Genomic DNA, 57,671 nt, shown 5'->3' with positions numbered 1-57,671 from the left:
TCCGCGCGGGCGACCAGGTCGGCTGCGACCTCCTTGAGGAACTCACCCTCGAAGCACCGCTGATCCTCGCCCCGCACGCGGCCGTCCGCCTGCAGATCGTGGTGGGCGCCCCCGACGCGACGGGCCGTCGCAACGTGGAGGTGTACTCCAGCGACCCGGACGCCACCGCCGACGAGCCGTGGACCCGGCACGCCGGCGGCGTCCTCGCCGCCGGAGCCCCGGCCCCGGCCTTCGACCTCTCCGCCTGGCCCCCGCCCGGCGCCGAAGCCGTCGGCGTCGACGGCCTCTACGAGCACCTCGGCCTGGGAGGCTTCTCCTACGGGCCGATCTTCCAGGGGCTGCGCGCCGCCTGGCTGCACGGCGACGACGTCTACGCCGAGGTCGCGCTGCCCGACGACCGGCAGTCCGAGGCCGCCCTGTTCGGCCTGCACCCGGCGCTCCTCGACGCCGCCCTGCACGCCACGTTCGTCCAGCCGTCCCCGGACGGCGACCAGCAGGGCCGGCTGCCCTTCTCCTGGCGCGGTGTGTCCCTGCACGCCGTCGGCGCGGGCGCGCTGCGCGTCCGCCTCACCCGGGACGGCGAGGACTCCCTCTCCCTCCAGCTCGCCGACGCCGCCGGCGTGCCCGTCGCCGCCGTCGACCACCTGACGGTGCGGCCCGTCTCCGCCGATCAGCTCGGCAGCGCGCGTTCCGCCCACCACGAGTCGCTGTTCCGCGTCGACTGGGCCACCCTGCCGGTGCCCGCCAACAGCATCGCCGCCACCGACCAGTGGGCTGTCGTCGCCGCGCAGGACACCGCCCTGCCCGGCGCGGCCTTCGACGGCCTCGCCGCCCTGCGCGCGGCCCTCGACACGGGTGCCCCGGCACCGGCGTACGTACTCGTCGAGCACACCCCGGGCACGGCCACCGGAGCCGACGACCTCGCCGGCTCCGTGCACACCGCGACCCACGAAGCGCTCTCCCTGGTCAAGACCTGGCTCGCCGACGACCGGTTCGCCGCCTCCCGCCTCGTGTTCGTCACCCGGGGCGCGGTCGCCGCACAGGCCGACTGGGACCTGGCCGACCTCACCCACGCGCCGGTATGGGGCCTGGTACGCACCGCACAGGCGGAGAACCCCGACCGGTTCGTCCTCGCCGACCTCGACGCCGACGCGGCCTCGGCGGACGTCCTCGCCGCGGCCCTGGCCACCGGCGAGCCGCAGTTCGCCGTCCGCCGCGGCACCGTCCTGGCGCCCCGGCTGGCCCGGGTCCCCGCCGCCACCCCGCTGACCCCGCCCCCGGGCGAGTCCGCCTGGCGCATGGACATCCAGGACAAGGGCACCCTCGACAACCTCACCCTCGTCCCCAGCCCGGAGTCCGAGGCACCCCTGGAGCCCGGCCAGGTCCGTGTCGCGGTCCGCGCCGCGGGTCTGAACTTCCGCGACGTCCTCAACGCCCTCGGCATGTACCCCGGCGACCCGGGTCTGATGGGCAGCGAAGGCGCCGGTCTCGTCCTGGAGACCGGTCCCGGCGTCACCGACCTCGCGGTCGGCGACCGCGTCATGGGCATGCTGCCCGGCGCGTTCGGGCCGCTCACCGTCGTCGACCGCCGCATGATCGCGCCGATGCCCGACGGCTGGACCTTCGCCGAGGCCGCGTCCGTACCGATCGTCTTCATGACGGCGTACTACGCGCTGCACGACCTCGCCGGACTGCGGGACGGCGAGTCGGTTCTGGTGCACGCCGCCGCCGGCGGCGTCGGCATGGCCGCCGTCCAGCTCGCCCGCCACTGGGGTGCCGACGTCTACGCGACGGCCAGCCCCGGCAAGTGGGACACCCTGCGCGGACTCGGTCTGACCGACGACCGCATCGCCTCCTCGCGGACCCTGGACTTCGAGGACACCTTCCGCACCGCCACCGAAGGACGCGGCGTCGACGTCGTCCTCGACTCCCTCGCCCGCGAGTTCGTGGACGCCTCCCTGCGGCTGCTGCCGCGCGGCGGACGGTTCGTCGAGATGGGCAAGACCGACGTCCGCACCCCCGAGGACGTCGCCGCCGCCCACCCGGGCGTCGCCTACCAGGCGTTCGACCTGACCGAGGCCGGCCTGGACCGCATCCAGGAGATGCTCACCGAGCTGCTCGCCCTCTTCCGGGCGGGTGCGCTGCACCCCGTCCCGGTCTCCGCCTGGGACCTGCGGCGGGCGCCCGAGGCGTTCCGCTACCTCAGCCAGGCCCGCCACGTCGGCAAGATCGTGCTCACCCTGCCCGCCGGCTGGAACCCCGACGGCACCGTCCTGATCACCGGCGGAACCGGCACCCTCGGCGCTCTCGTCGCCCGGCACGCGGTCACCGTCCGCGGTGCCCGCCGCCTGCTGCTGACCAGCCGCCGCGGCGAAGCCGCCGCGGGCGCCGTCGAACTCGCCGCCGAACTGCGCGAGTTGGGCGCCGACGTCACCGTCGCCGCCTGCGACGCCGCCGACCGCACCGCGCTCGCCGAGCTCCTGGCGGCCGTACCGGCCGCACACCCCCTGACGGCGGTCGTGCACACGGCCGGTGTCCTCGACGACGGCGTCATCGACGCCCTCACGCCCGAGCGGCTCGACAAGGTCCTGCGTCCCAAGGTCGACGCGGCCCTCAACCTCCATGAGCTGACCCGCGCGCTGGACCTGGCCGACTTCGTCCTGTTCTCCTCCGCCGCCGGCACCTTCGGCGGCGCCGGACAGGCCAACTACGCGGCCGCGAACGTCTTCCTGGACGCCCTCGCCCGCCACCGGCAGGCCCACGGCCTCGCCGCCACCTCCCTGGCCTGGGGACTCTGGGCCGAGGCCAGCGGCATGACCGGCGAACTGGACGCCGCCGACAAGGACCGGATGACCCGCTCCGGCGTCCTCGGTCTCTCCTCCGAAGAGGCCCTGGCGCTGCTGGACACCGCCCACGACACCGGCGACGCCCTCCTCGTCCCCATGCAGCTCGACCTCGCGCCGTTGCGCCAGGCCGACGCGAGCATGGTCCCCGCCCTGCTGCGCGGCCTGGTCCGCGCCCCCGCCCGCCGGACCGTCGAGGCCACCGCCGCGGGCAGCGGGACCCCGCTGGTGGAGCAGCTCGTACGGCTCCCCGAGAACGAGCGCGACCCGCTCCTGCTCGACCTCGTCCGCGACCAGGTCGCCGCCGTCCTCGGCCACGCCTCGTCCGAAGCCGTGGAACCCACCCGCGCCTTCAAGGACATCGGCTTCGACTCGCTGACCGCCGTGGAGTTCCGCAACCGGCTCGGCGCGACCGCCGGCATCCGGCTGCCCGCCACACTGGTCTTCGACTACCCGACGCCCCTGATCCTGGCCGGCTACCTCAAGGACGAACTCCTCGGCTCCGAGGCCGCCGCCGCGGTGCCGCGCCACACGACGGCCACGGCCGAGGCCGACGACCCCATCGCGATCGTCGCCATGAGCTGCCGCTTCCCCGGCGACGTCCGTACCCCCGAGGACCTGTGGCAGCTGCTCGCCGAAGGCCGGGACGGCATCGCCCACCTGCCCGAGGACCGAGGCTGGGACACCGAGGCGCTGTACGACCCCGACCCCGAGAGCGCCGGTACCTCCTACGCACGCGAAGGCGGCTTCTTCTACGACGCCCACCGCTTCGACCCCGCGTTCTTCAACATCAACCCGCGCGAGGCCCTGGCGATGGACCCGCAGCAGCGGCTCCTCCTGGAGACCTCGTGGGAGGCGTTCGAGCGCGCCGGGATCGACCCGACGGGCCTGCGCGGCAAGCAGGTCGGCGTGTTCGTCGGCCAGATGCACAACGACTACGTGTCCCGCCTGAACGCCGTCCCCGAGGGCGTCGAGGGCTACCTCGGCACCGGCGGCTCCAGCAGCATCGCCTCCGGCCGCGTCTCGTACACCTTCGGTCTGGAGGGTCCTGCGGTCACGGTCGACACGGCGTGCTCGTCGTCGCTGGTGGCCCTGCACCTCGCCGCGCAGGCGCTGCGCAACGGCGAGTGCTCGCTCGCCCTGGCGGGCGGTGTCACCATCATCACCACCCCCGACGTCTTCACCGAGTTCAGCCGTCAGCGCGGCCTGGCCGCGGACGGCCGCTGCAAGCCCTTCGCCGCCGCCGCCGACGGCACGGCCTGGGGCGAGGGCGTCGGCATGCTGCTCGTCGAGCGGCTTTCCGACGCCCGTCGCAACGGTCACCAGGTTCTCGCGGTCGTACGTGGTACGGCTGTCAACCAGGACGGTGCGAGCAACGGCCTCACCGCTCCCAATGGTCCGTCGCAGCAGCGGGTGATCCGTCAGGCGCTGTCCAATGCGGGGCTGACCACGGCCGATGTCGACGCCGTCGAGGCGCACGGCACCGGCACGACCCTCGGTGACCCGATCGAGGCGCAGGCCCTCCTCGCCACCTACGGCCAGGACCGGTCCGACGACACTCCGCTGTGGCTGGGCTCCATCAAGTCCAACTTCGGTCACACGCAGGCCGCAGCAGGTGTCGCGGGCATCATCAAGATGGTCCTCGCGATGCGGCACGGGGTGCTCCCGCAGACCCTGCACGTGGATGCGCCGTCGCCGCACGTGGACTGGGCGGCCGGTGCCGTCTCGCTGCTCACCGAGCAGATCGCCTGGCCGGAGACGGGGCGTCCGCGCCGCGCCGGTGTCTCCTCGTTCGGCATGAGCGGCACCAACGCGCACGCCATCATCGAGCAGGCCCCGGACACCGCCGCGCCCGCCGCCGAGCGCCCGTCGGCGCCCACCGCCCCGGCGGCCCTTCCCTGGAACCTCTCCGCCCGCACCCCGGACGCGCTGCGCGCACAGGGTGAGCAGTTGCTGTCCCACCTGGACGCGCACCCCGAGACGTCCCTCGCCGACATCGGCCACTCCCTGGTGACCGGCCGCGCCCTCTTCGACCAGCACGCCAGCATGGTGGCCTCCGACCGTGACGGCTTCCGCGCCGCACTGACGGCCCTCGCCGAGGGCCGCGGAGCCAACGGCCTGTCCGTGGGCTCCTCCTCGACGACGCAGAAGCTCGCCTTCCTGTTCACGGGTCAGGGGAGTCAGCGGCTGGGGATGGGGCGTGAGCTGTATGACGCGTATCCCGTGTTCGCGGAGGCGTTGGACGCGGTGTGTTCGCGTCTGGAACTTCCGTTGAAGGATGTGCTGTTCGGTTCGGACGCTGAGGCGTTGGATCGTACGGAGTTCACTCAGCCTGCGTTGTTTGCGGTTGAGGTGGCGTTGTTCCGGCTGGTGGAGTCGTGGGGTGTGAAGCCGGACTTCCTGGCGGGTCACTCCATTGGTGAGATCGCTGCTGCGCATGTGGCCGGTGTGTTCTCGCTGGAGGACGCGTGCGCGCTGGTTTCGGCGCGTGGTCGTCTGATGCAGGCGCTTCCCGCCGGTGGCGTGATGATTGCGGTGCAGGCGTCGGAGGACGAGGTGCTTCCGTACCTCACCGACCGGGTCAGCATCGCGGCCATCAATGGTCCGCGGTCTGTGGTCATCGCCGGTGATGAGGACGCCGTGCTTAAGGTCCTCGCGCAGTTCGAAGGCCGCAAGTCGAAGCGGCTGACGGTCAGTCACGCGTTCCACTCGCCGCACATGGACGGCATGTTGGACGCCTTCCGCGAGGTTGTCGCGGGGCTGTCGTACGAGTCGCCCCGCATCCCGGTCGTCTCCAACCTGACCGGCGCTCTGGTCTCCGACGAGATGGCGTCCCCCGACTTCTGGGTACGCCACGTCCGCGAGTCGGTTCGCTTCCTCGACGGCATCCGTGCTCTCGAAGCGGCCGGTGTCACCACCTACCTCGAACTGGGCCCCGACGGAGTCCTCTCCGCCATGGCGCAGGCGTGTGTGACCGGCGAAGGCGCCGCGTTCGTGCCCGTTCTGCGGGCCCGGCGCGATGAGGCCAAGACGTTGCTCTCGGCTCTTGGTGCGGCTCATGTGCGCGGTGTCACCGTGGACTGGGAGGCGTTCTACGCCGGTACCGGCGCCCAGCGTGTCGACCTGCCCACGTACGCCTTCCAGCGCAAGCGCTACTGGCTGGACGTGAGCCGTCCGCAGGGTGATGTCATGTCGGCTGGTATCGGTTCGACGGATCACCCGCTGCTCGGTGCGGCGGTCGAACTGCCCGACTCCGACGGCTTCCTGTTCACCGGGCGGCTCTCCCTCGCCACCCACCCCTGGCTCGCGGACCACGCGATCATGGGCTCCGTACTCCTGCCCGGTACGGCCTTCGTCGAACTGGCGATCCGCGCCGGTGACCAGGTCGGCTGCGACATGGTGGAGGAGCTGACGCTCGAAGCGCCGCTGGTGCTGCCCGAGCAGGGCGGCGTGCAGCTGCGGCTCTCCGTCGGTGCCGCCGACCCGGCGGGCCGGCGCACGCTGGCGCTGCACTCGCGGCCCGAGGACGCGGCCGGCGACACCCTGTGGACCAGGCACGCCGCCGGTGTCCTCGCGGCCGGTGGCGAGCGGACCCCGCAGGGTCTGACCGAATGGCCGCCGACCGGGGCGGAGTCCGTCCCCGTGGAGGGGCTGTACGAGGGCCTCGCGGCCTCCGGCTTCGGCTACGGCCCGGTCTTCCAGGGCCTGCGCGCGGCCTGGCGGCGCGACGGCGAGTACTTCGCCGAGGTACGGCTGCCGGAGTCGGCCGAGGCCGACGCGGGCGTCTTCGCGCTCCACCCGGCCCTGCTCGACGCGGCCCTGCACGCCCTCGGCCTGGGCGGCTCCGCCGACGAGAGCGGCGAGGGACGACTGCCCTTCTCCTGGTCCGGCGTGACCCTGCACGCCGTCGGCGCGTCCGCGCTGCGCGTGTGTCTCACCCCGGGCCGGGGCGGCGAGGTCGCCCTGACGATCGCCGACGCGGCCGGTGAGCCGGTCGCCTCGGTGGCCGGTCTGGCACTGCGGGCCGTCTCCCGCGAGCAGTTGAGCGCGGCCCCGGACGTCACCCGCGACGCGCTGTTCCGGGTGGACTGGCCGGTGCTGCCCTCGGGCGCCGCGACCGGCGCAGCCGACGACTGGCTGCTGCTCGGTGCCGGCTCGCAGGTGTTCGCGGACCTCGCGGCGCTGGGCGCGGCCGTCGCCGAAGGTGGCGCGGCCCCGAAGTCGCTCGTGGTGCCGTGGGACGAGCCGGTCACGCAGGACGTGCCCGGCGCGGTGCACGCACGTACCGCCGACGCTCTCGCTCTCGTACGGGAGTGGCTGGCGGACGAGCGGTTCACGGATTCCCGCCTGGTGTTCCTGACCCGGGGTGCGGTCGCGGTGGACGCCGATGAGGCGGTGCCCGGACTCGCGCAGGCCGCCGTCTGGGGTCTGCTGCGCTCCGCGCAGGCGGAGAACCCCGGCCGTCTCGCCCTGATCGACGCCGACGTCGAGCCGGACGCCCTGTCCGCGGAGTTGCTGTCGGCGGCTCTGGAGACCGGAGAGGCCCAGCTGGCGATACGCGGCGAAGCCTTCCGGGTGCCGAGGCTGGCTCGTGCCGTGGTCGGGGAGACCGCGGGTCGTGAGCTGGATGTCGATGGCACGGTGTTGGTGACGGGTGCGAGTGGTGCGTTGGGTGGTTTGTTTGCGCGTCATTTGGTGTCGGTGTGGGGTGTGCGTCATCTGTTGTTGGTGAGTCGTCGGGGTGCTGCGGCTGAGGGTGCTGCGGAGTTGTCGGCGGAGCTTGCTGGGTTGGGTGCTGGTGTGACGTGGGCGGCGTGTGATGTGGCCGACCGGGACGCGCTGGCCGCAGTCCTGGACTCCGTACCCGCCGCGCATCCGTTGACGGCGGTCGTGCACACGGCCGGTGTGCTGGACGACGGTGTGGTCGGGTCGTTGACGGCGGAGCGGGTGTCCGCGGTGTTGCGTCCGAAGGTGGATGCGGCGTGGAACCTGCATGAGTTGACGCGTGATCTGGATCTGTCGGCGTTTGTGTTGTTCTCTTCGGCTGCCGGTGTGTTCGGTGGTGCGGGGCAGGCCAACTACGCGGCGGCGAACGTCTTCCTGGACGCGCTGGCCCAGCACCGCAAGACACTCGGTCTCCCGGCGACCTCCCTGGCCTGGGGACTGTGGACCGGCGTCGTCGGTATGGGTGGCGGCCTGGCGGAGGCCGACCGCGAGCGCATCAACCGCGGCGGCATCACCGTGCTCACGCCCGAGACCGGCCTCGCCCTCTTCGACGCGGCCCGGCACACCACGGACGCCCTGCTCGTCCCCCTCCCGCTCGACCTGACCGCCCTGCGGGCCCAGGCCCACTCCGGGATGCTGCCCGACCTGCTGCGCGGCCTGGTCCGCGTGCCGGTGCGCCGGGCCGTCGGCGCGGGCACCGCGGCCGGCGCGACCGCGCTCCGCGAGCGCCTGGCGGCGCTGCCCGCCGCCGAGCGCGACGCGGCCCTCCTCGACCTCGTCCGGGCCGAGGTGGCCGCCGTACTCGGCCACGCCTCCACCGACGAGGTACCGGCCGACCGGGCGTTCAAGGAGCTCGGCTTCGACTCGCTGACCTCCGTCGAGCTCCGCAACCGCCTCGGTGCCGCGACCGGCGTGCGCCTCTCGGCCACGCTCGTCTTCGACTACCCGACGCCGGGCGCGCTCGCGGACTTCCTGCGGACCGAGGCGCTGGGCCTGGACGAACCGGCGGACACGGCCCCGGCCGTGCCCGTGCGGTCCGGCACGGTCCTCGACGACGAGCCGATCGCGATCGTCGGCATGGCATGCCGCTACCCGGGCGGTGTGGAGACCCCCGAGGACCTGTGGCGTCTGGTGGTGGGCGGCGTCGACGCCATCTCGGAGTTCCCGCAGGGCCGTGGCTGGGACCTGGAGTCCCTGTACGACCCGGACCCGGACGGCAAGGGCACCAGCTACACCCGCTCCGGCGGCTTCCTGCACGACGCGGGCCGCTTCGATCCGGCGTTCTTCGGGATCTCGCCGCGCGAGGCCGTCGCGATGGACCCGCAGCAGCGGCTGCTCCTGGAGACCTCGTGGGAGGCGTTCGAGCGGGCGGGCATCGACCCGGCCGCCGTGCGCGGCAGCCGTACGGGCGTCTTCGCCGGCATCATGTACCACGACTACGCGACCCGGATCACCTCCGTCCCGGACGGGGTCGAGGGCTACCTCGGCACCGGAAACTCCGGCAGCATCGCCTCCGGCCGCGTCTCGTACGCCTTCGGGCTTGAGGGCCCGGCCGTCACCGTCGACACCGCCTGCTCCTCGTCCCTGGTCGCACTGCACTGGGCGATCCAGGCGCTGCGCAACGGCGAGTGCACGATGGCGCTGGCCGGTGGTGTCACGGTGATGTCGACGCCCGGTACCTTCACCGAGTTCAGCCGTCAGCGCGGACTGGCGGCCGACGGCCGCATCAAGTCCTTCGCCGCCGCAGCCGACGGCACCAGCTGGGCCGAGGGCGCGGGCATGCTGCTCGTCGAGCGACTGTCCGACGCGCGGGCGAAGGGCCACCCGGTCCTGGCGATCGTCCGGGGCTCGGCGGTCAACCAGGACGGTGCGAGCAACGGCCTCACGGCCCCGAACGGCCCGTCCCAGCAGCGCGTCATCCGCCAGGCCCTCGCCGGGGCCGGACTGACGAGCGATCAGATCGACGTGGTCGAGGCACACGGCACGGGCACGACCCTGGGCGACCCGATCGAGGCCCAGGCCCTCCTCGCCACCTACGGCAGGGAGCGCGAGGCCGACCAGCCGCTGTGGCTGGGCTCCATCAAGTCGAACATGGGCCACACCCAGGCCGCCGCCGGTGTCGCGGGCATCATCAAGATGATCATGGCGATCCGGCACGGTGTGCTGCCGAAGACCCTGCACGTCGACGAGCCGACTCCGCACGTGGAGTGGGAGGACGGTGCGGTCTCGCTGCTGACCGACTCCATGCCGTGGCCGGAGACGGGTCGTCCGCGTCGTGCGGGTGTGTCGTCGTTCGGTATCAGCGGTACCAACGCGCACACGATCATCGAGCAGGCTCCGGAGGAGTTTGTTTCTGTTGCGGGCGATGAGCCTGTTGGCTCTTGGCCGTTCGTGTTGTCGGCGAAGTCGGCGGATGCGTTGCGCGGGCAGGCGGCGCGGTTGCGGTCGCGTGTGGAGGGTGCTTCTGGGGTGCGTCCGGTGGATGTGGCGTTCTCGCTGGCTGCCAGGCGGGCTTCGTTCGATCACCGTGCGGTGGTCGTGGCGGGGGACCGGGAGGAACTGCTGCGTGGTCTGGCCGCGTTGGAGGCGGAGGGAACGGCCTCTGGTGTGGCGCGGGGTGTGGTGAGCGCTGGGAAGCTGGCGTTCCTGTTCACGGGTCAGGGGAGTCAGCGGCTCGGCATGGGCCGGGAGCTGTACGACGCCTACCCGGTGTTCGCGGAGGCGTTGGACGCGGTGTGTTCGCGTCTAGAACTGCCGCTGAAGGATGTGCTGTTCGGCGACGACAGTGATCTTCTCGACCGTACGGAGTTCACGCAGCCTGCGTTGTTCGCGGTTGAGGTGGCGTTGTTCCGTCTGGTGGAGTCGTGGGGTCTGAAGCCCGACTTCCTGGCGGGTCACTCCATTGGTGAGATTGCTGCTGCGCATGTGGCGGGTGTGTTCTCGCTCCAGGACGCCTGTGAACTGGTCGCAGCCCGTGGCCGGTTGATGCAGGCGCTGCCCGCTGGCGGTGTCATGATCGCCGTCCAGGCGTCAGAGGACGAGGTGCTGCCGTACCTCACCGACGGTGTGTCCATCGCGGCCATCAACGGCCCTCAGTCGGTGGTCATCGCGGGTGACGAGGACGCGGCGCAGGAGATCGTGGCGCACTTCGAAGGCCGCAAGTCGAAGCGGCTGACGGTCAGTCACGCGTTCCACTCGCCGCACATGGACGGCATGCTCGCCGACTTCCGCAAGGTTGCCGAGGGCCTGTCGTACGAGTCGCCGCGTATCCCGGTCGTCTCCAACCTGACCGGCGCTCTGGTCTCTGACGAGATGACCGACGCCGACTTCTGGGTGCGTCACGTCCGTGAGGCCGTACGGTTCCTCGACGGCATCCGTGCCCTCGAAGCCGCCGGTGTCACCACCTACCTCGAACTCGGCCCCGACGGAGTCCTCTCCGCCATGGCTCAGGAGTGCGTCACCGAGGACGCGGTCTTCGCGCCCGGGCTCCGCGCCGGGCGCCCCGAGGCCGAGACGGTCACCACGGCCCTCGCCCAGGCGCATGCCCACGGGGTGCGCGTGGACTGGGACGCGTTCTTCGCGGCCACCGGCGCCCGCCAGGTCGAGCTGCCCACGTACGCCTTCCAGCGCGACTGGTACTGGCTCGACAACGCCGCCACGCAGACGGGCCCCGGCGACGCGACCGGCTTCGGTCTCGGGGTGACGGATCACCCGCTGCTCGGTGCGGCGGTCGAACTGCCCGACTCCGACGGCTTCTTGTTCACCGGGCGGCTCTCCCTCGCCACCCACGCCTGGCTCGCGGACCACGCGGTCATGGGCTCCGTACTCCTGCCGGGCACGGCCTTCGTCGAACTCGCCGTCAGGGCGGGCGACCAGGTCGGCTGCGACGTGCTGGAGGAGTTGACGCTCGAAGCGCCGCTGGTGCTGCCCGAGCGCGGCGGCGTCCAACTGCGGCTCACCGTGGCCGGTGCCGACGAGTCCGGGCGGCGCGCCCTGTCGCTGTACTCCCGGAACGAGGACGCCACCGCCGACGAGCCGTGGACGCGGCACGCCGCCGGTGTCCTCGCCACCACCGGGGCCCCGGCCCCGGCTGCCGACCCGGCCGCCTGGCCCCCGGCCGGCGCCGAACCGGTCGACATCGACGGGCTGTACGAGGGCATGGCCGCGGCCGGGTTCGACTACGGACCGGTCTTCCAGGGCCTGCGGGCCGCCTGGCTGCACGGCGACGCCGTGTACGCCGAGGTCGGCCTCGACGAGGAGTTCCGGGAGTCGGCCGAGTGGTTCGGTCTGCACCCCGCACTCCTGGACGCGACGCTGCACGCGGCGGGTCTCGGCGACCTCGTCGAGAGCACCGGCCAGGGCAGGTTGCCGTTTGCCTGGGGTGGTGTGCGGTTGCATGCGGTGGGTGCGTCGGGGGTTCGGGTGCGGTTGGCTCGGGCTGGTCGGGATGCGGTGTCGTTGGAGCTGGCTGATGTGGCTGGTGTGCCGGTTGCTTCGGTTGATTCGCTTGTTCTGCGGTCGGTTTCGCCGGAGCAGATCGGTGCGGCGCGTGGTGGTCAGCAGGAGTCGCTGTTCCAGATCGACTGGACCGCGCTGCCGCTCAACCCGGTGTCCGTCACCGAGCAGCGCCCCTGGGCCCTGCTCACGGCGGCGGGCGACACCCACTCCGGCCTCGACTCCGTCGGGGTGCGCCACGAGGCGTACGACGGTCTCGCGGCGCTCGCCGACGCCGGTCCGGCCGTGCCGGAGCTGGTGTGCGTCCCGCTGTCCGACACGCTCGGGGACGACGTGCCGGGTGCGGTGCACACGGCGACCGGCCGGGCGCTGGAGCTCGTCCAGGAGTGGCTGGCGGACGACCGGTTCGCCGATTCCCGCCTGGTGTTCCTGACCCGGGGCGCGGTCTGTGCCGTACCGGGCGAGGATGTGACGGACCTGGCGCACGCCCCGGTGTGGGGTCTGGTCCGCTCCGCGCAGTCGGAGAACCCGGGGCGCTTCGCCCTCGCCGACGTCGACGGCACCGACGCCTCCTACCGCGCGCTGCCCGCCGCGCTCGCCTCGGGCGAGCCGGAGGTCGCGGTGCGGGGTGGTGCGGTACGGGTTCCCAAGCTGGCGCGCTCCAGCGACGCTGTCGGCAACATCCCGGAACTCGCCTCTGGTGGCACGGTGTTGGTGACGGGTGCGAGTGGTGCGTTGGGTGGTTTGTTTGCGCGTCATTTGGTGTCGGTGTGGGGTGTGCGTCATCTGTTGTTGGTGAGTCGTCGGGGTGCTGCGGCTGAGGGTGCTGCGGAGTTGTCGGCGGAGCTTGCTGGGTTGGGTGCTGGTGTGACGTGGGCGGCGTGTGATGTGGCCGACCGGGATGCGCTGGCTGTGGTCCTGGACTCCGTACCGCAGGACCGTCCGCTGACGGCTGTGGTGCATACGGCTGGTGTGCTGGATGACGGTGTGGTGGGGTCGTTGTCGGCTGAGCGGGTGTCGGCGGTGTTGCGTCCGAAGGTGGATGCGGCGTGGAACCTGCACGAGCTGACGCGTGATCTCGGCTTGTCGGCGTTTGTGTTGTTCTCTTCGGCTGCTGGTGTGTTCGGTGGTGCGGGGCAGGCCAACTATGCGGCGGCGAACGTGTTCCTGGACGCTTTGGCGCAGCACCGTAAGGCTCTGGGTCTTGCGGCGACTTCTTTGGCTTGGGGTTTGTGGGCTGAGGCGTCGGCGATGACGGGTGAGCTGGGTGAGGCCGATCGTGGTCGGATGGGCCGTGGTGGTGTGAGTGCGCTGTCGGCCGAGGAGGGTGTGGCGCTGTTTGATGCCGCGTCTGGTTCGGGTCGGGCGTTGTTCGTGCCGGTGCGGTTGGACTTGGTGGGGTTGCGGGCGCAGGCTGCTGCGGGTGGTGTGCTGCCGCCGCTGTTGAGCGGGTTGGTGAGGACCACCACCCGACGCACCGCCGGAACGGACGACAGCGGTACGGAAGGCGGCACCGCGCTGCGGGAGCGCCTGTCCGGCCTCTCGCCGGCCGCACGGGACGAGGCACTGCTGGAGCTGGTCAGCACACACGTGGCTGCCGTGCTCGGCTTCGCCGGGCCCGACGCGGTCGACCCGGCACGCTCGTTCAGCGAGGTCGGCTTCGACTCGCTGACGGCCGTCGAGCTGCGCAACCGGCTCGGCGGGGCGACGGGCGTACGACTGCCCGCCACCCTCGTCTTCGACTACCCCACGCCGAACGCGCTGGTGGAGTTCCTGCGCGACGAACTCTGGCAGGAAGGCGCCGCGGCGGTTCCCCCGCTGCTCGCCGAACTGGACCGGCTGGAGAGGACGCTCGTGGCGGCCGTGCCCGACGGCGACGGCCGTGACCGGATCACCGAACGGCTCCAGGCACTGCTGGCCGCCTGGAGCGAGGCCGGGGAAGCCGAGGACAACGACGTGGCCGAGGTCCTTGAGACGGCGACCGACGACGACCTCTTCGACTTCATCGGCAAGGAGTTCGGGATCTCCTGACGGATACCCCGACGTGACGGCTCGGCTCCGCCGTGCCGACGGCTCTGCCTTTCTGGCTTCTGTACGAGGGATGCACGCATGAATGAGGAAAAGCTCCGGTACTTCCTGAAGCGGGTGACGGCCGATCTCCACGAGACGCGCCGCCGTCTCCAGGAGGTCGAGTCGGAGGAGCGGGAGCCGATCGCGATCGTCGGGATGGCCTGCCGGTACCCGGGCGGCGTCGAGTCGCCCGAGGACCTGTGGCGACTGGTCTCCGAGGAGACGGACGCCATCACCCCCTTCCCCGCCGACCGGGGCTGGGACATGGGGCGGCTGTTCGACGAGGACCCCGACGGGCAGGGCACGAGCTACGTGCAGGAAGGCGGCTTCCTGCACGAGGCCAACCGGTTCGACCCGACCTTCTTCGGGATCTCGCCGCGCGAGGCCCTGGCCATGGACCCGCAGCAGCGTCTCCTACTGGAGACGTCGTGGGAGGCGTTCGAGCGGGCGGGCATCGACCCGGCCGCTGTGCGCGGCAGCCGTACGGGCGTCTTCGCAGGCGTCATGTACAACGACTACGGCACTCTGCTGCACCGCGCCCCCGACGGGCTGGAGGGCTATATGGGCACCTCCAGCTCGGGCAGTGTCGCCTCGGGCCGGGTCTCGTACACCTTCGGCCTCGAAGGGCCCGCGGTCACGGTCGACACGGCCTGCTCGTCCTCCCTCGTCACGCTGCACCTCGCGGTGCAGGCGCTGCGCAACGGCGAGTGCGATCTCGCGCTGGCCGGCGGCGTCACCGTGATGGCCACGCCGGGAACGTTCGTCGCCTTCAGCCGCCAGCGCGGCCTCTCGGGGGACGGCCGCTGCAAGCCGTTCTCCGCCGACGCCGACGGCACGGCGTGGGGCGAGGGCGTCGGCATGCTGCTCGTCGAGCGGCTCTCCGACGCGCGGGCGAAGGGCCATCCGGTCCTGGCGATCGTGCGTGGTTCGGCGATCAACCAGGACGGTGCGAGCAACGGCCTCACGGCTCCGAACGGTCCGTCTCAGCAGCGGGTGATTCGTCAGGCGTTGGCCAGTGCGGGTCTGTCGGCTGCTGAGGTGGATGTCGTCGAGGCGCACGGTACGGGTACGACGTTGGGTGACCCGATCGAGGCGCAGGCGTTGTTGGCGACGTATGGCCGGGAGCATTCGGATGAGAGTCCGTTGTGGTTGGGTTCGGTGAAGTCGAACTTCGGTCATACGCAGGCGGCGGCGGGTGTCGCGGGCATCATCAAGATGGTCGAGGCGATCCGGCACGGGGTTCTTCCCCGATCGTTGCATGCGGGTGAGCCGACTCCGCATGTCGACTGGTCGGCGGGTGCGGTCTCGCTTCTCGACGAGTCCATGCCGTGGCCGGAGACGGGTCGTCCGCGTCGTGCGGGTGTGTCGTCGTTCGGTATCAGTGGTACGAACGCGCACACGATCATCGAGCAGGCTCCGGAGGAGTTTGCTGCTGTTGAGGGTGATGAGCAGCCTGTTGGTTGTTGGCCGTTCGTGTTGTCGGCGAAGTCGGCGGATGCGTTGCGTGGGCAGGCGGCGCGGTTGCGGTCGCGTGTGGAGGGTGCTTCTGGGGTGCGTCCGGTGGATGTGGCGTTCTCGCTGGCTGCCAGGCGGGCTTCGTTCGATCACCGTGCGGTGGTCGTGGCGGGGGACCTGGAGGACCTGCTGCGTGGTCTGGCCGCGTTGGAGTCGGAGGGAACGGCCTCTGGTGTGGCGCGGGGTGAGGTGAGCGCTGGGAAGCTGGCGTTCCTGTTTACTGGTCAGGGGAGTCAGCGGTTGGGGATGGGGCGTGAGCTGTATGACGCGTATCCCGTGTTCGCGGAGGCGTTGGACGCGGTCGCCGCTCATCTTGAAGTCCCGTTGAAGGATGTGCTGTTCGGGGACGATGCGGGTCTGGTGGACCGTACGGAGTTCACTCAGCCTGCGTTGTTCGCGGTTGAGGTGGCGTTGTTCCGTCTGGTGGAGTCGTGGGGTGTGAAGCCCGACTTCCTGGCGGGTCACTCCATCGGTGAGATCGCGGCCGCCCATGTCGCCGGGGTGTTCTCGCTGGAGGACGCGTGCGCGCTGGTTTCGGCGCGTGGTCGTCTGATGCAGGCGTTGCCCGGTGGCGGTGTCATGATCGCCGTCCAGGCGTCGGAGGACGAGGTCCTGCCGCACCTCACCGACGGTGTGTCCATCGCCGCGATCAACGGTCCTCAGTCGGTGGTCATCGCGGGTGACGAGGACGCCGCGCTCAAGATCGTCGCGCAGTTCCCGGACCGTAAGTCGAAGCGGCTGACGGTTAGTCACGCCTTCCACTCACCGCACATGGACGGCATGCTCGCCGACTTCCGCAAGGTCGCCGAGGGGCTGTCGTACGAGTCGCCGCGTATCCCGGTCGTCTCGAACCTGACCGGCGCTCTGGTCTCGGACGAGATGGCGTCGCCCGACTTCTGGGTGCGTCATGTCCGTGAGGCGGTTCGTTTCCTCGACGGCATCCGCGCGCTCGAAGCGGCCGGTGTCACCACCTACCTCGAACTCGGCCCCGACGGAGTCCTCTCCGCCATGGCCCAGGGCTGTGTCACCGGCGGCGATGCCGCCTTCGTGCCGCTCCTGCGTTCCGGCCGTGACGAGGCCGCGAGTGCCGTCGCGGCCCTCGGGCAGGCGCACATCCGTGGCTTCGCCGTCGACTGGGAGGCGTACTTCTCCGGTACCGGCGCCCAGAGTGTCGACCTGCCGACGTACGCCTTCCAGCAAGAGCGCTACTGGATCGACGTGCCCCCGGCCCCCGCCGGTGACGTCGCCTCCGCCGGGCTCGGCCCGGCCGGACACCCGCTGCTGGGCGCGGTCGTCGAACTGCCCGACTCCGAAGGACTGCTGTTCACCGGCAGGCTCTCCCTCCACAGCCACGCCTGGCTGGCCGATCACGCGGTGGCGGGCGCGGTCCTGCTGCCCGGCACCGCCTTCGTGGAGCTGGCTCTGCAGGCCGGGTGGCGGGTCGGCTGCGAGGTGTTGGAGGAGCTGACCCTCGAAGCGCCGCTGGTGCTCCCGGAGCGGGACGGCATCCAGCTGGTGGTCTCGCTGGACGCCCCGGACGACACGGGCCGGCGCGCGCTCCAGGTGCACTCGCGCCCCGAGAACCCGGGCGACGAGGACGGCCAGGACCAGGACGTGGCGTGGACGCGGCACGCGAGCGGGGTGCTCGGTGCGGCCGGGAGCCCGGCCGCACCGGACGTGGCGGGCCTGGAGGTCTGGCCTCCCGCGGGCGCCGAGCCGCTCGAAGCGGACGATCTGTACGACCGGTTCGCCGCCGGCGGGTTCGCCTACGGCCCGGCGTTCCGCAATCTGCGGGCGGCGTGGCGGCGGGGCGACGAACTCTTCGCCGAGCTGGTGCTGCCCGAGGGCCCGCGCACCGAGGCCGCCCACTTCGGCGTGCACCCGGCACTGCTGGACGCGGGGTTGCACGGCATCGCGCTCGCAGGCGGCTTCCTCGCGGGCGAGGACACGGCGCAGGGCGGGAACGACGGCCGGATCCGGTTGCCGTTCTCCTTCAGCGGGGTCGGCCTGCACTCGGCCGGCGCGGGCGCGCTGCGGGTGCGGCTGGCTCCCGCCGGCTCCGGCGCGGTGTCCCTCACGGCATGCGACGAACAGGGCGCGCCGGTCGTGTCGGTGGAGTCGCTGCTGTTGCGGGTGCTCGACCCGGCGCGGTTGCGCTCGGACCGGCCGGTGTTCCACGAGTCGCTGTTCCGGCTGGAGTGGACCCCGCTCCGCGCGGAGTCCGCTGCCCAGAGCGGCCATTGGGCCGTGGTCGGCGCCGACACCCTGGGCCTGGAGTCCGGCCTGCGGGGCGCGGGTGCCACCGTCGACGGGTACGCGGACCTGTCCGCGCTCGCGGGCGTGGTGGCGGCGGGCAAGCCGCTGCCGGACACGGTGCTGGTCTCGTACGGGTTCCCCGGCAGCGAGAACACCGAGAACACCGGCGACATAGCCGAAGCCGCCCGGCGGGCGGCCCGTGATGTGCTGGAACTGGTGCAGAACTGGCTGGCCGAGGAGGCCCTCACCGGGGCCCGGCTGGCCGTGGTCACTCGGGGCGCGGTCGAGGCCCGCCCGGGCGAGGGCGTGCCGGACCTGGCCCACGCGGCCGTGTGGGGCCTGCTGCGGTCCGCGCAGTCGGAGAACCCCGGGCGGTTCGTGCTGCTCGACCTCGACGCGTCCGCCGGGGAAGCCGGGGCCGCGGATCTCGCCCCGCTGCTGGCCGCCGCCATGGCGGTCGGGGAACCTCAGATCGCCGTGCGCGACGGTGCCCTGCGTGCCGCGCGCCTGGCCCGTGTCCCCGCCACCGCGCCGGACCACGAGCCGGAGCCGGAGACGGCACCCGCGGCGCAGGCCCCGGCCCTGGCGCCTGGGGGCACCGTCCTCATCACCGGCGGCACGGGCGCCCTCGGCAGTCTCCTCGCCCGGCACCTCGTCACCCAGCGGGGCGTGCGGCATCTGCTGCTGACCAGCCGGCGCGGAGCCGACGCCCCCGGCGCCGCCGCACTCGTCACCGAACTGCGGGAACTGGGCGCCGAGGTGAGCGTCGCCGCCTGCGACGTGGCCGACCGGGAGGCACTGGCCGCGCTGCTGGCGAACATCCCTGCCGCGCACCCGCTCACCGCCGTCGTGCACACCGCGGGCCACCTCGACGACGGGCTCGTACCGTCGCTGACCCCGCAGCGCGTCGACACGGTGCTGCGTCCCAAGGCGGACGCGGCACTGCACCTGCACGAGCTGACCCGGGGACTGGACCTAGCGGCGTTCGTCCTGTTCTCCTCGGCGGCCGGCACGCTCGGCAACCCGGGGCAGGCCAACTACGCGGCGGCCAACACGTTCCTGGACGCCCTCGCCCAGCACCGGCGCGCGGCGGGGCTGCCCGCGGTGTCGCTGGCCTGGGGACTGTGGGACCAGCGCAGTGAGATGACCGGTGAGCTCGGCGACGCCGACGTCCAGCGGATGGCGAAGGCCGGGCTCGCCCCGCTCTCCGCCACCGAGGGCCTGGCCCTCTTCGACACGGCCCTCGCCCTCACCGCGGCCGAGGACGCGGCGGGCGAGAACAACGGCGCCGTCCTCGTCGCCATGCGGCTGGACACCGCCCCCCTGCGGGCCCAGGCGGACGCCGGGGCGCTGCCGCCCGTCTTCCGCGGCCTGGTGCGCGGCGGCCCCCGCCGGGCCACCGCGCAGCAGCCGGCGGGCTCCACGGCTGCGGCCTCCGCGCGGCTTCTCGCCGGCCTGTCCGGGCTGACCGAGGAGGAACAGGAGCACAGCCTGCTCGATGTGGTGCGCACCCAGGTCGCCGCCGTACTCGCCTACCCGTCGCCGGACGCGGTGGGCGAGTCCCAGGAGTTCCTGGAGCTGGGCCTGGACTCGCTGACCGCCATCGAGTTGCGCAACCACCTGAACGCGGCGACCGGCCTCCGGTTGTCCGCCGCCCTCCTCTTCGACTTCCCCACGCCGGCCCTCGTCGCGCGGCAGCTGCGCGTCGAACTCGCCGGTGCCCTCGGCGGCGCGAGCACCCCCGTGAACGCGGCCGACGGCATGGAGGAGGAGACGGCGGGGGTGTTCGGGGCGATGCTCCAGGAGGCCGGTGCGCAGGGCGCGTCCGGTGAGTTCATGGAACTGCTCATGCAGGCGTCACGGTTCCGGCCGTCGTTCGCCTCGTCCGCCGAACTGCGCAAGGCGCCGGGCCTGGTGCGGCTCGCTCGCGGGGACGGCGGTCCGGCCCTGGTCTGCTTCTCCTCGATCCTGTCGATCTCGGGGCCGCACCAGTACGCGCGCTTCGCCTCCGCCTTCCGCGGTCGCAGGGACGTCTGGGCGCTCGGCGCGCCCGGCTTCCTGCGGGGCGAACAGCTCCCCTCGACCACGGAGGCGGTGATCGAGGCGCAGGCCGAAGCGGTGCTGAAGCAGACCGGCGGCGCGCCGTTCGTGCTCCTTGGCCACTCCTCGGGCGGCATGCTCGCCCACGCGGTGGCCGGGAAGCTGGAGAGCGCGGGAGTCTCCCCCGAGGCCCTGGTGATGATCGACATCTACTCGCACGACGACGACGCCATCGTGGGCATCCAGCCGGGTCTCTCCCAGGGGATGGACGAGCGGCAGGACACCTATGTGCCGGTCGACGACAACCGGCTGCTGGCGATGGCCGCGTACTTCCGGCTCTTCGGCGGCTGGAAGCCGGAGACCATCAGGACGCCGACGCTGCTCGTACGGGCCGGTGAGCAGTTCTTCGACTGGACCCGGGCCACGGACGGCGACTGGCGGTCCTACTGGGACCTGGAGCACACCGCCCTGGACGTGCCCGGCAACCACTTCACCATGATGGAGGAGCACGCCCCGACGACCGCCGGGGCCGTCGAGGAGTGGCTCGCCACCCGGCGCTGACCGGCCGGCGGCAGGAGGCGGAAAACCACAAGGGCCGGGCCCCACCGATGCGGTGGGGCCCGGCCCTCGTCGCGCGGGACGGTCCGCGGCTCACGAACCAGGACGCCCCGCGCTGTCGGGGCGGCGCGTCAGGCGGCGCGTCCGGCGCGCTGCGGGCGCGGCTCCCGGGCCCGCTTCTTGGGCAGCCCGACCGCGACGACCTCGAAGGTGTCCTTGGTGAGGTCCAGCCGGCGGAAGAGGTTGTCCGGGCCGGTCACGCACACCGTGCCCACGCCCAGCTCCGTGAGCGACTTCACCACACTCGGCCAGTGGATCGGCCGGTCGAACGTGTCCAGCATCATCGTGCGCATCCCGGTGGCGTCCCGTACGACCGTGCCGTCCTGGTCGGCGACCACGGGCATGGCCGGGTCGGCGAGCTCGTAGGCGCCGAACACCTCCTCCTCGGCCTTGCGGCGCAGCGCCGAGAACGCCGCCGCGTGGACCGGGGGCCGCATCGAGTACATGGAGTAGCCGCCGGCCGCGCTGATCGCCGCCTTCAGCCCATCGAGTTCCTTCTCCTGTACGGACACCATGTGGAAGCCCGCGTCCAGTCGGCCGGAGATGTCGTACCAGGCGCCGCGGTCGTCCAGGCCGGCGAGGATCTCGTCCAGCCGCTCCTGCGGGGTGCGGACGAAGGAGTGCGTGACGACGTCCTCGTAGGCGCCGGAGAAGTACTCCTCCTCGCAGCGGGCCAGCTCCACGGTGAGCCGTACGACGTCCGCGAAGGGCAGCGAGCCGACGAAGGCGGCGGCGGCCTTCTGGCCGAAGCTGGGGCCGGTGCAGACGGTGGGGGAGATGCCGAGGGTGTCCAGAGCGCGGTCCGCCATCGCCATCGAGTTCACCAGGAAGGCGACCTGCGAATGGACGGAGTAGTCCTCCTCGGCCGTGCGGAACCGGTCGAAAACCGAATAGCCGAGTGCTTCGTCGGCCTCCGCGAGCCGTTGCCGTGCATAGGGGTCCATGAGCAGGAATTTCCCGACCTCGGCGAAAGCCGAGGGGCCCATGCCGGGAAATACGATCGCGGTCGCGGTGCGCTCGGCCGAAGAACCGGGCTCACTTGCCGCCGCGATACCTGCGGGGGCGGTACCGTCCGCGCCCGTGGACGCGGTCGCGGGAATCTGGTCGGAATCGCTCATAATCCGTGAATGCCTTTGCTTCCGGGATGAAGAAATGGCCTCGCACGCGGCCACGCGCGGGTGCGCGCGGCCGCCTGCGAGGCCGGGAAAGAAAACCGGGGGGTCGGTCAGTCCTGCGCCCTGCGGTGGAAACCCTTGATGCCGATCAGTCCGAAGACCACGATCGCGCCGGTCAGGGCGAGCAGATCGACCCACAGCGGGATGGAGGACGGGCCGCCCGGCGGCAGCATCAGGTCGCGGATGCCCTCGCTGACATAGGTCAGCGGATTGATCGCGCACAGCACCTGGAACCAGGGGATGGACGACAGGCCGTGCCAGGTGAACTGGGTGCACCCGGTGAACATCAGGGGGGTCAGCGTCACGGCGAAGATGACGCTGATGTGCCGGGGCGGTGCCAGGGTGCCGATCGTCAGCCCCACCGTGCTGCCCGCGAGAGCGCCCATCACCAGCACGCCCAGCGTGGCCGCGAAGCTGTCCATCGGCCAGGAGGCGTGGTCCAGGATCAGGAAGCCGACCGGGATCATCACCAGCGAGGCGATGAGCCCGCGCAGCGCGCCGAAGACCAGCTTCTCGATGGCGACCAGGCTGGTCGGGATCGGAGCGAGCAGCCGGTCCTCGATCTCCTTGGTCCACGAGAAGTCGATCACCAGTGGCAGCGCGGTGTTCTGCAGGCTGACCAGGAAGCTGTTGAGCGCGACCACGCCGGGCAGCAGCACCTGCTGGAACCCGCCGCTGGTGTAGCCGAGTTCCCCCAGGACCTTGCCGAAGACGAAGAGGATGAAGAACGGCTCCACGAGCACCTGGGCGAGGAAGGGGCCCAGTTCGCGGCCGGTGACGAAGATGTCCCGCCACAGGATGAAGAAGAACGTACGGGTCACCGTGCGCACGTCGGAGCGCGCGGGGCGCAGCTCCGCGGGGAAGTCGGCGACCTCGGCGGGCAGGGCGGTGGCCGTCATCGCAGCTCCCGGCCGGTGAGTTCGATGAAGACGTCCTCCAGGGACGCGGTGCCGACGCTCATGTCCTTGATGTCACAACTCGCTTCCGTCAGGGCCGTGATGGCGAGGGGCAGTACCGCGCCGGACGGCGCGTCGCTGTAGAGGCGCAGCCGGACGGCGGTGGGGGAGCCGTCCGCCGCGCCGCCCTCCTCCAGGAGCACCCGCTCGACGCGCTCGACGGCCTCGATCTTCTCCAGGAGCCGCACGACGCCTTCGGGGTCCAGCTCCGCGGGCTGCACGGTGAGCGTGAGGGCGGTGCTGCTCAGGCTCTCCATCAGCGCCTGCGGTGTGTCGAGGGCGAGCAGCCGGCCGTGGTCGACGATGCCCACGCGGTCGCAGAGCTTGGCGGCCTCGTCCATGTCGTGCGTGGTCAGGACCGTGGTCACGCCGCGCGCGCTCAGCTCGGCGACCCGCTCGTGGATGAAGAGCCGTGCCTGCGGGTCGAGTCCGGTGGCCGGCTCGTCGAGGAAGAGCACCTCGGGGCGGTGCATCAGCGCCCGGGCGATCATCACCCGCTGGGCCTGTCCGCCTGAGAGCTCGTCGCCGCGGGACTTGCCCCGGTCGGCGAGCCCCACCCACTCCAGGCACTCGTCGGCGAGCCGGCCGCGCTCGGCCCGGCCCATGCCGTGGTACCCGGCGTGGAAGAGGAGGTTCTGCCGCAGCGTCAGCGACCGGTCGAGGTTGTTGCGCTGGGGTACGACGGCGAACGCGCGGCGCGCCTGCGCCGGATGGGCCACGACGTCGACGCCCTGGACGAAGGCGCGCCCCGCCGTGGGGGCCACCCGGGTGGTGAGGATGCCTATGGTCGTGGTCTTGCCCGCACCGTTCGGACCGAGGAATCCGAAGACCTCGCCCCGGCGGACCGAGAAACTCAGGCCGTCCACCGCGGGGTGATCACGTCCCGGGTATTTCTTGACCAGTCCATCGACCACGACGGCGGAATCCACGGGTCGTTTAAGGTTCATTTACGCCTGCGAATCAAGCGGGACGCGGCAACGGCGGCCCGGGATTCGCACAGGAAGTCGCGTGACCGGCCGCGCGTCGAGCGCCGACTGAATGGGACACAGAAATGGTGCAGAGCCTTTCTAACATGCGGGGCCGGGCAGTGGTCCAACTCTGCGGCCGCCTAGGGGGAATGAGGGAATCTTAGGGGGGATTAGGGGGTGCGCGGAGAGTGGCGAAGGTCGCGCGGGGACGCCTGCATCATCAGGGAAAACCTTTTCGGCGAAGGGAGTTGCGGTTCCGCCGAGAATGCCCATAGCATCGGCGCGTGATTGCGCCGAATTGCTATTCGCAAAACAAGGCGTCGGCGTATCCTGCGCCAGCGGACTTTCCGGTGGATCCCGGTTCCCTGCGGTGGATGGTGATCGGCGCGACCGGCATGCTCGGCGGCGAGGTGGCCGCTCAACTCGCGGCCCACGGCGCGGATCCCGTACGGGCCGGCCGGGCGGAGGCCGACCTCACCGACCCCGCGGCGGTCGCCTCGGCCGTGGCCGACTGCCGCCCCGACATCGTCGTCAACTGCGCCGCCTGGACCGCCGTCGACCTCGCCGAGAGCGAGGAGGAGGCGGCCCTGGAGGTCAACGGCAGGGGGCCGGGCCACCTCGCCCGCGCCTGCGCCGCCGTCGGCAGCAGACTCCTGCACGTCTCCACCGACTACGTCTTCGCCGGCGCCCCGGCCGACGCCGGCCGCGCCTACCCCGAGGACTTCCCGACCGACCCGCGCACCGCGTACGGGCGCACCAAACTCGCTGGCGAGCGCGCCGTCCTGGCCGGACTCCCCGGCCGCGCGGCGGTGGTGCGCACGTCCTGGCTCTACGGACGCGACAGCGGTGGCTTCGTGCACACCATGGCCCGCCTCGCCCGGGAGGCGGAGCGGACCGTGGAGGTGGTCGACGACCAGCACGGGCAGCCCAGTTGGGCACCCGATGTCGCCGCCCGGCTGATCGCGCTGGGCGCCCTGCCCGCCGACCGCGCCCACGGCGTCTTCCACGCGACGGGGGCGGGCCGCACCACCTGGCACGCCCTGGCCCGTGAGGTGTTCCGGCTGACCGGTCACGACCCCGAGCGGGTGCGCGCCATCGACAGCTCCCGGCTGAACCGGGCCGCTGTCCGCCCCGCGTGGAGCGTGCTCGGCCACGAACGGTGGGCCGCCGCCGGGCTGGGGCCGATGCGTCACTGGCAGGCCGCCCTCACCGAAGCCCTCGCGGCAGCCCACCCTCCCCCCACCGCGGATTCCGCCGACCGAAAGGCTGCTCAAGGGTGAAACCCCTGTCGATAGAGGGGGCCTGGCTGTACGAGCCGACCCTCCACACCGACGAGCGGGGCACGTTCCTGGAGACGTTCCGGAACGCGGACTTCCAGCTCGACACCGGTCGCCGTCTCGAACTGGCCCAGGTCAACCACTCCGTGTCCCGACGCGGCGTCATACGCGGCGTGCACTTCGCCGACGTGCCGCCCGGCCAGGCCAAATACGTCACCTGTGTACGCGGCGCCGTGCGCGATGTGATCGTGGACCTGCGCACCGGCTCGCCCACCTACCGTGCGTGGGAGGCCGTCGAACTCGACGACCGCGACCACCGGGCGGTGTTCCTCTCCGAGGGCCTGGGGCACGCCTTCCAGGCGGTCACCGACGATGCCGCCGTCATCTATCTGACGACGTCCGGCTACGACCCGGGCCGTGAGCACGGTATCGACCCGCTCGACCCCGACCTGGGCATCGCCTGGCTCCCCGGCGTCGCACCGCTGCTGTCCGCCAAGGACGCGGCGGCCCCCACCCTTGCGGCGGCCGAGGCCGCGGGCCTGCTGCCCGCTTACGAGGACTGCGTACGGCACGTGTCCTCGCTCGCCACCCCACCAAGCGAGGAGACCCCGTGAAGGCGCTCGTCCTGGCGGGGGGATCCGGCACCCGCCTGCGCCCCCTGACCCACACGTCGGCCAAACAGCTCGTGCCCGTGGCCAACAAGCCCATCCTCTACTACGTCCTGGAGGGCATCGCCGACGCGGGCGTCACCGATGTCGGCATCATCGTGGGCGACACGGCCGAGGAGATCCGGGCCGCCGTCGGTGACGGCTCCCGCTTCGGCATCAGCGTCATGTACATCCCGCAGCACCAGCCGCTCGGCCTGGCCCACGCCGTACGCATCGCGCGGGACTGGCTGGGCGACGACGACTTCGTCATGTACCTGGGCGACAACTTCCTGTTCGGCGGGATCAGCGCGCAGCTGGAGGAGTTCCGCACCCGCCGCCCGGCCGCTCAGATCATGCTCACCCAGGTGCCCAACCCCTCCTCCTTCGGCGTCGTCTCCCTGGACGCGACGGGCCGGGTCGTCGCCCTGGAGGAGAAGCCGGAGTTCCCCAAGAGCGATCTCGCCCTGGTCGGCGTCTACTTCTTCACCGCCGCCGTGCACGCCGCCGTGGACGCCATCAAGCCCTCCGCCCGCGGCGAGCTGGAGATCACCGACGCCCTCCAGTGGCTGCTCGAACAGGGCCTGGACGTCACCTCCTCCACCGTCAACGGCTTCTGGAAGGACACCGGCAACGCCATCGACATGCTGGAGGCCAACCGCTCCGTCCTCGACGGCATCACGCCCTACTGCGCGGGCACCGTCGACGAGGAGAGCGAACTGGTCGGCCGGGTGGTCGTCGAGGAGGGGGCGGTGGTCACCGCCTCACGGATCGTGGGGCCCGTGATGATCGGCCGCGGCACTCATGTGGAGGGCTCCTACATCGGGCCGTTCACCTCCGTGGCGGAGAACTGCCGGGTCGTCGACAGCGAGATCGAGTACTCCATCGTGCTGGCCGGCGCGGCCATCGACGGCGTGGGCCGCATCGAGGCCTCGCTGATCGGCAGGCAGGTGGAGGTCACCCCCGCCCCCCGCACCCCCCAGGCCCACCGCCTGATCCTCGGCGACCACAGCAAGGTGCAGATCCGTTCATGAACATCCTGATCACGGGAGCGGCCGGCTTCATAGGCTCCCACCTCGTACGCTCGATCCTGGGGCCCGGCAAACCGCTGGGTGACGACATACGCGTCACCGTCCTGGACAAGCTCACCTACGCGGGCAACCGGGCCAACCTCGCCCCCGTCGAGAACGAGCCCGGCTTCTCCTTCGTCCACGGCGACATCACCGACGCGCCGCTGGTCGACCGGCTGATGGCAGCCCACGACGCCGTGGTGCACCTGGCGGCGGAGTCGCACGTCGACCGCTCCATCGAGCAGGCCGACGCCTTCGTGCGCACCAACGTGCTCGGCACCCACACGCTCCTGGAGGCCGCGCTGCGGCACGGCACCGGCCCCTTCGTGCACGTGTCGACCGATGAGGTGTACGGCTCGGTGCCGGTGGGCTCATCGGTGGAGAGCGACATCCTCGCCCCCAACTCGCCCTACTCCGCGTCCAAGGCGTCCAGCGACCTGCTCGCGCTGTCCTACCACCGCACCCACGGCCTCGACGTACGGGTGACCCGCTGCTCCAACAACTACGGCCCCCACCAGTACCCGGAGAAGGTGATCCCGCTCTTCGTCACCCGCCTGCTGACCGGCGGTACGGTCCCGCTCTACGGCGACGGCGGCAACGTCCGCGACTGGCTGCACGTCGACGACCACTGCCGCGGGCTGCTGGCCGTCCTGACCGGGGGCCGCGCCGGTGAGACGTACAACATCGGCGGCGGCACCGAGCTGAGCAACAAGGAACTCACCGGGCTGCTGCTGGAGGCCTGCGGCGCGGGCTGGGACCGGGTCGAGCACGTCACCGACCGCAAGGGCCACGACCGGCGCTACTCCGTGGACTGGACGAAGATCCGTACCGAGCTCGGCTACACCCCGGTCCACGACTTCACCGAGGGACTGGCGCGAACGGTCGCCTGGTACCGGGAGAACCGGCCCTTCTGGGCGACGCCCGAAGCCGGGCTGCCGAGCGCATGACCTATGGGCGCACCGAGTGCTCCACCAGGGAGACCACCCCCGCCGACGTCAGCCTGATCCAGATCCGGCAGCCGGCGGTCACCAGCAGCTACCGCATGATCTGCTTCCCGGGCTCGCGGAACTCCGCGGACTACTACCTCGCCATGTCCGAACTGCTGCTGCCCACCGTGGAACTGCTCACCGTGCAGTACCCCGCCCTGACCGCCGAGGAGGAGGCCGGGGGCGAGGCCGGGGCCGCACTCGTCGACAAGATCTTCGAGGCGGTCCGGGACTGGACGGACCGCCCGCTCGCCCTCTTCGGCCACCGCCTCGGCGCCGAACTGGCCTTCCGGGTCGCCCAGCGCCTGGAGCGGGAGACCGACGCGGGACCGCTGACGTTATTCGTCTCCGGCCGGACGGGACCGGGCCACGGGGGCAGCCTCGGGCCGCCCGCGCTCAACTGCCGCGTGGTCGCGCTCACCGGCGACCACGACCCGGCCGCACCGCTGACGGGCGTACGCACCTGGCGGCGGTGCACGGCCGGCCGCTTCGACCTGGAGGTCTTCCCCGGCACCCGGGGCTACCTCGACTCCCACCGTCGCGAGGTCGTCAACCTCGTGCACGACCAGCTGATCTCGTACCAGGAACCCGCCCCCGACTGACCGCGGGCGGGACCCGACCGAACCTCCCATCGTGTGAAGCTAAGGACTGAGTGCGACCGATGACCGCGAAGATCTTTGCAGCCGACTCGGTGCGGCCCGTCGACCAATTCGAACAGGACGCCCTCCGGGTCGCCGACGTGATCCGCGAAGGCGGTATCGGGCTCGGCGACCGGGTCATGCTGAAGGCCGGCAACTCGGCCGCCTATGTCTGTGTGCTGTACGCGCTGATGCACGTCGGCGCCTCGATCGTCCTCGTCGACCAGCAGGAGCACGTCGAGGAGACCCGGCGCATCGCCCTGCGCACCGGCGTCAAGGCCACCTACGTCGACGACGAGACGCCCATCGACGACGAAGCCGATCCCATCCACCTGTACGAGCTGATGGTCGCGACCGACGGCCGTGACCCCCTCGACAGCGTCCTGTCGTTCGACGCCTGGGGCGAGCTGCCCGACGGCCTGATCATGTGGACCTCGGGCTCGACCGGCTCCCCCAAGGGCGTGGTGAAGTCCGGCGGCAAGTTCCTGCGCAACCTGCAGCGCAACGCGGACCAGGTCGGCCATCGCGCCGACGACGTCCTGATGCCGCTGCTGCCCTTCGCCCACCAGTACGGCCTGTCGATGGTGCTCATCGCCTACCTGACGCGCTGCTCACTGGTGATAGCCCCCTACCGCCGACTCGACCGCGCCCTGCGGATGGCCCGCGACTGCGGGGTCACGGTCATCGACGCCACGCCCTCCAGCTACCGCTCCATCCTGGGCCTGGCCACCCGCAAGCCCGCGCTGCGCGCCCATCTGACAGGTGTGCGGATGTTCTGCGTCGGCGCGGCCCCGCTCGACGCGCCGCTGGTGGAGAGCTACGTCGAGGAGTTCGGCCTGCCGCTCCTCGACAGCTACGGCTCCACCGAGCTGGGCAACATCGCCTTCGCCACGCTGGAGAATCCCGTCTCCTGCGGCCGCCCCATGGAGGGGATCTCGCTGCGGATCGTCGACGAGGACGGCAACCTGGTGCCCGCGGGCCGGGCGGGCGAGATCGAGGTCGACACTCCCGACGCGCTCGAAGGGCAGATCGCCGACGACGGCACCGTCGTGCGCGCCGCCACGGGCTGGCAGACCACCGGCGACCTCGGATACCTCGACGCGCAGGGCAACCTCTTCGTCCTGGGCCGCAAGTTCGCCGTGCACCGCATGGGTTACACGCTCTACCCCGAGCTGATCGAGCGGAAGGTGGCCGCCGAAGGCTGCCCCACCCGGATCGTGCCGCTGCCCGACGAGCGGCGCGGCTCCCAGCTGGTCTTCTTCGTCGAGGACGACCAGCAGCGCGACGCCGCCTACTGGCGGGAGCGGCTGTGCGCCCTGCTGCCCACCTACGAGCAGCCCAACAGGGTCGTCGTGCTGGAGCAGTTCCCGCTCAACCGCAACGGCAAGCCGGACAAGAAGCAGCTGACGAAGATGGCCGCCGAGTAGGGGTGGTACGACGGCGGCGCCCCCCACCCGGAGGTGGGGGGCGCCGCCGTCGTCATGTCACCGCACCCGGACGGGCACGGTGACCGTGTTCCGCTCAGTCGTCGTAGGGGAGTTCGACCGGAGCCAGGGTGTCGAAGAGGTCACCGGGCCCGGGGTTGTCCGGATGCGTGGCACCGCCCAGGTGGTCCAGTACGCCCCACACCGCGTTGAGCGCCGTGGTGACCGCGCCCTCCGCGAAGCCGGCCGTCCAGGAGACGTCGTCGCCGCAGAGGAAGAAACCGCGCTGCTCCGCGGGCAGCCCGCCCTGCATGAACTGGGTGAACAGCCGCCGCTGGTACCGGTAGTGACCGGGCAGGTTGGACTTGAACGCGCCCATGAAGTGCGGCTCGCTCTCCCAGGTGATGGCGACCGGATCACCGATGACGTGGGCGCGGATGTCGACGCCGGGATAGATCGCGCCGAGCTTCTCCAGGAGCACGTCCAGGCGCTCCGCCGCGCTGAGCGTCGCCATCTTCAGCGAATCGTCGTTCCACGTGTACGACAGGCACATCACGCCCGGCCCGTCCGGCCCCTCGTCGAAGAGGTAGACCCCGCGGGGCATCCGGTCGGTGAGGGTCATGCTCATCACCGGTGCGCCCGTGCGGGGGTCCGTGTCGTGCCAGAACGGCCGGTCCGTCAGGACGAACAGCTTGGAGGCACCCATGTAGTGGGTGCGCTCGACCGCCGTCCACAGCGGTGCGCTCAGCAGTGCCGGGTCGGTGCGCACCCGGTTGAGCAGCGTCCACACATGCGGGGTGTAGACGACCGCGGCGTACCGCTCCCGCCGGCCCCGTACGTCGGTGACCGTGAAACCGTCGCCGTCACGGGCCACTTCCCGCACTCCCGGCCGGGCCGTGCCGCCGTGCAGGGAGGCCAGGGAGGTGCCCGCAGGCCAGTGCGCACAGTCCGCCGGGGCGTGCTCCCACAGCCCGCGCGGCACCTGCTGGGAGCCGCCGGCGATGCTGACCTGGTGGTCGTCGGCGTCGGTGTAGATCACCCGCAGGATCTCCAGCACCGAGTTGGGGAAGTCGGTGTCCCAGCCGCCGGTGCCGAACCCCACCTGTCCGAAGATCTCGCGGTGCCGGAAGGACCGGAAGGACGGGCTGGTGGCCAGGAACCCGTAGAAGGACTCGTCGTCGAACTCCCTGACCAGCCGGTTCCAGACCTGCTTCAGCGTCTCGACGTCCCGCCGCGCGATGGCGTCCCGCACGGTGACGAGCTCCGCCCGCTCGTGCAGGGCCTTCTCCCAGGCGGTGGCCACCTCCTGGTAGACGTCCGGCAGCATGTCCGCGACGCTGACCCGGTGCCGTTCGCCCTCCAGGTCGATGAGGGTGCTCGGGGTGCTCGCCGCCAGCGGGTTGGGGAAGGGGCTGGTGCGCAGCCCCAGCAGGTCGACGTAGTGGAAGAGCGAGCGGGCGGAGAGGGGGAAACGCATCGCCCCCATCTCCGCCACGCGGTCGGGCTGCCCGGCGAAGGGCACCGACCGCATCCGGCCGCCCAGTTGCTCCGCCTCGTACACGACCGGGCGCAGTCCCAGCCGCATCAGTTCATAGGCGGCGGTCATTCCCGCCATTCCGCCGCCGACCACGGCCACCGGTGTCCCGGCGCGTTCCGGCGGGAGTGTGCCCAGGCCGGCCGGATGATGCAGCCAGCCGTCGTAGGAGAAAGGGAAGTCCGGCACGAGCATGGTGACCGCGGCCGGGCTGGCTGACGTCATCTGGAATACCTCTCGGGCCGATTCGGCGCGTTTCAAGGGAACCGGAGAGATTCCGATCGGAGCCGGAAATCACGACGTCGAGCCGGACCCTGAACGGCGGGTCAGCGCGTGGCTGTACGCGGTCGTGCCGGTAAATCCACGCTAGGGAGCGGCAGTTGACGCGGCAACCCCTATTCACCCTCGTAACAGCCGGTGCCCGGAAGGTTTTACGGAGTGACCGGACGGAAGGAGGGCAGCGTGATGGCCGTCACAACAATGCCGCGATCCGAGAGCCAGCGGCCGGTGAATGAATTCACCGGCCGTCCGTCGGGGCCCCGTTCGGGGCGCAGAATACGCGCGGTGAAGGTCCCCTGCGGTCGGCCCTCGGCGCCGCCGGAGTCCCGGGAGGAGATGTCGGTGAACGAGATGTCGGCCTCGTCGAAATCCAACTCGGTGCCCAGCAGCGGAAACCAGGTCTTGTACACCGCCTCCTTCGCGCTGAACAGCAACCGGTCCCGGTGTACGCGCGCCCCCGGGCCCGCGGCCCGGACCCAGGCCAGTTCGCCGGGTAGCGCGATCGACTCCAGCACGCCGTCCGGCAGCGGCAGATCGGGTTCGGCGTCGATCCCGATCATCGCCAGGTCCGTGTCCCGCGCGAGCACCGCCGCCCGGTAGCCGTCGCAGTGGGTCATGCTGCCCACCACTCCGTCCGGCCACCGGGGTGCGTTGCGCCTGCCGGGCAGGACGGGGGAGGGCGGCAGTCCCAGCTGCGCGAGAGCGCGCCGGGCGCACGCCCGCACCGTGGTGAACTCCTCGCGGCGCTTGGGCACCGAGCGGGCGATCAGCGCCTCCTCCTGCGGATGGAGGGTGGCGGAGGTGTCCGGCCCGAAGGACTCGCTCGCGGTGGCCGCCGCCGGCAGCAACGCCTCGATCATGCCCGCGCCTCCCGCGCTTCCTTGTCGCCGGCCTCGGGCTCCGGCGTGTACGGCAGGATCTGCCGCAGCAGGCCCTTGGGGTGGCCGCGCCGGCGCCACTCGCGCGGATAGCCGATCGACACCTCCTCGAAGCGCACCCCGTCGTACCAGGTGGTGCGGGGGATGTGCAGATGTCCGTACACCACGGCCGCGGTGGGGAACCTGCGGTGCCAGTCGGCGGTCAGGACCGTTCCGCACCACTGCGCGAACTCCGGGTGCCACAGCACATCCGTGGGCTCCCTCACCAGCGGGAAGTGGTTGACCAGCACCAACGGCACCGAGGGATCGTGCGCCACCAGCCGCCGCCTGGTCTCGGCCACCCGGGCCCGGCACCAGTCGTCCCGGGTGCGGTGGGGGTCGGGGTGGAGCAGGTACTCGTCCGTGCACACCACGCCCGCCTCGTGCGCCTTGGCCAGCGACTCCTCCTTGGTCGCGGTGCCCGCCACCCGGAACGTGTAGTCGTACAGCAGGAACAGCGGCGCCACCGCGACCGGACCGCCCGGCCCCCGCCACACCGGCCAGGGATCCTCCGGGGTCAGCACGCCGAGCCGTCGGCACATCTCGACGAGATACCGGTAGCGCTCCTCACCGCGCAGCGTCACCGTGTCCTCGCGCGGGGTCCACAGTTCATGGTTGCCCGGTGCCCAGATGACCTTGGCGAACCGCCCGGCCAGCAGACCCAGTGCCCACTCGATGTCCTCGGTCAGTTCGCCGACGTCCCCGGCCACGATCAGCCAGTCCTGCGGGTGGGAGGGGTGCAGCGACTCGGTGATGGGCCGGTTGTCGGCCATCCCGATGTGGAGGTCGCTCACCGCGAGCAGCCGGGGACCCGGCGGTACGGCTGCGGTGGGGGCGACGGGGTCACGCGGTGTGTGCGACATCGATGTCCAAACTGACAGGCAGGTCCTGGCGATGAGTGATGTTGATCTTCCGGTAGACCCGGGTCAGATGCTGCTCCACGGTCGAGACGGTGATGCAGACCTTCTCCCCGATCTCCCGGTTGGTGTAGCCGTGTGCGGCCAGGGCCGCGACCCTGCGTTCCGCCTCCGTCAGGGAGGCGACCGCCGGGGCCTGCGGCAGCGCGCTCTCCGTCTCCGCGGTGGCGGAGCGGGACGGCGCCGGCTGCGCCGTCTGCCCGGTCTGGAGGGAGCGGTACAGCTCCTGCGCGCCGCAGCTCTCGGCGATCCGCCACGCGCGGCGCAGGTGCAGCTTGCTCCGGGCCGGGTCGCCGAGTTGCTTGTACGCCTGCCCGAGGTCGCTCAGCGCGCGCGCCAGCCCGTACCAGTCGCCCTCCCTCTGCAGGAGTGTGACGGCCTTGGCGAGCAGGGCGGGGCGCTCGTCGAGCGGGCGGGCCCCCGCGAGCACCCGCAGTGTCAGGCCGCGTACCCGCGGCCCGGTGTCCCCGGTCAGCTGCTCCCGGGCGAAACGTTCCGCCTGTTCGTGGCCGCCCAGCGCGAGCCAGGTCTCCGCGACCCCGACCCGCCAGGGCGCCAGCGTCGAGCGGTCCATGCGCCAGCGCCGCATCAGCTCACCGCAGGCCACGAAGTCGGTCAGCGCCGCGTGGTGGCGGCCGGTGGCCAGCTGGTGCCGGCCGCGCGCGTGCAGATAGTGCAGCCCGTAGCGCGTCCGGAACATCTCCTCGGGCACCGGCCGGTCCACCAGCTCCGCCGCCGCCTCGTGGTCGCCCATCGCGGTGCTGACCTCGATGAGGGCGGAGAGCGGCATGCCGATGCCCACCCCCCAGGCCTGCGGGGGCAGTTGATCCAGCGACTGTTCCGCCAGCCGCCGGGCCTGCGCCAGCTGACCCCGGCGCAGCGACATATGGGCGCGGGTGCCGCGCAGGGTCGCCGCCCACCCCGGCGCACCGCGGTCCGTGGCCTCCGCCAGCAGCCGGTCGGCCCACTGCGTCGCCGTGCTCAGCCGGTCCGCGTACATGAGCGCCATCAGGCACGCCCGCACCCCGGGGGCGGTCTCCTCGGTCAGCCGGGTGCTGCTCAGTATCCGCTCGGCCCGGTCGGCGAAGTCCTCGTCCGCCGCGCCGGTCCCCGTGCCGGCCGGCCGGGTCGCGCCGTTCAGTACGCCGTACAGCGCTGTCGCCGCCGTCGGCCGGCTGTCCTCGGACGCCGCCGGCGGGAACCCGCTGCTATGCACGGGGGTCAGCAGGCCGCCGACCTGATCCAGGACTGCCGGATAGGTGCTGGCCAGGGTCAGCCGCAGCTGCCACAGCTCTGCGGCGAGCGTGGCGTCGGGGGCGTCCGGCAGGGCATCGACGACCTGGCGGATCGCGGTCGCCGCGTCGTCCACCCAGCCGTTCCACAGCAGATCGCACACCAGCTTCAGCGTGTCGGCGGGCGGCAGCCGGCCGGAACGCATGGCTCCGGTCAGCGACTTCACCTGCTGGGGCCACGCCCACGGCTCGACCCGCCAGATGAACTTGGCCAGCGTCGCCTGCAGCAGCATCCGCTCGTCCTCGTCCCGGCAGCAGCTCTCCGCCATCCGCAGACAGCGCACCGCGAGCCCGACCCGCTGCGTGGCGAGGGCCGCGTGGGCGGCCTCCCGCAGCACCCGCGGCACCCACTCCTCGTCGGGAGCGTGGCTCTCGTGGCCCAGCAGCTGGGCCGCCACCACCAGGGGCGCCGCCCCGGCCTCGTACAGCAGCCGCGCGGCGCGCCGGCGCAGCCCCGGCACCGCGTCGTCGGCAAGGCTCTCCACAATGGCCGCCTGCACGCGGCCGTGCCGGAACCGGGCCCCCTGAAGGATGCCCGCGTCCGCGAGCGAGGCCACCACCTGCCGGACGGTCCGCTCGTCCGCCCCCACCAGCCGCGCCAGGAGCGACGGCGCGTCGGCGCTGCCGAGGAGGGCGACCCCCTGCGCGATCCGCAGGCCGTCCGCGCCCGTGCGGTGCACGTAGATCAGCGCGCTGCGCAGGAAGTGCTCGCCCGCGTACGGCGGCCCGTCGGGTGCGTCGGCATGCTCCGCCGCATGGGCATCCGCCCCGAGGGGCGGCGTATCCGTGCGGCCCGTGCCGTCCGGCGGGGTGGACCGCTGCCGGCCGCGGTGATCCTCCAGGAATCCCTGTACGAGCAGCGGGTTGCCACCCGTGGCGGCGTGCAGGGAGGCGGCCGGCGTGCCCGTGGGCGCGCTCTCGTCCTGGGTGTTGTCGAGGGGAACGGCCGTTGTCCCCAAGGCCGAGTGGTTCGCGCTCCCGGCCGCGGCGCCCAGCAGCCGGCCGACCCCCGCGACGCTCAGCGGACCCACCTGGATGTGCAGCCCGCGCGGCGGGTGGAGCAGTTGCCACAGGAGTTGCGAGGGTGCGCCGCCCGCGTCCGGGCCGTGCGTGACGATCAGCGCCCCCACGGCGGCGCGGCGCAGCGCGTACGCCAGGCAGTGCAGCGACTGAGGATCGGCGTACTGCACGTCGTCGACGGCGATGAGGACCTTTTCGTGCGCGCCGAGTTCGGCGAGCTGCGCGTCGAAGCCGCGGAGGATCTCGGTGGGGACGGGCGCCGCGTCGTACAACCCGTCGGTGGTCAGGTCCGCCTGTGCGGCGATCGCGTCGCGGGCGGCGCTCACCTCGTCGTACGACCGGGTCTGCGACGGCGGACGTCCGGCGGCGGTCCGGGGGGCGTCGCGGAGCAACTGCTCCACCACACCGAACGGAATGCGTTGTTCCGCAGGGGAGGTGACGGCGCTCAGCACTGTGGGGCCCGTGTCCGCCGTCTGTTCCAGTACGCGATTGAGGAGTGCCGTCTTGCCCGACGCCACCGGCCCGCTGATCACGGCGATCCGGCCGGCCCCCTCGGTGAATCGCGACGCTGTGCCGGGGGCGCCGAATATGAAGGAGGTAAGCTTTTCGATCTGTTCATCCCGCTCCACCAACACAGCTGTAAAAGCCTCCCCGAGGTGATGTGGCGTACGGCAGGGTGTGATTTACGCAACCTCGCCGGTCGCGCTGGTCAGGCGCGCGGGAAAAAGTCCGTCAACGCCTCGGAAGCACAGGCGAATTCGCAGCGCTCACCAAGGGCGGACGCACCGCTGTTCTCCCCGACCGGCGGATCCAATTGAACTGTACCAATGTCCGGGCGGACGATCGCCTGGCAGCCATCTCACCCTCGTGCCAACGGGTTTGAGGGGTGATGCGGCCGAATGAACAGTTGCTTACCCGGTGGTTTCGAGCGAGGTGGGGCCGACACCGACGGCGTCCCTCCAGAGAAACGGAATTTCCAATTCCGGTTGTCTCCCGCGCCTTTTCTAGGGGTGGTCGCCCACGGGATAGGGGGAGCTGATGGTGGAGAACTCATTGCGCCGGTCGTTTCAATGGGGTGACGTGGGCGTTCGACGCCCGTGGACCACAGAGGCGCCCGCACCGCCGGGCCGGGGTGGAGATGGCGCATGACGGCAACCCAGGACAGTGCCCTCGCGTACGGCGGCACCACGACGATCAGCGGGAAGACGGCGGAACTGCACGCCGTCCGCGAACGGGCGGTGCGGGGACCGAGCGACCGGGCGACCGAGACGCAGCACGCGAAGGGCAAACTGACGGCGCGGGAGCGCATCGGGCTGCTGCTGGACGAGGGCTCCTTCCGCGAGGTGGAGCAGCTGCGTCGGCACCGCGCCTCGGGGTTCGGGCTGGAGGCCAAGAAACCGTATACGGACGGTGTGGTGACCGGCTGGGGAACGGTGTACGGCCGCACGGTCTTCGTCTACGCGCATGACTTCCGGATCTTCGGCGGGGCGCTGGGAGAGGCGCACGCGGCGAAGATCCACAAGATCATGGACATGGCGATCGCGGCGGGCGCTCCGCTCGTCTCGCTGAACGACGGCGCGGGCGCGCGTATCCAGGAGGGCGTGTCGGCCCTGGCGGGTTACGGGGGGATCTTCCGCCGCAACACGCGGGCGTCGGGGGTGATTCCGCAGATCAGCGTGATGCTCGGGCCCTGCGCGGGCGGCGCCGCCTACAGCCCGGCGCTGACGGACTTCGTGTTCATGGTGCGGGAGACCTCGCAGATGTTCATCACGGGCCCGGACGTGGTGAAGGCGGTCACGGGGGAGGAGATCACGCAGAACGGCCTCGGCGGTGCGGATGTGCACGCCGGGACGTCCGGCGTGGCGCACTTCGCGTACGACGACGAGGAGACGTGCATCGAAGAGGTGCGCTATCTGCTGTCGATGCTGCCGTCGAACAACCGGGAGAACCCTCCGGCGGCGGCCTGTGCGGATCCGGTGGACCGCCGGAGCGAGGCACTGCTGGAGGTGGTGCCGGCCGACGGGAACCGTCCCTATGACATGCGTCAGGTGATCGAGGAGATCGTCGACGAGGGGGACTACCTGGAGATCCACGAGCACTGGGCGCGCAACATCATCTGTGCGCTGGCGCGGCTGGACGGCCAGGTGGTGGGGATCGTGGCGAACCAGCCGCAGTTCCTGGCGGGGGTGCTGGACATCGAGGCGTCCGAGAAGGCCGCCCGGTTCGTGCAGATGTGCGATGCCTTCAACATCCCGATCGTGACGCTGCTGGACGTACCGGGGTTCCTGCCGGGAGTGGACCAGGAACACCGGGGGATCATCCGGCACGGAGCGAAGCTGCTGTACGCGTACTGCAACGCGACGGTGCCGCGGATCTCGCTGGTCCTGCGGAAGGCGTACGGGGGCGCGTACATCGTGATGGATTCCCAGTCCATCGGCGCGGACCTGACGTTCGCCTGGCCGACCAACGAGATCGCGGTGATGGGCGCGGAGGGCGCGGCCAACGTGATCTTCCGTCGGCAGATCCAGGAGGCGCAGGACCCGGAGGCGATGCGCGCCCAGATGGTGAAGGAGTATCAGACCGAGCTGATGCACCCCTATTACGCGGCCGAGCGCGGTCTGGTGGACGACGTGATCGATCCGGCGGAGACCCGGCACGTCCTGATCGACTCCCTGGCCATGCTCCGGACCAAGCACGCCGACCTGCCCGCCCGCAAGCACGGCAACCCGCCCACCTGACCGGGCCGTTCACGGCCGGTCGGCACCGCTCAGCAGCCGGCGCACGCCAGGCCCGGACCGCCACCCTCCGGTGCGGTCCGGGCCGAGCGCTCCTGCCGGGGCGAGCAGGCGATACTCACCCGCCACTCACCCGCCGAGGCGGTGCGCCCTCAGATGTCCCGGAAGATCTCGATCTGCGCGCCCACCGAGTTGAGCCGCTCGGCCAGGTCCTCGTAGCCGCGGTTGATGACGTACACGTTCCGCAGGACGGACGTGCCCTCCGCCGCCATCATCGCGAGCAGGACCACCACCGCCGGGCGCAGGGCGGGCGGGCACATCATCTCGGCCGCGCGCCAGCGGGTCGGGCCCTCGACGAGCACGCGGTGCGGGTCGAGGAGCTGGAGGCGGCCGCCGAGGCGGTTGAGGTCGGTGAGGTAGATGGCGCGGTTGTCGTAGACCCAGTCGTGGATGAGCGTCTTGCCCTGGGCCACCGCCGCGATCGCCGCGAAGAACGGCACGTTGTCGATGTTCAGACCAGGGAAGGGCATCGGGTGGATCTTGTCGATCGGCGCCTCCAGCTTGGAGGGCCGTACGGTCAGGTCGACCAGGCGCGTACGGGCGTTGTCGGCCACGTATTCCGCCGAGCGGTCGTGGTCCAGGCCCATCTCCTCCAGGACCGCGAGCTCGATCTCCAGGAACTCGATCGGCACCCGGCGGATCGTCAGCTCCGACTCGGTGACGACGGCGGCGGCCAGCAGGCTCATCGCCTCGACCGGGTCCTCGGAAGGGGAGTAGTCCACATCGACGTCGATGTTCGGTACGCCGTGCACGGTCAGCGTCGTGGTGCCGACGCCGTCGACCCGTACGCCCAGCGCCTCCAGGAAGAAGCACAGGTCCTGGACCATGTAGTTGGAGGACGCGTTGCGGATGACGGTCACGCCGTCGTGGCGGGCGGCGGCGAGCAGCGCGTTCTCGGTCACCGTGTCGCCGCGCTCGGTCAGGACGATCGGGCGGTCGGGGGCCGTCCGGGTCACCTCGGCGTGGTAGATGCCCTCGGTGGCCGTGATGTCCAGGCCGAAGCGGCGCAGGGCGATCATGTGCGGCTCGATGGTCCGCGTACCGAGGTCGCAGCCGCCCGCGTACGGCAGCTTGAAGTGGTCCATACGGTGCAGCAGCGGGCCGAGGAACATGATGATGGAGCGGGTGCGGCGCGCGGCCTCCGCGTCCATGCCGTCCATGTCGAGGTCGGCGGGCGGCACGATCTCCAGGTCGACGCCCTCGTTGATCCAGCGGGTGCGGACGCCGATCGAGTTGAGGACTTCGAGCAGTCGGAAGACCTCTTCGATACGGGCCACCCGGCGCAGCACCGTACGGCCCTTGTTCAGCAGCGAGCCGCAGAGCAGTGCCACGCAGGCGTTCTTGCTCGTCTTGACGTCGATGGAACCGGACAGCCGGCGTCGGCCGACCACCCGAAGATGCATGGGCCCGGCGTAGCCGAGCGAGACGATCTCACTGTCGAGAGCTTCACCGATGCGGGCGATCATCTCAAGGCTGATGTTCTGGTTCCCGCGCTCGATACGGTTCACGGCGCTCTGGCTGGTGCCCAGAGCCTCGGCCAACTGCGTCTGCGTCCAGCCCCGGTGCTGCCGGGCGTCACGGATGAGCTTGCCGATACGTACGAGGTAGTCGTCTGACATGGCGGCAGGTTATCTCAGATATGAGATGAGATGCGCGCTGGGGTGCGCCGTTCGGGTGGGGCCTGTGTGGAGAGGATGTGTGGGGCCGAGGTGAAACACCGTCAGTTCCGATGCTGCGCCGCCACCCGCCCCCCAGCAACCGGAGGCCAGCCGTCCGACTCCACTCGGGTGCCGCTACCCACGATTGCCCGATCCACTCCGAGTACGCGTACTCATGCCGCATACGCGAGGTTCGAGGTTGGCTGGCCCCATGCCGAAGCAACTCTTCCGCAGTGTCGAAGAAGACAATCTGCGGGCTCTCGCCGCCCGGTTCGACCACTGCGTGCCCAGCCGCTGGACCGCGCCGATCATCTCCACGGTGCTCACGCTCCCGGCGGCCTGCGTGACCCTGTTCTTCGCCGGGCTCTCGCCGATGGCCTGCGACGGCTGTGACCAGGCGCAGAACGCGCGCTTCACCCCGAGCTTCGAGACCGCCTTCAGCGCCTTCCTGGCCGGCCTGGCCCTCGCCCTGGTGCTGCTGGTGACGAGCTGGGCGCTGCCGTGGCGGCGGCGCAACGCGCCCCGCCGCGTCCTGTTCGCCACGCTCGCCCCGGTCTGCGTCATCTGTGCGTACGTGATGTTCGTCGCGATGGTCGACTGGCCGTAAGGACCCGCCTCGCGCGAGGGCGGACTTCGGCGTCCGGGGTACCCGGCCAGGCGTGGTCGCGCATGACCAGTGGCCGCCCATGTACTAGAGTTATCTCGACATCGAGATATCTGTCGAGGCGCATCGCAGCCGCCCTCCCCGGTAAGGGTGACCTAACTTAGCCTTACCTTAGCGGATTGGCTATCCGGCGTGGCGGCAGGATTGCGGTGGAACGCGCACATATATGAAGGAGACTGTCGTGTCGGCGAACAGCTTCGACGCCCGCAGCACGCTGCAGGTGGGCGACGAGTCGTACGAGATCTTCCGGCTGGACAAGGTCGAGGGCTCCGCGCGCCTCCCTTACAGCCTGAAGGTCCTGCTGGAGAACCTGCTCCGTACCGAGGACGGCGCGAACATCACCGCCGACCACATCCGGGCGCTCGGCGGCTGGGACTCCCAGGCGCAGCCCAGCCAGGAGATCCAGTTCACGCCGGCCCGCGTGATCATGCAGGACTTCACCGGTGTTCCGTGTGTCGTCGACCTCGCCACCATGCGCGAGGCCGTCAAGGAGCTCGGCGGCGACCCGGCGAAGATCAACCCGCTGGCCCCGGCCGAGCTGGTCATCGACCACTCCGTCATCGCCGACAAGTTCGGCACCAAGGACGCGTTCTCGCAGAACGTGGAGCTGGAGTACGGCCGCAACAAGGAGCGCTACCAGTTCCTGCGCTGGGGCCAGACCGCGTTCGACGAGTTCAAGGTCGTCCCCCCGGGCACCGGCATCGTCCACCAGGTCAACATCGAGCACCTCGCTCGTACGGTCATGGTCCGGGGTGGCCAGGCCTACCCCGACACCCTCGTCGGCACCGACTCGCACACCACGATGGTCAACGGCCTCGGCGTGCTCGGCTGGGGCGTCGGCGGCATCGAGGCCGAGGCCGCGATGCTCGGCCAGCCGGTCTCCATGCTCATCCCGCGCGTCGTCGGCTTCAAGCTGACCGGCGAGCTGAACCCGGGCACCACCGCCACCGACCTGGTCCTCACGATCACCGAGATGCTGCGCAAGCACGGCGTCGTCGGCAAGTTCGTCGAGTTCTACGGTGAGGGTGTGGCCGCGACCTCGCTCGCCAACCGCGCCACCATCGGCAACATGTCGCCGGAGTTCGGCTCCACCGCCGCGATCTTCCCGATCGACGGCGAGACCCTGAACTACCTGAAGCTGACCGGCCGCTCCGAGCAGCAGGTCGCGCTCGTCGAGGCGTACGCCAAGGAGCAGGGCCTCTGGCTCGACCCGGCCGCCGAGCCCGACTTCTCCGAGAAGCTGGAGCTCGACCTCTCCACGGTCGTCCCCTCCATCGCCGGCCCGAAGCGCCCGCAGGACCGCATCGTCCTCGCCAACGCCTCGCAGCAGTTCGCGCAGGACGTCCGCAACTACGTGGACACCGCCGACGAGGCGGGCCAGGAGTCCTTCCCGGCCTCCGACGCCCCGGCCGCCGCCAACGGCGTGCCGACCCGCCCGACCACCGTGGTCGCCGCCGACGGCACCTCGTACGAGATCGACCACGGCGCCGTCACCGTCGCCGCGATCACCTCCTGCACCAACACCTCGAACCCGTACGTGATGGTGGCCGCGGCCCTCGTCGCGAAGAAGGCGGTCGAGAAGGGCCTGACCCGCAAGCCGTGGGTCAAGACCACGCTCGCCCCGGGCTCGAAGGTCGTCACGGACTACTTCGACAAGGCCGGTCTGACCCCGTACCTCGACAAGATGGGCTTCAACCTCGTCGGGTACGGCTGCACCACCTGCATCGGCAACTCCGGTCCGCTGGACGAGGAGATCTCGAAGGCGGTCAACGAGCACGACCTCGCGGTCACCTCGGTGCTCTCCGGCAACCGCAACTTCGAGGGCCGGATCAACCCCGACGTCAAGATGAACTACCTGGCGTCCCCGCCGCTGGTCGTCGCGTACGCCATCGCCGGTTCGATGAAGGTCGACATCACGCGCGACGCCATCGCCCAGGACGCGGACGGCAACGACGTCTTCCTGAAGGACATCTGGCCGACCGAGGCCGAGGTCAACGACGTCGTGGCCAACGCCATCGGCGAGGACATGTTCAACAAGTCCTACCAGGACGTGTTCGCGGGTGACGCGCAGTGGCAGGCGCTGCCGATCCCCACCGGCAACACCTTCGAGTGGGACCCGCAGTCCACCTACGTGCGCAAGCCCCCTTACTTCGAGGGCATGACGATGGAGACCACCCCGGTCTCCGACATCGCCGGCGCCCGCGTCCTGGCGAAGCTGGGCGACTCGGTCACCACCGACCACATCTCCCCGGCCGGTGCGATCAAGGCCGACACCCCGGCCGGCAAGTACCTCACGGAGCACGGCGTGGGCCGCCGTGACTTCAACTCCTACGGCTCGCGCCGTGGCAACCACGAGGTCATGATCCGCGGCACGTTCGCCAACATCCGCCTGCGCAACCAGATCGCGCCGGGCACCGAGGGCGGCTTCACCCGCGACTTCACCCAGGCCGACGCGCCGGTGTCGTTCATCTACGACGCCTCGCAGAACTACCAGGCCGCCGGCATCCCGCTGGTGATCCTGGCGGGCAAGGAGTACGGCTCGGGCTCGTCCCGCGACTGGGCCGCCAAGGGCACCGCGCTGCTCGGCGTCAAGGCCGTCATCGCCGAGTCCTACGAGCGCATCCACCGCTCGAACCTCATCGGCATGGGCGTCCTGCCGCTCCAGTTCCCGGAGGGCACCTCGGCGTCGTCGCTGGGCCTGACGGGCGAGGAGACCTTCACGTTCACGGGCGTGGAGGAGCTCAACAACGGCACCACCCCGCGCACGGTGAAGGTCACCACCGACACGGGCGTGGACTTCGACGCGGTGGTCCGCATCGACACCCCCGGCGAGGCGGACTACTACCGCAACGGTGGCATCATGCAGTACGTCCTGCGGAACCTGATCCGCAAGTAGGCATGGCTCGGGCCCTGGCCTGAACACGAAGGGCGCACTCCCCTGGCGGGGAGTGCGCCCTTCCGCCATGCCGCCCGAACCGTCATAGTGGGAACAGTGAAGGGGCCGCACTCCTGTAAAGAGTGCGGCCCCTTCACTGTTCCTCCGACCGCTCAGGGGAGTTCGGCTCCGGCGGTTGTTCGGTGGGTTGTACCGGGTCAGCAGCGGTCGAGGGAGTGCGTTCCGCACTCAAGGTTGGCTGGTTGGCGTCCTTCCGGACTCAACGTGACAGCGCCCGCCGGAGGTGTCCGCCGCGCTGCGCCTCACGATCGCGTGGCGGTCCCGCACTCCTTCTCCCCGCTCGCCCGCATCCATGCGTCCATCGACTTGCTCCGGTCGTACGGGTCGACCTGTTGGCCGCTTCCCTGTCCTGCGGCGTGCTCGGACCTGAAGGTGGGGATGAAGTAGCCGGTGGTGTTGTCGCAGCCGCCGTTGGTCGTGTCCGACTTGTAGGAGACGAGGGAGAACGTTCCCGGCTCGGTGACCACCTTGGCGGGGTTGTCCCAGCTCATCACGAGCTCGCGGCGCACGATGGTTCGCGCGACGTCGTCGCTGCCTGCCGTGGCGCGTACGACCGGATACACGTAGGTGACATCGGCCGTCACCTCGAGCGCACCGCGCTGGCCCTCCCGGTAGGTGATCCGGCCCCGGGTCTTGACAATATTTCCGACCAGCCGCGCCTTCGCCGGGGCGAAACGGCTGAACAGCAACAGCGGGTCACTGTCCCGGCCGGGCGCACGGAAGGCGGCCGCCAGGTAGTCCTGGACATCACGCTGGTGCGGATTGATCAACGCGATCGCTTTGGCGGGCCGCTCCCCGCGCTGCACGCCGGGATCCAGATTGGCTGCGGCGAGGAAGTCCTGTGTCCGGGCGAGCGCCTGCGCGACCTGTTCCTGGCTCATCCAGCCCGTCGCCCGCGCCTCAGGCAGGGTCACTCCCTCCACCCCGTTGGCCCACTGCGCTGCGGGGGATCCCCTGAACGGCTCGGCCAGGGTGGGCAGTTGGCCCGACCCTTGCGGGGGCGGCTCGCTGGGACGGTCCGACTCCGCGGCGAGCGGTGTACTGTCACTGCCTCCGCCACCGAACCAGCCCGCCACCCGCTCGGGGGCCACCGCCGCGACCAGTAGTCCGAGCACGACCAGCACCCCGACCACATACCAGGGTGCGCGCCGACGCCGCCGGGCCGGCTGGTACGTCCGCCACCCTTGCGACCGGCCGCTCTCCCCGCGCAGCCGCTCCGTCACCATCCGGGCCCGCGCCGACGGCTCCTCCGGTGCCCCTGAAGTCCCCGCCTCTGCCTCCCGCAGGAAGCGCTCCCACTCCTCGTCCGGTATGGACGCCCCGCCTTTGCCCACGATCTCCTCCTTACTTCCCTTCCCGACTCCTTCTCAGGGACAGTCATCACGCGCCCACACGGACGGGTCACACCATCATGTTTTGGTGCCGAAGCACGGCTGGAAGGTGGAGGAGGGCGGTGACGCGAATGGGGTCTTCCCTGCTCGAACGAAGCGGAGAGCTTGGGGAGTTGACAACTCAGTGATACGGGTAGTCGAGTCGATCACTGGATCAGTTCGATGTGCGGATGACCCGGGGATGCCGGGCAGACGTGGAGTTGCAGGTCGTAGCCCCGGGCGAGGTCGATCATGGTGAAGTTCGCCGGGGGGGTGCCGGGGAGGAGCGGCGTGGGGTTGGCCTGCTCCTCTTCGGGGGCCCAACTTTCGGTGCCACCGTTCCACTCGGTGGTGGCGATGGTCAACAGCGGGTCTGCCTCGGTGCCGCATGCGGGGCATTGCCGGGGCATGGGGTCGGTGAGGCCCCAGCGGGTCCAGCCGCCGACCTTCCAGCCGGGGGAGATGGACAACATGTCCATGTAGAGCTCCTCCGGGGCGACCTCGTAGGAGCTGTCCAGCGTTGATCCGGCCGCCTGCCACCTGCTCCAGTTACCCAGTTGCTCCTGCAGTTCCTCGCTCAGCTCCAGGTAGTTGGGGTACTCGGTGACCTGCTCCGGTGCGAGCAGGCACGGCTCCGGCAGATAGGTGGGGAACTGGATCGCGGGCGGCTCGGGCGGTGCGTCGAGTACGTCGGTGACCGTGGCAGCGGACCGCCAGTACAGTGTGGTCCTGGGGTGCGCCGGGTGGTCGAAGGGGCACCAGAGCACCTGAAGCAGATCGACGTCGGACTGTCCGGGCGGGCGCAGTTGGGGGATGTCGCGCACGTACAGCTGGGCCACGGGCAGCATGGCGATCGGGCCCTCCGGCCACGGGCGGCCGGCCATGATCCGCTTCTCGGTCGCCAGCTCCTCGGGCGTGGCCCAGGGCCCCTGAGGATCGCGGCGCCGCCGACTTGCCGATTCCGCCCGGTTACGACGCCACAGCCGTACGTCCTCAGGCGAAAGGGCCGCATTCACCCGGTCCCACACGTGCGGTTCTTCGCAGTGTGGCCACGGCTCGTCGGCGGGCCACAGCAGTGGTCCGCCGACGGAACTGTCATGCACGGACGGAGCCCCGGGGCGGGGATGTAACCGGGTCGCCGTGCGTGCCAGCGGGGCCAGTTGTGGGAAGAGCGCGGTCACGTCGAGCGGCCGCGGCGGGGTGGTATGACTCATTCTGGCTCCCGATGGCACGAACTGGATGAGATCAGTTTCCGAGGTTGAGCAGCCCAGTGTCTGCCTTGGTGTTGGGGACGTAGACGTTGGGGAACAGTTGCTCAATCGTTCCGCTCGCCCGTTCGATGCTAGCGCTCATCGTGACTCCCACCGGAATCGTGCTGGTGCCATCCCGGAAGACGGGCGTCACCTGGTAGAAGATCGCGTCGTTCGGCCCGAAGGAGTCCAATGCCACCGTCCTCTGAGCCTCGAACTCGTAGGTCCGCATGCTGGGCGTGCCGGTGTTCATTCCCACCTGCCAGCAGGGGACGAGGTTGTTCTGCCCGCCGTCCCAAATCCTGCCCGGTCCGCCGAGGATGTTGGCGATGAGGTGGCACCGGGCGAGTCCGTACGGCGCTTTGGTGCCGGGCGCGGCGTGAGGGCGGGCGAATATCTGTGCGTCCTGCCAGCCGGTGATATCTCCCGTGGCTTCTTTGCCCTTGCCGAGCGTCTTCCCCAGGCATGCCTGCGCCATGGTCGGCCGAGTGCCGGCCTGACTGGGCGGGTTGATGGTCTTGTTGACGTGGGCGACCGGTTCGGTGGTGTTCTTGATCCACCCGGCGCCGGAGGGAAGCGCACCGGTCGGCCAGCTCGCCAGGCAGGAGGCCTGCGGGACAGCGGCCGGCGTCGTGAACTCCACCTTGAACTGCTCGGCGTCGATGACCCGCTGGTTCTCGAATCCCTCGGAGAGCTTCCCGTCGGCGAACTGCTTGTCGGCGAGCGGGACATGGGCGCGCACACAAGGCGTGGCGGGATCCAGGTCCAGACTGTTGCCAAGGACGTAGGTGTCCCATCCACCGCTGCTGGCATTGGGAATCACCTCGACGCACCGAGCGCCGTCGATTCCTCCCTCCTTGGCCTCCGCGAAGGGGAATTCGCCGCAGGTGTCGGTATCGACGAGGTCCGTATTGGCCTGGAAGGGCTGTGTACCGGCGCTTCCGCAGGTGCGCCCCGTACGGCCGGCAGTGTCGCTCTTCTGTCTGGTCAGTGGCTTGGTTTGCCCCCAGCGGTCGGAGAGGTTCTGCTGGGCCCACTGATAGGCGGCCACCGCGCCACCCGGGTCCGAGCCCTGCGCGCTCATCGGCACGACGGCCATGACCGTGGGTATGACGCAACCCGGCGATGGGGGGACCGTAGGGTTGCCCGTGACGTCCCGGACGGCGTCGTCGCAGCGGATCTTGCGAGGGTTGCTCCACGACGCGTTCGGATCCGTTATCTGGGCGCCCGGGGCGGTGACGTAGAGCTTGTACGAGGTCGTGAACTCAACTTGGCTGTCGGGAGCGGGATTCGACGAGTAGGAGACGGTGCCGCTGACGGACTGCCCCACGGTCAGGTTTCCGCCGTACCAAGGCGCAGTCTTCGTGGCTGTACAGGACTGCGTGCAGGCCGACCTGAACTTGGCGCTGAGGGTGGTGACGGCTCCGGTGGCACCGGTCATCTTCACCGTGACGTGCTCGTCCCACGTCGTGCCCTTTTCGGGAAGGGTTGCGCTGGTCGATACCTCCAGGTCGCCCGTCCCGATCTGCTTACCCGTTGAGTCTTTCAGCGTGTAGAGGACGTTCACCCCTGTCACGCAATACTGGAAGCGCTTGTACGTGTAGCTGCCGGGGTTCGTGATGTCACAGCTGCCTGTGTCGCCTTGACCGGCAGGGTTTGTTGATGCCATCCGCCCGGTTTTGAGGAGCGCCCCACGACTCGACGATGTCACCGGCACGGGGCGTGTGCTGACGCAGGCTTCGGTGGCTCCTGCCGTGTGTTCCTTTGAGCCCGCGCGCGTGGGCTCGCAGTGCTCGCCGGACGTCTGCGATACAGGACTGGTCTCCGCGCGTGGAGGGACAGTGGGCAGACTGGACGGGGCGAGCCTGGCTACCTGGCGGGAATGAGTCTTGCTCGGGCTCGGCTCTGCATGGCTCATACCGATCGTACTGATTCCCGACGCCATAGAAGTCAGCAGCACCAAAAGGGTCCGCTGAGTACGCCTGAATCGTATGGCTGATCTCATCTAAGGCCTCTCGCGCATGCATATTTCGAATTGCTCGTCTACGGGAAGCAGTGAGTCGAATCCATTGCGGCCCTCGGGGTGTTTGCGCCTGGAAGAAGATGTCGTCCTCAAGATCCCGGCCCAGCAAGAGGGTGACTCGTGTGCCGGGCGACTGCAGGCCGACCTCATGTGGCGCGAAGTACAGGACGAGGTGCTGTCACCAAAGCGATGACAGCGCGTGGGTAACCGAGGACCCGAGGTCCTCGCCAACCTCCACAAGCTTCCTGACCGCGGGGGCCACTACCTTCTTGGCACCGCCGAGCCGACCGGTGCTGATGAGCCATTTGGCCTGGCCGAGAGTGGCTAGATTGAGGGCGGCTTCGCTGGCGGAATCAATGAACTGGCTGCTGGTGAACCCGTACTCGATGCCTGTGGCGATGGCACTGATTCCGCCGGCTCCCATCGACACGGAACCGAAGAACGCCGAGCCAAGGGCCGCCGGAGGAAACTCGAGGCTGGCAAGCCCGGTACCGGCCTCGAGGTAACCCGCTCCCACGCTGATCTTGTTGAACGTGTCGGCGTACCACTTGGCGTCGTTCCACCACTCGTCCTTGCCGCCGGTAGTGGTGCCGTTGGGGTTGACCTGGTCATGGGTCGAATTTCCGGCTGGATTGCGCCCGCTCTCGCGACCCTTCTGGGCTTCTTCGGCAGCCTTGCGCGCGGCTTCTCGCACCTCGGCGATACGTTTGTCGGAGGCGATACGCACAGCGTCGCGGGCCGCTGCTGCGGCAGTCTGCGCGTCCTTGCCCGCAGCGAGTGCGGATGCGTGCGCGCTGGCAGCCGAAGCCTGGGCTTGGTAGGACGAGTTGAGGGCGCTGCGGGCCGAGTCGATCGCCTTGTTCGCCGAGTAGTTGGCCGAGCGGGCGGCGCCTCGCGCGGTGTCTGCCGCCGTTTTGGCCGTATCCGCCGAAGCTTGGGCTGCGGCTGCGGAGGCGTCCGCTTCGTTGGCGTTCTTCTCCGCCTGCTTGGCGTACTCGTCAGCCTTGGCCTGCGATTCGCGTGCTTTGTTTGCCCAGTCTGCTGCTTTGTCCGCCCATCCGCGGGCATCGGCGGCAGCCTTGGATGCCAGTGCCGCGTCTTTCTGAGCCTTGTGGGCGATCTTCGCGGCTGCCGCAATGGCTCCGCGGATCGCCGCAATGTGGGTGGCGGAGTCGTAGTCGAGCTGTGCCGTCCGGTACTGGACCGTGTGGACGAAGTTGCGGCGCATCCATGTCGGCCCTTCCAGGGCGACCTCGGCGTGCGCCTGGGTGTAGGGGCCTGCGGTCGTCAGGAGTGTTGAGGTGGTGACCGCGTCGTCCTCGCGCATCGCGGCGGGGTAGGTGCGGTCGAAGAAGTCCTGCAGGGCCTCGGGGGTATCTGCGTTGAGCGCGTCGTTGGCTGCCTTGGTGACAGCCTTGCCGGGGCGCTGGGTGAGGATGCGGGCGATCTGGACGCGGTTGTCGTCCTTGGACGCCCTGATCACACCTGCGGTGAGGAAATCGCCCACGGGCTTATCGCCAGAGCCTTCGAGCGCGGCTTGTGCGGCTTGCGCGATCGCGGGGCTGGATATCTGTGCGAGGTAGAGGACGGTTTCGCGGTCGTCCTGCTGCTGCGCGAGGTGCCGGTCGAGGTCGATCCAGGAGTAAATGTCGGCGTCGGCGCCGGCCAGGGCGAACTGGGCTGCCTGCCGTGTCCAGACGCCCTTGGCGTTCAGCAGGCCGATGGCAGCCTTGCGGCCCAGCGTGGCTGCCAGCGCGAGGTTGTCAGCCGCCAGTGCTTGCTCGGCGTTGGCGATCAGGTCCTTGATCTCCTGGTCGGTTCGCTGCGCCTGCGAGCGCTTGTTCTGGTAGGCGGCTGTCTCGGCGGTCTCGATCTGGGTCAGCAGCCTGGCCTCCTCGATGCCTCGGAGTCTGTCCTCCTCCAGATGGGCCAGCTCGGCGTCCCTTGCTGACTTCTCCACGGCCTGGGCGTCCTCGACTGCCTTTACCGCGATGTCGGCCGCCTTCACAGCTTCATTGGCGTGGGCGGTGGACTTGTTTGCGAAATCGATCGCCTGCCCTGCGTACTTGACTGCCTCTTCGGCCGCGTCCGCTGCCTTCTCGGCCTGGGTTGCTGCGGCGTTGGCATGGTCCCGCGCGGCGCTCGCGGCTGTCGCAGCCGCGTTGGCGAGGGCCTGAGCGGTGGAGGCGGCGTTGGTGGCGCGGTTCGCGGCGCTGGAGGCGATGGATGCCTGCCGCTGGGCCTCTGCGGCATCCGACTGGGCGGCCCCTGCGGCGGTCGCGGCCTGGGCGGAGGCGTTGGCGGCGGCTGCGGCGTTGCGGGCGGCAGAGGCTGCGGCGGACCCGGCGTTGGAGGCCTGGGATGCGGCGGTCGCCGCATAGTCCGCGGCCTTGGCCGCGGACCGCGCCTGCGCGGCACCGTTGCGGGCTGCTACCGCGGCGTCCTTCGCCGCCCGCGCCTGAGTGGCGTCCTTGGAGGCCGCGATCGCGGAGTTGTAGGCGACGGATGCCGCGTTTCCGGCGGTGGCGGCGGCCTGGGAGGCTGCGGTAGCGGCCCAGGAAGCGCGGCGGGCGGCGGCCACAGCCGCGCTCGAGGCGTTGATGGCCTCGCGCGCGGCGTTCGCCGCGCCCTTGGCCGCACTGGCCGCCTTGCGGGCCGCGGCCCCGGACAGCTCCACCTCATTCTTGGCGTTCTTGGCTGCTGTTGCCGCTTCCTCCGCCATTTCCTTGGCCTTGTTCGCGGCGGTCTTGGCCCGTTCGGAAGTCTCGACAGCCAGGTTTGTCTCGGCCTGGGCGCGCTTGCCTTCCCGCTCGACGACGGCGACCAGTTCCTCGATGGCTGCTGATTCCTGGTCGCGGGCACGGGCGATGTGCTGGCCGGTGTCCAGGAACCACTCGATGTCAGTCTCGGTGCCGCTCAGGGCCCGGTCAGCGTACTTGCTCACCTCAGGACCGGCATTGATCAGCATGGTGGACACCTGGACCTTCATGTCCTCCAGGTGGGCGGTGAACTGCCCGTCGGTGAGGAAGGCCTCCAGCGCTTCTCGGCTGCCGGCGCTCAGGGCGGCGGAGGCGTCACGTTGCACCGCCTTGCCACCGGTGACCGACACCGTGGAAGTTCCTACCCGCAGGTCTTCTATAAGGGCGGACTTGAAGCCGCCCTGGAGGAAGGCCGCGATGGCGCTGTCGCCCTGGTCGAGAGCGGTGGAGGCCTCACGGCCCAGCCCCTTGCCGGCCTTCACCAGGAAGGTGGAGATGGCGACGCGGTTGTCCTCCACCGTCGCCTTCGGCAGTGTCGTGGTGAGGAAGGTCTGCACATCGGCGTCGGTGCCGATGAGCGCTCTGGCCGCGGCCGCCTTGACGGCCTTTCCGCCTGTCATCCAGGCCTTGATCACCTTCGCCCTGTCGGTGTCCGGCAGCGGGAGCGGATCGGGCACTGCCCCCCCTGGGGTGTCAGCACGAGCCATGCGTGCTAACGGCAAGGGGGAGGCGGCTGCAGCGGCAGTGGCCGCGAGTGTGCCAAGGAGACGTCTCCGACTCCAAAACGTTGTTTGCATAAGGATGTGGTTCTCCTGATGTGTGATGGTGAGGCAGGACAACAAGCCCGCAGTCGACACTGATACGGCTCGACCACCCGACGAATTGCGCCGGCAAGCATGCGTGGCCCGCTCCCGTCCCTGCCTGGAGAGGGCTGCTCTGGCCCGCAATCCGGCCCCGGCACACGGTGGGTCTCATGCAGCTCGCGCACCGGGTCGCACTGCTGGAACGGCACCCGGGGCTAAGGCTGTTCGGCTCGGTAGGTCCGTACTACTGCCCTGGCCAGCCCCCAGTGCAGGCAGGAGCGCCGGAAGCCAGGGGGTGAGGCACGTAGGAAAATGACCAGTGTCGGCAGTAGCGGGGCGAGGCCCGAGCGAACGCTACTTGGTGGTCTTGAGCTCCACGAGCATGTATTCGCGCCCTTCCTTGTCGGCGCTCTCGCCGACCCCGGTCCAGCGGTTCTTGAGGATGTCGAACGACTTGCTCTCGCTGCCGACGGTCATACTGGCCTCGGTCGTGTAGTCGTTGCCCTTGATGGAGTTGACCGAGGGGATCTCCATAGTCAGCCAGCCAGAGTTTCCGGTGACCTTGAAGCAGATCTTCTGATCCTGCTGACGGGCCAACAATTCGATGAAGCCTGTGCCACTGGCGCAGTCGACGTAGGTGATGTGGCCGTCGCCGCGCTTGAGGGTGATTTTCTTCTCCGCAAGGATCTTTGCAGCACCCGGGTAGTCGAACGTCTCGACCGCGGAGCCCGGCCCCTCTTGCGCGATCGGGCTCACCGGACCAGCCCCGCTGGAGGCAGCTGCCGGTAGCGCAAGCCAGGCCAGAGTCCCGACAGCCAACGCGGCGCCGAGAGTGCGCACCAAGAACCTCTTTCGCGACGGCTTCGCCATGACTGAGGTACACGACGTCATCATCATCCAAACTCGTCAGTTCCGGTTCAGCCGGAAATTTTTAGGCTTCTCATGGGGTCGGGATCTTTCCTGAAACTTGCATGCGTTACTGGCCCAGCACCGCACCCCAGCACTCATTCATCATGCGATGCATCACGGTTCGGTGTTTTCACGGCCCTGCCAAGCACCGCACCCCCGCCTTTGCCGCGGCCGCGCACGCCCGTGACTCCCTAGGGGCACCGGCACCTAGGGCGCCGTACGAAAGCGTGCCGCCACCTGTCGTCCCAGTGGCTGCATGGGGGAGGCCGGAGAAACCGATTCAGCTAAGGTCGCTGGTCGTTCCTGACCATCGGACGTTGTACATCGGCATTTCTCGCAGCTGAATGGCCATTGCCGCTGATACGGAAGTTCCCCGCACTTCTCACTACCCCCCGGTAGAAGGGCACGATCCCAGCGGGATACCCGCCAGGTGTCATGCCGTCAGAACGTGTGCGACGGCGAAGCCTTCGCCTGCACAGGTTCGTAGGTTATCGGATACCCCAGGGCGGACTGGCTATGGCCTCGTCATTTGGGACCGTGATGACGGCTGAAAGTGATTCGTCTGCCGAACGGTGCCCTCTAAATGGCTCCGCCCGTCACCTGCAACTACCGGCGCCGTGGTGCCGCTTCGGGATGTCACCAACTGCTGAACTCGTCTGTTTCTAGCCAATGTCTTGGCCCCAAATGACGACGTCATAGTCGGCGTGCATCACGGGGATTCCGGTGACCTGAATCACTCACCTCCCCCTTGACGTGAGCACCCGTCTAGAGTGATCTTTACGTTCACATCTTCGTGGGGCTTTTGGCCTGCTTGGCATGCCGCATGGGGTGAATGCCGCTGCGCTGCGCATGGGCCGCCTACGGGACCACTCATCATTCCGACTCCAGCCTTTCCGAAAAATCTCCAGGACTCTCATGTCTGCGATGGGTTCACGCACCGCATGGGGCCGCACCTCTGCATGCTCTCGCCGCGGCCAGCAGCCTTCTCTGAGCCCGGCCCATTCCTGAAACCTTCCGAAGGACCCCTTTGATGTCTGCAATGAGTTCGCGTGCCGCGTGGACCACAGGTCTGGTCGCCCTCGCCACGGCTGGCGGCCTCGTCACTGCGTCGCCTGCTGGTGCCGTTTCCGGCGACACTGTTCCCTCCGGCAGCTACGCGTTCACCGCGAAGCTGAACATCGGTGACGGTAAGCGCAGTTGTTCGGGGGCGTTGGTGGACGGGCAGTGGGTGCTGACTGCAGCCAGCTGCTTCGCCGACGCCAATGGCAAGGTGGCGGCCGGTGCTCCGGCGGAGAAGACCACCGTGACCTTGGACGGCCCGTCACTGTCAGGGGCGATCCCGGTCACGGTCCTGCGGCTCGTGCCGCATCCGGACCGCGACTTGGTCATGGCCCAACTGCGCACTATCTCCCCGGTCGGCGGCTTGACTCCGGCATTCAAGGTGGATCCGATCGATGTCGCCTCCAGGCCGGTGACGGCGGGTGAGAGCCTGCGGGTGACGGGCTATGGGCGGACCAAGGCCGAGTGGGTGCCCGACGCCCCGCACACCGCCACCCCCACCCTCGCCGGGGCCGATGACGCCACTCTGACCCTGACCGGCAGCAACGGGCAGACCGCGGGCGTCTGCAAGGGCGACGCGGGCGGGCCCACCTTCCGCCAGACCAGCAACGGCCGATACGAGCTCGTCGGCATCCACTCCCGCACCTGGGAGGCCGGCTGCTTCGGCTCGGATGAAACCCGTGACGGCGCCGTCGACACGCGTGTCGACACCGTCAGTTCCTGGATCCAGCAGACCCGCCTGACCACGAAGTCGATCTCGACCACGAAGGTCGTCACTGGCGCCGACTTCAACGGCGACGGCCGCACCGACATCGCCGCCGTCCTCACCGACGGCAGCCTCCACGCCTTCTACTCCGGCCCGGACGGCACCCTGGAATACGGCCGCCCGCTGTGGAAGGACAGCAGTTGGTCGAACGTCAAGCGGATCGTCGCCGGTGACTTCAACGGCGACGGCCGCACCGACATCGCCGCCATTTCGGACGACGGCGACCTCTACCTCTACCCCGGCCAGGCCGACGGCTCCCTCGGGGACCGCACCAAGATGTGGTCCGACAACTCTTGGGGGACCATGCGCCAGGTCGCCCGCTTCAAGGCCGACCGCAACGGACGCGACGGCCTGCTCGCCGTCTCGGGCGACGGCTCGCTCTACGCGTACACCGCGAACGCCAACGGCACCCTGAGCACGGACAAGCGCCGCATGTGGCCCGATAACACCTGGGACGGCAAGACCCAGTTCGCCACCGCCGACTACAACGCTGACGGCCTCGATGACATCGCCACCGTTGGCCCCACCGGCGCCCTCCAGCTGTACGCCAACAACGGCAAGGGCTCCTTCGACACCGCCAGCCAGTTGTGGCCCGACACCAGCTGGAAGAACACGCAGACCATCGTCGGCGGCGACTTCAACGGCGACGGCAAGAGCGACCTCGCCGGCCTCTCCGACGTCGCCTCCAGCCAGCCCCTCACCCAGCCCAACCTGCGCTGGTACCAGGGCGACGGCAAGGGCAACCTCGCCAACGGCCGCTCCATGTGGCCCACCCGCCCCTGACCCAGGGCCGGCGCCACAGTCCCGGCTCTTCGCCCCACTCCGGCCCGCACGTGGTGGGGACTGAGAGGTGATCATTCGCTGGGCCAAAGAGAATGGGCCGCACTCCCGTAAAGAGTGCGGCCCATTCACGTGCTCAGGACTTCAGGAATCCCGCGGATCAGAACAGCTGGCTGTACGTGTTCCAGCCGCCGGTGCCGATCTTCACGCGGGGCTTGAACGGGGCGGAGGCGTCGCCCGTGCCCGAGTAGCGCCAGAGGGTGCCGTCGTTGCCGCGCGCGATCAGGTCGGTCTTGCCGTCGCCGTCCATGTCGCCGATGGACACGATCGCGTTGTAGGTGTTCCAGCCGCCGCCGATCTTGATACGGGACTCGAACGGGGCCTTGTAGTTGCCGGTGCCCTTGTAGAGCCACAGCGTGCCGGAACCGTCGCGGGCGACGATGTCGGCCTTGCCGTCGCCCGTCAGGTCGCCGTTGCCGGCGATCTGCGTGTACTGGCCCCAGCCGCCGCCGACCTTGTAACGGGACGTCAGGGTGCCGTCCCCGTAGCCCAGGTATATGTACAGGTTGCCGCTGCCGTCACGGGCGAGCAGGTCGCCCGCCTCGGCACCGCCGAGGTTGCCGACGGACCAGATGTGGTTGTAGGTGTTCCAGCCGCCGCCGACGGTGAACTCGCCCACGTTCCACATGAAGTACCGCAGGTAACCGTCGCTGCTCCGGTACCAGATGCCGTCCGAGTAGCCGTCGCCGTTATGGTCGACCTGGGTGAGGTCTTTCTCGTTGTGCCAGTTCTCGCCGGACTTCACGCGGTCCTTGAGGCCGCCGTTTCCGTCCGGAGTGTAGCTGTACAGATTGCCGTTGCCGGCGAAGCCGTAGAGGGCGTAGTGGGGGTCCTGCGAAAATGCCCCCGACCGCAGCCCGGCCGATGCGTGGGACTTCCCGGACGCGCTGTTGGCCGACTTGGCGGGGTTCTCCGCCGCGACGGCGCTCGCGCCCGTCGCGACGAGGGCGGCGGTGACCGCCGCGGCAGCGAGACGCGAGGCTATGCGTCCACGCGTACGGCCAGAAGTCTTGGCCACGTAGTTCTCCATGGAGTTGTTGAGACGTGGCGTGCCTCATGAGGCGAGGCCCGTCACGGGATCAACGAGATCGTTTCACGGGTTTCTCACATCTTCCAAACAGGTTTGTGCGGGAATCGTCACGTCCGGTTGGCGTCGCTTCGCCTGACAACGCCGAAGGGTCGCACCGCCGAAGCGGTGCGACCCTCCGTCAAGTCGGATCAGATCTGATCAGGTCGGATCGACCGGATCGGATCGGATCAGAAGAACAGTCGGTACGTGTTCCAGCCGCCCGAGCCGATCTTCACGCGGGACTGGAACGGGGCCGCGGCGTTGCCGGTGCCCTTGTACAGCCACAGCGCGCCCGCGTTGTCGCGGGCGATGAGGTCGGCCTTGCCGTCCATGTCGATGTCGCCCGGGGCGAAGATGGCGTTGTACATGTTCCAGCCGCCACCGATCTTGGTGCGGGGCTTGAACGGGGCCTTGTAGTTGCCCGTGCCCTCGTACAGCCACAGCGTGCCGTCGGCGCCGCGCGCCACGATGTCGGCCTTGCCGTCACCGGTCAGGTCGCCGTTGCCGGCGAGCGCGGTGTACTGGCCCCAGCCGCCGCCCACGGTGTAGCGGGACGTCATCTTGCCGTTGCCGTAGCCCAGGTACAGGTACAGCGTGCCGGACGAGTCACGGCCGAGGAGGTCGCCGGCACCGGCGCCGCCCAGGTTGCCCGGGGACAGCAGGGTGTTGTAGATGTTCCAGCCGCCGCCGACCTTCCACGGGTCGGAACCGTCGGCCGCGGCGTAGGACAGGTTGCCGTTGTAGTCGGCCTGCCAGATGCCGTCCGCCAGGTTGTCGGCGTCGTTGTCGACCTGGCCGACCCACTTGAGGTTCCAGTTCGTGTTGTACGGGAAGCTGACGCGTGACTCCAGGCCGCCGTTGCCGTCGGGGTTGTAGAACCAAGCGGTGTTCGACTTGTCGATGCCGTACAGGCCGAACACCGGCGCGTCACCCGGCGCGGAGGCCGGGGTGTTGGCCGCACCCTTGAGGCCCTTGGCGGGCTTGGCGGTCGGAGCCTTGAAGGGCTTCGCCGTCGGGTTGTCGGCGGCGAACGCGGAGGCGCCGGTGCCGACGAGGGCGGCGGTAACCGCCGCGGCAGCGAGACGGGAAGCTATCCGCCCACGCTTACGGCCAGAGATCTTGGCCACGTAT

At 70.2% G+C, this 57,671-nt stretch carries 27 protein-coding genes (1 of these 27 only partly in view); 12 read left to right on the top strand and 15 right to left on the bottom strand.

Features of this window, described 5'->3' with window-relative positions:
* A protein-coding gene (locus BG418_RS05680; RefSeq protein ID WP_398997682.1) for an SDR family NAD(P)-dependent oxidoreductase crosses the window boundary here: on the top strand, positions 1-14,054 show its 3' portion. It extends 8,254 nt beyond the left edge of the window; 14,054 of the gene's 22,308 nt are visible here — the last part of the coding sequence; the start codon falls outside the window, past its left edge; it ends in the stop codon at positions 14,052-14,054.
* A gap of 78 nt (positions 14,055-14,132) precedes the next feature.
* Entirely contained in the window at positions 14,133-20,465 is a 6,333-nt protein-coding gene (locus tag BG418_RS05675; RefSeq protein ID WP_188272584.1) for a type I polyketide synthase, read from the top strand.
* Positions 20,466-20,593: 128 nt separating this feature from the next.
* Here BG418_RS05675 and BG418_RS05670 read toward each other — a convergent pair whose 3' ends face one another.
* From BG418_RS05670 to BG418_RS05660, 3 genes are all read right to left on the bottom strand, one after another.
* Positions 20,594-21,640, bottom strand: a complete 1,047-nt coding sequence (locus tag BG418_RS05670) for an ACP S-malonyltransferase (RefSeq protein ID WP_317453522.1) — start codon at positions 21,638-21,640, stop codon at positions 20,594-20,596.
* A gap of 107 nt (positions 21,641-21,747) precedes the next feature.
* Positions 21,748-22,596: an ABC transporter permease gene (locus tag BG418_RS05665; RefSeq protein WP_188272583.1), complete on the bottom strand. Its 849-nt coding sequence runs from the start codon at positions 22,594-22,596 to the stop codon at positions 21,748-21,750.
* Positions 22,593-23,567 (bottom strand): ABC transporter ATP-binding protein, encoded by a 975-nt coding sequence (locus BG418_RS05660; protein WP_317453521.1) that lies wholly within the window; start codon positions 23,565-23,567, stop codon positions 22,593-22,595. The genes BG418_RS05665 and BG418_RS05660 overlap by 4 nt, the downstream gene beginning before the upstream one ends.
* A 428-nt stretch (positions 23,568-23,995) precedes the next feature.
* Here BG418_RS05660 and rfbD point away from each other — a divergent pair, with 428 nt between their 5' ends.
* From rfbD to BG418_RS05630, 6 genes are read left to right on the top strand one after another with little or no spacing between them, the layout of a single operon-like run.
* The gene (gene rfbD, locus BG418_RS05655; RefSeq protein ID WP_223184416.1) at positions 23,996-24,901 is read left to right on the top strand and encodes a dTDP-4-dehydrorhamnose reductase; all 906 of its coding nucleotides are present in this window, start codon (positions 23,996-23,998) and stop codon (positions 24,899-24,901) included.
* Positions 24,898-25,512 carry a dTDP-4-dehydrorhamnose 3,5-epimerase family protein gene (locus BG418_RS05650; RefSeq protein WP_188272581.1) on the top strand — a complete coding sequence of 205 codons (615 nt, stop codon included), beginning with the start codon at positions 24,898-24,900 and terminating at the stop codon, positions 25,510-25,512. Before rfbD ends, BG418_RS05650 begins: the two co-directional genes overlap by 4 nt.
* Complete coding sequence (locus BG418_RS05645; RefSeq protein ID WP_188272580.1) at positions 25,509-26,576, top strand: glucose-1-phosphate thymidylyltransferase; 1,068 nt, start codon at positions 25,509-25,511, stop codon at positions 26,574-26,576. The genes BG418_RS05650 and BG418_RS05645 overlap by 4 nt, the downstream gene beginning before the upstream one ends.
* Complete coding sequence (gene rfbB, locus BG418_RS05640) at positions 26,573-27,559, top strand: dTDP-glucose 4,6-dehydratase (protein ID WP_188272579.1); 987 nt, start codon at positions 26,573-26,575, stop codon at positions 27,557-27,559. Before BG418_RS05645 ends, rfbB begins: the two co-directional genes overlap by 4 nt.
* Positions 27,556-28,200 (top strand): thioesterase II family protein, encoded by a 645-nt coding sequence (locus tag BG418_RS05635; protein WP_188272578.1) that lies wholly within the window; start codon positions 27,556-27,558, stop codon positions 28,198-28,200. The genes rfbB and BG418_RS05635 overlap by 4 nt, the downstream gene beginning before the upstream one ends.
* Positions 28,201-28,259: 59 nt before the next feature.
* Positions 28,260-29,663, top strand: a complete 1,404-nt coding sequence (locus BG418_RS05630; protein WP_188272577.1) for a class I adenylate-forming enzyme family protein — start codon at positions 28,260-28,262, stop codon at positions 29,661-29,663.
* A 94-nt stretch (positions 29,664-29,757) separates the two neighbouring features.
* On the opposite strand, the gene BG418_RS05625 is transcribed toward BG418_RS05630, so the two are convergent.
* The 4 genes from BG418_RS05625 to BG418_RS05610 form a co-directional block, all read right to left on the bottom strand.
* Entirely contained in the window at positions 29,758-31,419 is a 1,662-nt protein-coding gene (locus tag BG418_RS05625) for an NAD(P)/FAD-dependent oxidoreductase (RefSeq protein WP_188272576.1), read from the bottom strand.
* Between the two features lie 206 nt (positions 31,420-31,625).
* A complete protein-coding gene (locus tag BG418_RS05620; protein ID WP_188272575.1) occupies positions 31,626-32,333 on the bottom strand; it encodes a 4'-phosphopantetheinyl transferase in 708 nt (235 codons plus the stop codon).
* Entirely contained in the window at positions 32,330-33,253 is a 924-nt protein-coding gene (locus tag BG418_RS05615; RefSeq protein WP_188272574.1) for a metallophosphoesterase, read from the bottom strand. The genes BG418_RS05620 and BG418_RS05615 overlap by 4 nt, the downstream gene beginning before the upstream one ends.
* Positions 33,234-36,248: a LuxR family transcriptional regulator gene (locus BG418_RS05610; RefSeq protein ID WP_188272573.1), complete on the bottom strand. Its 3,015-nt coding sequence runs from the start codon at positions 36,246-36,248 to the stop codon at positions 33,234-33,236. Before BG418_RS05610 ends, BG418_RS05615 begins: the two co-directional genes overlap by 20 nt.
* 516 nt (positions 36,249-36,764) lie before the next feature.
* Between BG418_RS05610 and BG418_RS05605 the strand changes: the two genes are divergently transcribed.
* On the top strand, positions 36,765-38,357 hold the full coding sequence (locus tag BG418_RS05605; protein ID WP_188272572.1) for an acyl-CoA carboxylase subunit beta: 1,593 nt from the start codon (positions 36,765-36,767) through the stop codon (positions 38,355-38,357).
* 149 nt (positions 38,358-38,506) lie between these two features.
* Here the strand turns inward: BG418_RS05605 and BG418_RS05600 are convergent, their stop codons facing one another.
* A complete protein-coding gene (locus BG418_RS05600) occupies positions 38,507-40,033 on the bottom strand; it encodes a UDP-N-acetylglucosamine 1-carboxyvinyltransferase (RefSeq protein ID WP_188272571.1) in 1,527 nt (508 codons plus the stop codon).
* 250 nt (positions 40,034-40,283) lie between these two features.
* Here BG418_RS05600 and BG418_RS05595 point away from each other — a divergent pair, with 250 nt between their 5' ends.
* Both BG418_RS05595 and acnA read left to right on the top strand, forming a co-directional pair.
* Positions 40,284-40,679: a hypothetical protein gene (locus BG418_RS05595; RefSeq protein WP_223184414.1), complete on the top strand. Its 396-nt coding sequence runs from the start codon at positions 40,284-40,286 to the stop codon at positions 40,677-40,679.
* Positions 40,680-40,917: 238 nt separating this feature from the next.
* The gene (gene acnA / locus BG418_RS05590; RefSeq protein WP_188272570.1) at positions 40,918-43,632 is read left to right on the top strand and encodes an aconitate hydratase AcnA; all 2,715 of its coding nucleotides are present in this window, start codon (positions 40,918-40,920) and stop codon (positions 43,630-43,632) included.
* Between the two features lie 302 nt (positions 43,633-43,934).
* Here the strand turns inward: acnA and BG418_RS05585 are convergent, their stop codons facing one another.
* The 5 genes from BG418_RS05585 to BG418_RS05565 form a co-directional block, all read right to left on the bottom strand.
* Positions 43,935-45,026, bottom strand: coding sequence for a hypothetical protein (locus tag BG418_RS05585; protein WP_188272569.1), 1,092 nt, complete (start codon positions 45,024-45,026; stop codon positions 43,935-43,937).
* Positions 45,027-45,229: 203 nt separating this feature from the next.
* Positions 45,230-46,276 carry a hypothetical protein gene (locus BG418_RS05580; protein ID WP_188272568.1) on the bottom strand — a complete coding sequence of 349 codons (1,047 nt, stop codon included), beginning with the start codon at positions 46,274-46,276 and terminating at the stop codon, positions 45,230-45,232.
* Positions 46,277-46,307: 31 nt separating this feature from the next.
* Positions 46,308-47,981, bottom strand: coding sequence for a DNA/RNA non-specific endonuclease (locus tag BG418_RS05575; protein WP_223184412.1), 1,674 nt, complete (start codon positions 47,979-47,981; stop codon positions 46,308-46,310).
* Positions 47,982-48,513: 532 nt separating this feature from the next.
* Positions 48,514-51,771 carry an ALF repeat-containing protein gene (locus BG418_RS05570; protein ID WP_317453520.1) on the bottom strand — a complete coding sequence of 1,086 codons (3,258 nt, stop codon included), beginning with the start codon at positions 51,769-51,771 and terminating at the stop codon, positions 48,514-48,516.
* Between the two features lie 480 nt (positions 51,772-52,251).
* Entirely contained in the window at positions 52,252-52,737 is a 486-nt protein-coding gene (locus BG418_RS05565; protein ID WP_317453519.1) for a hypothetical protein, read from the bottom strand.
* A 1,099-nt stretch (positions 52,738-53,836) separates the two neighbouring features.
* Between BG418_RS05565 and BG418_RS05560 the strand changes: the two genes are divergently transcribed.
* Positions 53,837-55,414, top strand: a complete 1,578-nt coding sequence (locus BG418_RS05560; protein WP_188272565.1) for an FG-GAP-like repeat-containing protein — start codon at positions 53,837-53,839, stop codon at positions 55,412-55,414.
* A 157-nt stretch (positions 55,415-55,571) separates the two neighbouring features.
* Here the strand turns inward: BG418_RS05560 and BG418_RS05555 are convergent, their stop codons facing one another.
* Entirely contained in the window at positions 55,572-56,489 is a 918-nt protein-coding gene (locus BG418_RS05555; protein ID WP_317453518.1) for a VCBS repeat-containing protein, read from the bottom strand.
* A gap of 239 nt (positions 56,490-56,728) precedes the next feature.
* Positions 56,729-57,667 (bottom strand): VCBS repeat-containing protein, encoded by a 939-nt coding sequence (locus BG418_RS05550; RefSeq protein ID WP_188272563.1) that lies wholly within the window; start codon positions 57,665-57,667, stop codon positions 56,729-56,731.
* Between the last annotated feature and the right edge of the window lie 4 nt (positions 57,668-57,671).

This window comes from Streptomyces sp. CBMA152 (assembly GCF_014596475.1).
Classification (GTDB): Bacteria; Actinomycetota; Actinomycetes; order Streptomycetales; family Streptomycetaceae; genus Streptomyces.
This window is presented reverse-complemented; position numbering and strand designations above follow the sequence as displayed.

Bases quoted from the DNA above. Each gene is read 5' to 3' on its own strand.
- BG418_RS05675 (WP_188272584.1), top strand. From the start codon at position 14,133: ATGAATGAGGAAAAGCTCCGGTACTTCCTGAAGCGGGTGACGGCCGAT.
- BG418_RS05670 (WP_317453522.1), bottom strand. From the start codon at position 21,640: ATGAGCGATTCCGACCAGATTCCCGCGACCGCGTCCACGGGCGCGGAC.
- BG418_RS05665 (WP_188272583.1), bottom strand. From the start codon at position 22,596: ATGACGGCCACCGCCCTGCCCGCCGAGGTCGCCGACTTCCCCGCGGAG.
- rfbD (WP_223184416.1), top strand. From the start codon at position 23,996: ATGGTGATCGGCGCGACCGGCATGCTCGGCGGCGAGGTGGCCGCTCAA.
- rfbB (WP_188272579.1), top strand. From the start codon at position 26,573: ATGAACATCCTGATCACGGGAGCGGCCGGCTTCATAGGCTCCCACCTC.
- BG418_RS05635 (WP_188272578.1), top strand. From the start codon at position 27,556: ATGACCTATGGGCGCACCGAGTGCTCCACCAGGGAGACCACCCCCGCC.
- BG418_RS05630 (WP_188272577.1), top strand. From the start codon at position 28,260: ATGACCGCGAAGATCTTTGCAGCCGACTCGGTGCGGCCCGTCGACCAA.
- BG418_RS05625 (WP_188272576.1), bottom strand. From the start codon at position 31,419: ATGACGTCAGCCAGCCCGGCCGCGGTCACCATGCTCGTGCCGGACTTC.
- BG418_RS05620 (WP_188272575.1), bottom strand. From the start codon at position 32,333: ATGATCGAGGCGTTGCTGCCGGCGGCGGCCACCGCGAGCGAGTCCTTC.
- BG418_RS05615 (WP_188272574.1), bottom strand. From the start codon at position 33,253: ATGTCGCACACACCGCGTGACCCCGTCGCCCCCACCGCAGCCGTACCG.
- BG418_RS05605 (WP_188272572.1), top strand. From the start codon at position 36,765: ATGACGGCAACCCAGGACAGTGCCCTCGCGTACGGCGGCACCACGACG.
- BG418_RS05600 (WP_188272571.1), bottom strand. From the start codon at position 40,033: ATGTCAGACGACTACCTCGTACGTATCGGCAAGCTCATCCGTGACGCC.
- BG418_RS05595 (WP_223184414.1), top strand. From the start codon at position 40,284: ATGCCGAAGCAACTCTTCCGCAGTGTCGAAGAAGACAATCTGCGGGCT.
- BG418_RS05580 (WP_188272568.1), bottom strand. From the start codon at position 46,276: ATGAGTCATACCACCCCGCCGCGGCCGCTCGACGTGACCGCGCTCTTC.
- BG418_RS05575 (WP_223184412.1), bottom strand. From the start codon at position 47,981: ATGGCATCAACAAACCCTGCCGGTCAAGGCGACACAGGCAGCTGTGAC.
- BG418_RS05560 (WP_188272565.1), top strand. From the start codon at position 53,837: ATGTCTGCAATGAGTTCGCGTGCCGCGTGGACCACAGGTCTGGTCGCC.